The organism is Streptomyces sp. NPDC002886 (assembly GCF_042888445.1).
In the GTDB taxonomy this organism is placed as follows: domain Bacteria; phylum Actinomycetota; class Actinomycetes; order Streptomycetales; family Streptomycetaceae; genus Streptomyces.
In genome coordinates, this window is sequence record NZ_JBIAPV010000007.1 from 169,614 (window position 1) to 225,881 (window position 56,268).

Below are 56,268 nucleotides of genomic sequence, written 5' to 3' on the forward strand. Positions count from 1 at the left end.
CGGCCCAACGGCGGGGCCGCAGGCTCCGCCGAGGATCTCAACAACACCCATATCGGGAGAAACCAGTAGGAAGGGCCGGCGCCCGCCAGGATTCACCACCCCTGGTGCGTCACAGAGCGCGAGCTGCATTCCTATGATGGGCGCACGACATCACGGACCCTCCGCCCAGTAGCGGGAGGGTCCGCAGGTGTACGGCAGCGCGACGGTGGTGGAGGGGTCGATGACTCAGGGGGCCGGTCAGGGACCCGCGGTGCGGACGGACACCGAGCGGGACTTCCGGTTGCCGGTCGCCGAACCCGCCTCGTATACCGCGCTCCCGGGATCCGCAGCAAGCACAGCGGCGGGGTCCCCGGGGCTCGGGGCGGACGCCCCGGTCTACGGCGAGTACCCCGCGTACTACGACGCGGGCCCGGCTCCCGTACCCGCGCAGCACGGGCCGGCTCCCGTCCCGCTTCCCGTTCCCGCGCAGCACGGGTACGGCCACGAAGCCCCGTACGGCGCCCAAGGCGAGCCCGTCGGACGCCCGATGGGCCACGTCCCCGAGGAGAGCGACCCCGAGGGGTACACGCCGACCCAGCGCGACCTCCCCGTCATCGGGCGCGGCGCCCTCGGCGGCCCCGGCGACACCGTCCAGATCCAGTACGTACCGCAGGAGACGCCCGGCGAGGGCCCCGGCCCGCTCTACGTCGTCGGCGACGTGCACGGCTACATCGACGAACTCATCGCCGAACTGCAGTTCCAGGGGCTCATCGACGCCGACCGCAACTGGTCCGCCGGCAATGCCCGGCTCTGGTTCCTCGGCGACTTCACCGACCGCGGCCCCGACGGCATCGGGGTCATCGACCTCGTCATGCGGCTCTCCGCCGAAGCCGCCGCCGCGGGCGGCTACTGCAAGGCCCTCATGGGCAACCACGAGCTGCTGCTGATCGGCGCCAAGCGGTTCGGGGACACCCCCATCGTCTCCGGCGCCGGCACCGCCACCTTCCAGGCCGCCTGGCTCCTCAACGGCGGCCAGCGCACCGACATGGACCGGCTGCAGGACGTCCACCTCCAGTGGATGTCCCGGCTGGACGCGGCGGTCCTCGTGGACGACCACCTGCTCCTCCACTCGGACACCACCGCCTACCTCGACTACGGCGACTCGGTCGAGGACGTCAACGACACCATCCACGAGCTGCTCAACCGCAACGACGCCGACATCACCTGGGACCTGTTCCGCAAGTTCACCAAGCGCTTCGCCTTCCGCGACGAGGGGACCGGCCCCCAGGCCGTCCGCGAGCTCATCGGCACCTACGGCGGCAGCCGCGTCGTGCACGGCCACAGCCCCATCCCGTACCTGCTGGGCGAGGTCGGCACCGAGGACGGTGACGGCGCACACGGCCCCGAGGCCGTGGTCGGCCCGCACGTCTACGCGGAAGGCCTGGCCATCGCGATGGACGGTGGCGTGACGATGGCGGGCAAACTGCTCGTCGTGCAACTCCCGCTGAACGACTGAGGCTTCCCGGAGCTGGGTATTTCCGGAAAGCCCCTGTCGACGTACGGCGTGGGCGCTCTACCATCGCTCTATCCGTAGCAGGCTCTCCTCCGTTTGTGCCGGCGCCCCGTTCTACGCGGGCATACCGGTCCCTACGGAGCATCGGGGGATGCACATGACCAGCGCTCCGCACCTGCTCACCGAAGACCGACCGGAGTTCGATCGGCTCCTCGACGAGGCGCTGCGCACGGCGAACGCCAGGCCCGAGCTCGCCGCCCTCGGCGAACGGCTGAACGCCGAACAGCTGCGCACCATGGCCATGGGGGCCACCGGGCTGCTGACAGCCGCGGCCGCGGCCGAGTACGACCATTACGTGAAGGTCCGCAAAGAACGGCAGAACGAGATCCTGTCCACCCCCGGAAGCACGGGGGAGGAGGGCGACGGGGAGGGCGGCGGCGCGGGTGTCAGCGCCGTGGTCGCGGTCCTCGCGCCGGTCTTGGCCGGCACCGCCATGCTGATCTTCCTGCTGGTGGGCTACATCCTGAAGATGATCGAACCCGAACCAGCCTTCGCCGACACGATGCTGACGGCGGGCTGGCTGTTCGGCGGGCTCACCGCGGCCGCGCTGCTCTTCGCCGTGATCGGGCTGCTCGTCACGGCCGTCCGCAACAGTTCCACCGAGGTGGCGGCGGACGAGACCGAGGCGGTACCCGACGAAGTGGCACGGGCCCGGGAAGCCTGGCGCAATGCCCTGCTGGAGCGGGGCATCGTGCCGTTCCTCCGGGACGCGCTGGCCGATCCCAGCGCCGGGGCCGGTCTCCCGGCCCCCAGAAAGCCGGGAGCCGGGCGCATCCCCAACCTGGGATACACCCGGCCCGATTTCACCAGTCCGGGCGCCCCAGCGGAGGGGCCCCGTCCCGGCTACTCGTCTCCGGACTTCACCAGTCCGGACTTCGGCGGCCCGGAGACCGAGCCGAAGTGAGCGCTACTGGGCGTTCGGCGAGCCCGAGTAGGCCAGGTCGCCCTTCCACTCGATGCCCTTGCTCCGCAGTCCGAGCATCGGGTTCGGAGCCGGCAGGAGCGGGGTCCAGGCCTCGTCCCAAATGAAGTTCGCGCCGTTCACGTCCCCGTGGGTCTGGTACACCTGGCCGGTCGTGGTCAGCACCTTGATGAACGCGTCATTGCCCTGGGACGCGATGGAGATCCCGCAGGCAAGGCCGACGGGGAAGCCCGGGTTGTCGTCGGGGTCGCTGATGTTCTGCCAGACCGGCACGCCACCGGGCGTGGACGCCCGTCCCGCATACGCGACCCCGCCCGTGAGGGCGGCGTGGAAGTCCTCGGTGTTCGAGGGCGAGTAGCTGTCGATGTCATTGCAGGGACCGGTGGCGCCCGTCGCACCGGTGGCGCCCGTGGCACCCGTGGCGCCCGTGGGGCCCGTCGGACCGGTGGGGCCCGTCGCGCCCGTCGCACCGTTGGTACCCGAGGCACCGGTCGCTCCGGTGGGTCCGGTGGCGCCGGTGGCGCCCGTGGGACCGGTGGCGCCCGTAGCACCCGGGTAGCCGCGCGGACCGGTCGGGCCCGTCGCACCGGTGGCGCCCCTGGGCCCGGTGGGGCCCGTAGCGCCCTTCTGCCCCTTGGGTCCGCGCGGGCCCCGCGGGCCCACCTTGCAGTCGTCGCCGTGAGCCGCCGTCGGCGCACCCGCCCTGTGGCGCTGGGCCTTGCAGTGGTCCGGACCGCCCGACGCCTCGGCCAGCGCGACCGCCGGCGTCGTCAGGCCCGCCAGCAGCAGCGCCACCGAGGCGAGCGTGCCTCCCGCCAGCCAGCCGGCTCGTCGGGGCAACGGCCCCAGGTAGGCACGGGTCTTGTTCTCAGAACTCATGTACAGCTCCTCGCACACACCGGATCGAATCGATCTGCGAAGCCCGGACACAAGGCCGGTCTCCGCGGGCCATCCTGAAGACCCCGACCCCGCGCGTCCGATCGGCGCGCCCATCCGTCAGCGGAACGGATCAGTCCACACAGCCACTTGGCGGCTTGCCGCACGGCCACTCGGGCCTGCGCCTGCGCGGTGTTTCACGTGAAACATCCGTCGCTGTTTCACGTGAAACATCGGAGCGTCCGCCCAATCAGCCGGCGGACCGGTCTCCCGGCAGCCGCCTGCGCTGCGTGACGTCCGCCAGCGCCGGGGAGCGCCAAGCGCCGTCCGGGTGGTACAGATTCCGGCCCGGCTCCACGATCTCGTCGATCCGGTCGAGGGTCGCGTCATCGAGGACCAATGCCGCGCCCTTCACCAGGGCTTCCAGCTGCTCCATGGTCCGCGGCCCGGTGATCACCGAGGTGACGGCGGGATGCGCCAGCGGGAAGGCCACGGCCAGCTCGGGCAGCGTGCAGCCGATGGAGTCGGCGAGCTCCACCAGCTGCTCCACGGCCTCCAGCTTCGCGACGTTGCCCGGGATCGCGGGGTCGAAGCGGGCCGGTGTCAGAGCCGCACGCCCCGAGGTCATGTCGATGGCGCTGCCGAGCCGGTACTTCCCGCTCAGGAATCCCGACGCGAGCGGGCTCCAGGTCAGGACGCCCATCCCGTATCTCCGGGCGACCGGGAGCACACTGCTCTCGATCCCGCGCGCGAGGATCGAGTACGGCGGCTGCTCGGTCCGGAACCTCGGCAGAGCCCGCCGTTCGGCGACGTGGTGCGCCTCGACGATCTCCTCGGCCGGGAAGGTGGAGCAGCCGAAGGCGCGTATCTTGCCGGCCCGGACCAGATCTCCGAGGACGGACAGGGTCTCCTCTACGTCCGTGCCGTGGTCGGGGCGGTGCACCTGGTAGAGGTCGATCCAGTCCGTGTCCAGCCGGCGCAGGCTGTCCTCGACGGCACGCACGATCCAGCGCCGGGAGTTTCCGCTGCGGTTGCGACCCTCGCCCATCTGGAAGTGCACCTTGGTCGCGAGCACGACGTCGTCCCGTCGGCCCTTGAGTGCCTTGCCCACGATCGTCTCGGACTCCCCGGCCGAGTACATGTCCGCGGTGTCCACGAAGTTGATCCCGTGATCGAGAGCGGCGTGGATGATCCGCGCGCACTCCTCGTGATCCGGATTGCCTACCGCGCCGAACATCATCGTGCCGAGGCAGTGCGTGCTGACCTCGATGCCGGTCCCACCCAGAATTCGGTATCGCATGCTCATGCGTCCGGACTCTAGAAGTTGGAGCGCGCTCCAGCGCAAGTACCAAAAGAAGCCGGCCGCTCCATCGGGAGCGGCCGGGTGTTCGGTGTCAGGTCAGGCGCACCAGGTCACTTGCGCGGCTTGGCCGCATGGTTGGACTTGGCCTTGAGACCCGGCGGGATCTTGTTCGGGGACACAGGCGCGGTGAAGCCGCTCATGGAACCGCTCCGGACGAGCACGGCCGGCATGGGCGTCGTCTGCTGGATCCAGGCTTCGTTCCAGATGAAGTTGCTGCCATTGATGTCACCGTGCGTCTGCCACACGGTCCCGGACGACGTCACCACCTTGACGAACGCGTCATTGCCCTGGGCCTCGACCGCGACGCCGCAGACGTTGGCCGGGTAGTTCGGGTTCGCGGGATCGGTCATGGTCGCGACCGTGTTGGTGAGGTCCTGCCAGACGATCGTCCCGCCCGGCGTCGAGGCCTTGCCGACGTACGTCTTCCCACCGGTGAGCACGGTCTGGAAGTCCTCGGTGTTCGAGGGGCTGTAGGCGTCGATGTCGGAACACGGACCGGTCGCACCGGTCGCACCCGTGGCACCCGTCGCACCCGTCGCCCCGGTCGCACCCGTCGCGCCGGTCGGACCCGTGGCACCGTCGACGCCCGTGGCACCCGTCGCACCGTCAGCACCCGTCGCGCCGGTCGGACCGGTCGGACCCGTGGCACCGTCAACGCCCGTGGCACCCGTCGCACCGTCAGCACCCGTCGGACCGGTCGGACCGGTCGGACCCGTGGCACCGTCAACGCCCGTGGCACCCGTCGCACCATCGGCACCCGTCGGACCAGTCGCGCCCGTGGCACCGTCAACGCCCGTGGCACCCGTCGCACCATCGGCACCCGTCGGACCAGTCGGACCAGTCGGACCCGTGGCACCGTCAACGCCGGTCGCACCCGTCGCACCATCGGCACCCGTCGGACCGGTCGGACCAGTCGCGCCCGTGGCACCGTCAACGCCGGTCGCACCCGTCGCGCCATCGGCACCCGTCGCGCCCGTCGCACCGGACGGCCCCGTCGGTCCCGTAGGGCCGGTCGGTCCGGTCGGACCTACGGGCGGGCACCCGTGATGGTGGTCGCCGTGGGGGTCGCGCCCTTCGTGGGGGTTGCGGCCCTCGTCCGGATCGCGGCCGTCGTCGTCTCTCCAGTCGCCGCGCCCCTCGTCGTCCCCGCCTCCCCGGTTCCAGTCCTGCGGCGGCCCGTCGTGCGGCTCGCAGTCCTCGCCTCCGCCCCCGCCCGACGGGACAGCGGCTCTCACCGCCGTGAGCGTCGGCTTGGCCACCGCGACGACGGGGGTGGCCATGCCCACGAGTACGAGGGACAGCGAGGCCAGGGCACCTCCCGCGATCCAGGCACGGTTGCGGGGGACGGGACCAAGCTGAAGCTTGGTCTGGTGCTCACGACTCATCTGCAGCGCTCCTTCGGAACGGAAGGCGAGCCGGAACGGGTGCCGCCCCGGCTGCGAGTTCGAACGTCCCTGGGACTTACGGACGGAGCCGCCCGAATCTTGAGATGGCCGGGGTTTTTATCAGCAGAACGGCTTATCGGACGCCCCCGAACGGCTGCTCCGCCGCCCACCGGGTGGTATCGCCACCGGCGTGCCGCCGACCCATCGGCAGCCGCACTCCCTAACGTCGCCCGCGATCCGTCCGACGAGAGGGTGCTGCGGTGAGGCCGACCATCTGCCTGAACATGATCGTAAAGAACGAGGCGCCCACGATCCGGAAGTGCCTGGAGTCGGTGCGCCCCCTGATCGACACCTGGGTGATCGTGGACACGGGCTCCACCGACGGCACCCAGGACGTCATCCGGGACTGCTTCGCCGACCTGCCCGGCACGCTTCACGAGCGGACGTGGAAGGGTTTCGACGGCAGTCGCAGCGAGGCGGTCGAACTCGCTCGCTCCAGCGCGGACTACCTGCTGTTCATCGACGGCGACGACGAGATGCAGATCCGGCCCGGGTTCCGCATGCCGGACCTCACGCAGGACGCGTACCAGGTCGCGCTGCACGACGGTCCGATCGTCCACTGGCGGCCGGCGCTGGTCGCCACCCGGCTGCCCTGGCGGTACGTGGGCGTGCTCCACGAGTACATCGACTGCGGCACCGAGTACAGCCGGGACGTGATCGAGGGCTTCAACATCCTCTCCGTCGGCGGTGGGGCCCGCTTCCGGGAAGAGGGCCAGCGGGCGAAGTACCTGCGCGACGCGGAAGTCCTCACCGAGGGCCTCGCGAAGGAGCCCGACAACACCCGTTACGCGTTCTACCTTGCCCAGAGCTGGCGCGACGCGGGCGAGCCGGAGAAGTCCCTCGCCGCCTACGACCACCGGGTCGCCATGGGCGGCTGGGCCGAGGAGACCTACTGCGCGCGGCTCTACGCCGCACGGCTCGCGGTCGCCCTCGACAGGCCGTCGGCCGAGGTGATGGACCGCTACCTCCGCGCACACGAGAGCCGCCCCTCACGCGTCGAGGCGCTCGGTGATCTCGCCCGGCTCTGCCGGCTCGAAAACCGCTGGCCCCTCGCCTACCTGTTCGCCCGGCAAGCGGTGAGGGTGCCGCGCCCGGACGACATCCTCTTCGTCGAGTTCGCGTGGCACGACTGGCGGGCGCTCGACGAACTCGCGGTGGCCGCCTACTGGGCCGGCGAGTACCGGGAGTCCCTGGACTGCTGCGAACTCCTGCTCCAGGAAGGCAAACTGCCCGACGACCAGCAGGACCGGGTCCTCGCGAACCTCGAGTTCGCCCGTCGCAAGCTGGGCGTGGGCTCCCGGGCCTTCGCCTGACCTCACACCCCGGACCGGTCCTGCCCGCCCCGGCCCCCCACGACGTACGCAACGGCGGCCCGCGACTCCCCCCTCGGTGTCGCGGGCCGTCCGTATGTGCCGCGACGGGGGTCAGTCCGCCAGCGGCAGGTACACGCGGTTGCCCGCGGCCGCGAACTCGGCGGACTTCTCCGCCATGCCCGCCTCGATCTCCTCGGCGCCCAGGTCGCCACCGTGCTGGCGGCGGATGTCCTGGGAGATCTTCATCGAGCAGAACTTCGGACCGCACATGGAGCAGAAGTGCGCGGTCTTGGCCGGCTCGGCCGGGAGGGTCTCGTCGTGGAACTCGCGGGCCGTGACCGGGTCGAGGGCCAGGTTGAACTGGTCCTCCCAGCGGAACTCGAACCGCGCGTCCGACAGGGCGTCGTCCCATTCCTGGGCGCCCGGGTGGCCCTTGGCCAGGTCCGCCGCGTGGGCCGCGATCTTGTACGTGATGACACCGGTCTTCACGTCGTCGCGGTTCGGCAGGCCCAGGTGCTCCTTGGGCGTGACGTAGCAGAGCATCGCGGTGCCCCACCAGGCGATCATCGCGGCACCGATGCCCGAGGTGATGTGGTCGTACGCGGGCGCGACGTCGGTGGTCAGCGGGCCGAGCGTGTAGAACGGCGCCTCTTCGCAGATCTCCTGCTGAAGGTCGATGTTCTCCTTGATCTTGTGCATCGGGACGTGCCCGGGGCCCTCGATCATCGTCTGCACGTTGTGCCGCTTGGCGATCGTGTTCAGCTCGCCCAGCGTCTTCAACTCCGCGAACTGCGCCGCGTCGTTCGCGTCGGCGATGGAACCGGGGCGCAGGCCGTCACCCAGGGAGTACGTGACGTCGTACGCCGCGAGGATCTCGCAGAGCTCCTCGAAGTTCGTGTAGAGGAAGTTCTCCTTGTGGTGCGCGAGGCACCAGGCGGCCATGATCGAGCCGCCGCGCGAGACGATGCCGGTCTTGCGGCGGGCGGTCAGCGGCACGTACGACAGCAGCACGCCGGCGTGGACCGTCATGTAGTCGACGCCCTGCTCGGCCTGCTCGATGACCGTGTCCTTGTAGATCTCCCAGGTCAGGTCCTCGGCGCGGCCGTCGACCTTCTCCAGCGCCTGGTACAGCGGCACGGTGCCGATCGGCACGGGGGAGTTGCGCAGCACCCATTCGCGGGTGGTGTGGATGTTGCGGCCGGTGGAGAGGTCCATGACCGTGTCGGCGCCCCACTTGGTCGCCCAGGTCATCTTGTCCACCTCCTCCTCGATCGAGGAGGTGACCGCGGAGTTGCCGATGTTGGCGTTGACCTTCACCAGGAACCGCTTGCCGATGATCATCGGCTCGATCTCGGGGTGGTTCACGTTGACCGGCATGACCGCGCGACCTGCGGCGATCTCCTCGCGGACGACCTCGGGGGAGACGTTCTCGCGGATCGCGACGTACTCCATCTCCGGGGTGATCTCGCCGCGGCGGGCGTACGCGAGCTGCGTGACCGCGGCGCCGCCACGGCCGCGGCGGGGCTGGCGCGGACGGCCCGGGAAGACCGCGTCGAGGTTCTTGAGGCCACCGCGCGGAGAGGTGTGCTTGATGCCGTCGTCCTCGGGGCGTACGGGGCGGCCCGCGTACTCCTCGGTGTCACCGCGGCTGATGATCCAGTTCTCGCGCAGCGGCGGCAGGCCCCGGCGCACGTCGGTCTCGATCTGCGGGTCGGTGTACGGACCGGACGTGTCGTAGAGCGTCACGTCCTTGCCGTTGGTGAGGTGGACCTGACGAACCGGCACCCGGATGTCGGGGCGGGAGCCCGCCACGTATCCCTTGTGCCAGCCGGGCTGGCGCTCGGTCTGGCCGTCGGCGTCCTGGCTGACGGCAGGCGTGCGTGCGTCCTGAATGGTCATGAGACCTAATCTCCCTACGCCGGCATTACCCGGTAACAGGTTCGGCGGTCGACGCAGCCTCCTCCCGTACGCATATTCGAATGCGAACGGTGATCAGCGCCCTCTCAGCCCGGTGCTCCGAGCTCCCGCGTTGTGCAAAGTAGGCCCCACGCTAGCGTTATGTGTGGCGTGCTGAACAGTGGGCCCCCTCATCTGTTGCGATGATCAGCCAGTGACGTCCTCGCCGCAGCCCCCCACCGACCCCACGGATCCCGCCGGTCACACCGACCACTCGGGCCATGCGCACGCCGATCCCGGCCACTCGCCCGACCGCGCTCCCGGGCACTCCCACGGCCACACGCACAGCCATGGCCCGGCGGCCCCCGTCTCGAAGCACCTGCGCAAGGTGATCGCGGCCGTCCTGATCCCCTTCGCGGCCGCCGTCGTGATCGGCATGGCGGTGCTCTGGCCCGGCGGTGCGCCGGACCACGCGCGCACCGGAGTGGGCTTCGACCGGCAGACCCAGCAGGGCACGGTCGTCGCGCTCCAGCACCTCGACTGCAAATCCGTGAACGCCGCCCAAGTGCCCGCCACCGGTGACACCTCGACCCCCGAGGGGCGCGAGGCGCTCGCCGAACAGAACGGCGAGTGCAAGAAGGCCACCATCAGGGTCGGCAGCGGTCCCGACAAGGGGCGCGAGTTCTTCGAGATCGTCCAGCCCGGCGCACCACGACAGTTGACGGACGGCCAGGACGTGGTGGTCGCCTACGCCCCCGACGCGCCCCGCGATCTGCAGTACTCCGTGATCGACGTGAACCGCAAGCTGCCGATGGCCCTGCTCGCCGGAATCTTCGCCCTCGCGGTCGTCCTCGTCGGGCGGATGCGCGGGCTGTTCGCACTCATCGCCCTCGTCGTCAGCTTCGCGGTGCTGACCCTGTTCATCCTCCCGGCGATCCTGCAGGGGTCGAATCCTCTGGTCGTGGCCGTGGTCGGAGCCAGCGCGATCATGCTGATCGCCCTCTACATGTGCCACGGGCTGACGGCCCGCACCTCGGTCGCGGTCCTCGGCACCATCATCTCGCTGCTGCTGATCGGCCTGCTGGGTTCGCTGTTCATCGACTGGGCGTTCCTCAGCGGCAACACGGACGACAACACCGGGCTGATCCACGGGCTCTACCCGAACATCGACATGAGCGGTTTGCTGCTTGCGGGTGTCATCATCGGATCGCTCGGCGTACTCGACGACGTGACCGTCACTCAGACCTCGGCGGTCTGGGAACTCCACCAGGCAGACCCGTCGATGGGCCCGCGCGGGCTCTACCGGGCGGGCATCCGCATCGGGCGCGACCACATCGCCTCGGTGGTGAACACCCTGGTACTGGCGTACGCGGGCGCGGCGTTGCCCCTGCTTCTGCTGTTCTCGATCGCGAACAGCAGCATGGGTTCGGTGGCCAACAGCGAGCTGGTCGCGGAGGAGATCGTACGTACCCTCGTGGGCTCGATCGGACTGGTCGCCTCGGTACCCGTGACGACGGCGCTGGCCGCACTCGTGGTGTCCGCCGACAGGGCGGAATCCCCGGCGGCCACAGCGGCCTCGGGGCCGCTCCGCGGCGGCCGGGGCCGGCGACGCAAGCGCTGAATGGCGGACCGGCGGGCGCGGCTGGTCAGTTCGCGCACGCGGCCGGTCGTGTGGAACGGCAGGGTGGAGCGCTCAGCGCGTCGGCACGCTGAGCCGTGGTGCGTGATGATGCGGTGATGCGGATGGTGCCGTACTGCTTGCCGGCACACCCTGGTCAGCGGGCGTACCGCCGGGCTTCGGTCAGCCCGCGTTCTGCTCGTTCTGCTGCGACTCCGCGAGGATCTTGTCGAGCGCCTCGTCGAGGTTCTCCTCGAAGTCCCCGAGGTTGCGCTCCTGGCCGAGCGGAACGATCCGGTCGGTACGGTCGAGGAACGCCACGAGTGGCGCCGCGCTCGCACGGAAGAGAGCCCGGTCTGCGCCTACCTGCAGCCGGATGTGGACATCGGACAGCTCCTCCGGGTCGGTCGGAGCGATGTGGACATCGCCGTCGCCGCACGGCTTGTTGATGCCGTCCAGAAGGAGCTCCCGGCCGAACGCCCAGGTGACGGGCGCATCTCCGGGAAGGTGGAAGGTCAGGCGGACTGCGTAGGGGTCACGAGCGTCGTACCGGAGTTCCACCGGAATCCGGAACGAGAGCTCCTCGGAAACGAGGAAGCTCATCATGACCTCTGCCTGTACCGACTCGCGCATTGCCTACCCCGCTGTAGTGGAAGTGGCCAGGAATGATCCCCCAAGGCCCTCTTGACAAGAGTGGTGGAAGCGCTTGCAGATCACAAGGAGTGAGTTTTCAGATACTGATAGAGAACGAGAGGGTGCTCAACAGCGCGCCTACTTCACTCCGTAGCCGATCGACCGCATACAGCAATCGGTTTTCCTGGTGCAGAGGGAGAGAAATCGCCATGGTCGCGGCGGTGTCGCCGGCCGTGATCGGGATGGCCGCGCACACCGTGCCCAGGGCGTATTCCTGCCGCTCGGTCACCGGCTGCATCCGCTCCATGGAGCCGATCCGCTGCTCCAGAACCTGGAGATCCCGCACGGTGTACTGGGTGATGGCCTCGACCGGGTGCCGGTCGTAGTAGTCCTTGCGCGTCTTCTCGTCGAGCTGGCCCAGCAGGCACTGCCCGATGGCGTGCGCGTGGCCGGTCTCGCGGAAATCGGCCCACTCCTCGCAGGCAGGGTGCGCCGGGGTGTCCGAGACACCCACGACCTCGATTTCACCCTCGCGGTAGACCGCGAAGTAGACGGGGGCCCCGACCGCGTCGCGGAAGTGCGCGAGGGAGTCGAGGATCATGCTGCGACGTTTCTGCTGAAGCCCCCCACCGGCCAGTCGGCCGGCGGCGTCGCCCAGTACGAAGACTCCGCTCTCCCGTCGCAGATAGCCCTCGTGCGTCAGGGTGCGCAGCAGGTGGTACGCGGTGGGAAGCGGGAGCCCGGCCTCGCGCGCCAGTTGTTTCGCCGGGGCTCCCTCACTATGGGAGCCCACCGCTTCGAGCAGCCTCAGTGCCCGCTGCACCGAACCGATCAGAGTCGGCACACCGGCATTGTGAACCGAAGACAAAGCTCACCCCCAGGCGTGGCGGCGGGCCTTGGGAGGGCCCGCCCTGCGGGGGCCGCCCCCGCGTGCGCCGTGACTCCTGGGGGTCGTGCTCGGTGGCTATAACACAGAACCGCAGGTCAGAGCGGCACTACCGGCGTTCGGTGCCCAGGTAACGGCACAGATTGCCACTCTATCCGCCGATTCCCAGGCTGTGAGCGGTTTGGGGCTTCACGTTCCCTCAGCTGGGTTAATCCCGGTGTGACCCTGGTTGCGCCAGTTCTACCACTCTCCGGCGGAGGACTTCGACTCGGTGCCCTTGAACTTCCTGACGACGAAGATCAGACCGCCGACGAGGGCCACGAGGAGCAGCGCCTTGAAGAGGAAGCCGATCAGCGCACCGATGATGCTGGTGATCACACCACCGAAGACGAACAGCACCAGCAGCGGAACGGCGACCCACTTGACCCACCAGGGCATGCCTTCGAATATCCCTCGGATGCCTTCCATGTCCTCGACCTCTTCTTCCTAGTGCGTACGGTCCGTGACTTCCTGCTCTCGATGCTAGGAGGCCGCGGCGCCCGGCGGGGGCCCGCGAGCCCCCGTACTCCCCTGATCCTCCCCCTAGGGGGAGGGAGCCGCGGACCCTCAGTGCCCCTCAGTGCCCCTCGGTCCCAGGGGGCCGTTCACCCTTCCGGCGGAGAGAAGACGACCATGACCTTCAGGTTCTCGGTGATGTGGTGGAACTTGTGCGGGACCCCGGCCGGCACGTAGACCACGCTCCCGTTGGCGACCGTCGTCGTCTCTTCCCCGACGGTGATCGAGGCCCGGCCGCTCACCACGAAGTACACCTCGTCCTGGCCGTGGGGCTGTTGGGGGTCGCTCTGCCCGGCGTCCAGTGCGTACAGCCCGACCGACATGTTCCGCTCGCGCAGGAACTGAAGGTAGGCACCCTCGTTCGCGGCCCGCTCGGCCTCTAGCGCGTCCAGCCGGAAGGCCTTCATCTTTTCGTACCCCTTGTGTTCTCTCGTCCGGCAAGCATCCGCAGATCAGCAGATGTTCCACCGCGACCATCTCTGCAACGATCAGACACATGACGAATTTCGTAGTCAAGACCCTCGCCAACGCGGCAGCCCTGGGCGTCGCCATCTGGCTCGTCACGGGCATCACGCTGGAGGACGACAGCAGCACGAGCCACCAAGCGCTCTCCCTGATCCTGGTCGCGCTGATCTTCGGCCTGGTCAACCTCATCGTCAAGCCCGTGGTGAGGCTGCTCTCGCTGCCCCTGTTCGTCCTCACCCTCGGCCTCTTCACCATCGTGGTGAACGCGGCGATGCTGCTGCTGACCTCATGGCTGGCGAAGCAGTTCGACCTCAGCTTCCACGTCGACAACTTCTTCTGGTCGGCGATCGTCGGCGCCCTGATCATCTCCGTCGTCTCCTGGGCCCTGAACATGGTCCTGCCCGACAAGAACTGAAGCAGGGGCCCATGTACCGCGTGTGCTTCGTCTGCACCGGCAACATCTGCCGCTCGCCCATGGCCGAGTCGGTCTTCCGCTCCCACGTGGCCGACGCCGGGCTCTCGGGCCTGGTCGAGGTCGACAGCGCCGGCACCGGCGGCTGGCACGAGGGGGACGCGGCCGACCCGCGCACCGCGGCCGTCCTGGAGGCCGCGGGATACGAGCCGGGCCACCGGGCCCGGCAGTTCCGGGCCTCCTGGTTCGCCGGCCTCGACCTCGTCATCGCGCTCGACACCGGGCACCTGAGCGACCTGAGGGCGCTCGCCCCCACCCCACAGGACGCCGCCAAGGTCCGGCTGCTGCGGTCCTACGACCCTGCTGCCCCCGCCGGCCAGACCGACGTACCGGACCCCTACTACGGCTCCCTCGACGGATTCGAGGAGTGCCTGCAGCTGGTCGAGGCGGCGAGCCCCGGCCTGCTGGCCGCCGTAAGCGAAGCCGTGAAGGAGCACACCCCATGAGCGCCCCCGACCCCGCGACCCCGAGACGGGAGCGGCTCGGCGACGGCACCGTCGCCGTCCGCGCCGGTCTGCCGGAGCCCGTCAAGAACGAGCCGCCGCTGCCCGGCCCCGTCTTCGCCGCCCACTTCCACCTGCCCGGCGACGTCGAGGGCCCCTACGCCTACGCCCGCGACACCAACCCCACCTGGACCCTGCTGGAGCGGGCCATCGGGGAGCTGGAGGCGCCCGGCCTGGACGGGATCGACACGGTCGTCTTCGCCTCCGGCATGGCCGCGGTCTCCGCCGTACTCCTCTCCCAGGCACGCGCCGGCGACACCGTCGTGCTGCCCGACGACGGCTACCAGGTGCTGCCCCTCGTACGGGAGCAGCTGGAGGCGTACGGGGTCCACGTGCGCACCGCGCCCACCGGAGACGACGCCCAGCTCTCGGTCCTCGACGGAGCCCGGCTGCTGTGGCTGGAGACCCCGTCCAACCCGGGACTCGACGTCTGCGACATACGACGCCTCGTGGACGCGGCGCACGCCGGCGGAACCCTCGTCGCCGTCGACAACACCCTCGCGACCCCGCTCGGCCAGCGCCCCCTCGAACTGGGTGCCGACTTCTCGGTGGCCAGCGGCACCAAGGGGCTGACCGGCCACGGCGACCTGCTGCTCGGTTACGTCGTCTGCCGCGACGCCGAACTCGCCGCGGGCATCCGCCGCTGGCGCAAGGTGGTCGGCGCCATCCCCGGCCCCATGGAGGCCTGGCTCGCCCACCGGTCCCTGTCCACCATCCAGCTGCGCGCCCAGCGCCAGTGGGCCAACGCGCTCGCCGTCGCCGAGGCCCTCCGCGACCGTGCCGACGTCACCGGGCTGCGCTACCCGGGCCTGCCGTCGGATCCGTCCCACAAGACGGCCTCGCGGCAGATGCGCGGCTTCGGCTCCGTGGTCTCCTTCACCCTGGCCGACCGCGCGTACGCGGAACGGTTCATGGCCGCCCTGCGGCTCGTCGAGGACGCCACCAGTTTCGGCGGCGTCCGGTCCACCGCGGAGCGCCGCCGGCGATGGGGCGGCGACGACGTTCCCGAGGGATTCATCCGCTTCTCCGCAGGCGCCGAGGACACCGAGGACCTGGTCGCGGACGTGCTGCGGGCGCTCGACCTGGCGTCCCCGAAGAGCTGACCGGCGGACCGAAGGCGGTCCGAGCACGCCCCGGGGCGGCTCGGCCCGCCCGGTGCCCCGCCCGGCGGGTTTCACCGGCACGCGTTTCAGAAGCGGAAGTCTGGGCCACTCTTCTCCCATGACCGAACGTCCAGTGGTCAAACGCACCGCCCGCGCGATCCTGCTCGACGGTGGCGACCTGATCCTCATCAAGCGGACCAAACCCGGCGTCGACCCCTACTGGCTCACCCCCGGCGGGGGCGTGGAGCCCTCGGACCTGACCGTCGTCGACGCCCTCCACCGAGAGCTCGACGAAGAACTCGGCGCGAAGATCACCGATGTCGTGCCCTGCTTCGTCGACACCGTCGAGCACATCGCCGACAGAGGAGTGACCGGCGTCAAGGTGCAGCACTTCTTCGTCTGCCATCTCGAATCCATGGACCCCAGCCGGCGGCACGGCCCCGAAATCGACGAGCCCGAGGGCGAGTACGAGATCGTCCGCGTGCCCTTCAGCCGCGTCGGCATCGCCGCGGTGCACCTCGTCCCGCTGTCCCTGCGTCACTACCTCGACGGCAACATCGAGGGCGTGCGCGCGATGCACGCCCCCGACCTGGGCTGACCCACCGCACGCGGGCGCCGCCGCAATCAGCCGGCGACGCCCGCCAGTTCCTCCACCTCGTCGTGCCGGATCCGCTCATCGGGGATCCCGATCCTCTTCAGCGCGTCCACCCCGCTGCGGATCATCGCGGCCGGCCCCGAGACGAACGCGTCGTACGAGCTCCACGGCCCGTGGGTGCCGACGGCCTGCGGCAGTTGCCCGGCAAGGCCCTCGTCGCAGACCACCGGGCGCACCGACAGCCAGGGGTGTGAGCGCTGCAGCCCCAGCAGGGTGTCCTTGTCGTACAGGTCGTCGTCACTGCGCGCCCCGAAGAACACCTCCACCGGGCGCCGCTCCCCGTGCTCCGCCACGTCCTCGATCAGCGCCTTGATCGGGGCGATGCCGGTGCCGCCGCCCAGGCACAGCATTCCGTTGTCGGTGCTGTGGTCGACCACCATCGACCCCGTCGGGGGACCGAGCCTCAGCACGTCGCCGGGCCGGGCGTGCCGCACGAGTGCGTTGGAGACCCACCCCGCGGGAACGGCCTTGACGTGGAAGGACAGCAGGCCGTCCGCACGCGGGGCCGAGGCGAAGGAGTAGTGCCGCCAGATCCGCGGCCACCACGGGGTCTCCAGGCTCGTGTACTGGCCCGCGAGGAAGGGGTAGGGCTGGTCGGGGCGGACGGTGATCACCGCGATGTCGGAGGTGCGCAGATCGTGGGAGACCACCTCCGCGTGCCACCACGGCGGTGCCTTGGGCTCGTCCTCGGCCGCCGCGTCGATCATGATCTGGGAGATCGCCGTGTACGCCCGGGCCCAGGCGGCCTCGGTCTCCGGCCCCCAGGTGTCCTGCGCGTACCTGGCCAGCGCCCCGATCAGGGCCTCACCCACCGGCGGATAGTGCTCGGGCCGGGTTCCGTACTTGCGGTGCCCCGTACCCAGCCTGCGCAGGTAGGCGGTGAGCACCTCGGGGTTGTCGATGTGCTCGGCGGCCGTGAGCAGTGCCTTCAGCAGCCGGTCGCGCTGCACGTCCATCGCGGCGGGGAACAGCCCCCGCAGATCCGGATGTCGGGTGAAGACGACCGCGTAGAAGTAGGAGGTCACCTTGTCGGCGACGGGTGCGATCTCCGCGAGGGTCCGGCGGATGAGGACGGCGTCCGGTGAGGGCTCGGGGGAAGGTTCGGGGGAGGGCTCGGGCTCACCGCCCCCGGACGGTATCCGGGACGGCCCCCGTCTTGCCGATCTGGTGGGCGGAGCGTCCATGCGGTGCCTCGCTTCGAGCATCTCGGTAGGTCTGCACACGCCACGGCCTTCGAATCCGTGGTTCCGGGTTTCACAGCGTGCCAGTCCGCCCCAGAGCCTGCGGGGAAATGCGGGAAATCCGCGTTTCGAACCCACTTTCCCCTTAAGATGCCTCAACTCCCGTGCGCGCCACCCCTGTCAGCTGGTATGCCTCGCGCAGGTCCCGGCCCTCGTAGACGTGCGTCGCCCGCTCCACCAGGTACGGCCGGGCATTCACCGCGACCGAGAGCGGGACCGCATCGAAGAGCGCCATGTCGGTGCTGGAGTCCCCGTACGCGACACAGTCGGCCCGGGTGACACCGAACTGCGCGCACAGCCGGTCGGCGACCGTGACCTTCGCCGCCGGCGTCAGGATCCCGGCCACGTCCACCAGCCGGGTGAAGGGCACCTCCGGGAAGACCGAGCCGTGCGCGGCGTGGGCGCCCCACTCCAGCAGGAGCTCAACGAAGAACGACGGCGACAGCGAGATCACCGCGCAGTAGTCCCCGCCCTCCCGGATCTCCTGCCAGACCTCCCGGATCCCCGACAGCCACGGAGCCCCGTCGAACGCCGCCCGGACGTGGGCCGGAGTCAGGTCCCTCCAGAGCTCCTGCACCGCCAGTGCGAACTGGTGCGGCTGGAGCTGCTGCGCCATGAAGGCCCGCTCCAGCTCGGCGATCTCGCTGGACAGCCCCAGCTGCCGGGAGATCTCGACCGGCGATCCCGAGCCGTACATCAGCGTGCCGTCGAGGTCGAACAGGTGGAGGAGGGTCATAGCCAACGAGGTTAGTGCGTTGGTTTCACGTGAAACAGTGGGTCGCGGACGCGTCGATGTTTCACGTGAAACATGCACCCCAAATCCCCTGGACCCGGCCCGGTTCGATGAACCAGTCTGAGGCTGTGACACCACCCCATCTCACTGACCTCCCCGTTCGCGCACTGACCGTGGACGACCTCCACCACTGCGCCGATCTCTCCGAAGACCGCGGATGGCCCCGCGAGGACCACAAGTGGGGCCTGCTGCTCGCCGCCGGACACGGCTACGGCATCGACGCCCCCGACGGCCGGGGACTCGCCACGGCCTGCGTGGTCACCCACTACGGGCCTCCACAGGCCGGTCCCGAACTCGCCGCGATCGGCATGGTCCTGGTCGCCGAGCGCTACGCCCGCCAGGGTCTGGGCCGGCGCCTGATGACGTACATCTGCGACGACGTCCTCAAGGGCGTTCCGCTCACCCTGCACGCCACCCCGTACGGACGGCCCCTCTACGAGGAGCTCGGCTTCGAGACCACCGGCCGCGCCGAGATGCTCCGGGGCGCCTTCAGCCCGGATGCCGCCGCTCCCGCACAGGACACCGTCCGCGTCCGGCCCGCCGGCGCCGGGGACATCCCCCGGATCCTCCGGCTGGACGCCGAGGTCTTCGGCGCCGACCGGACCCATCTGGTCACCCGGCTGCCCGCCTTCACGGACCGGCTGTTCGTCGCCGAGGACCCCTCGGGGGAACTGATCGGCTACGGGGCCATCTGGCCGAACATGGACACCCATGTCATCGGACCCCTGGTGGCCCGGGACACCACCGCGGCCCAAACCCTCGTCACCGCCCTCGCGGCGACCACCGACCGGGACCTGCGCACCGATGTCGACGTACGCCACGAAGAGCTGCTCGGCTGGCTCAAGGACCGCGGTCTCGACTCCGTGGCCTTCAATGCCGTGATGACCAGGGACATCCCCGGTCTGCCCGGTGACTGGACCCGCCGCTGGGCCCCGCTCACCGTCGCGGCCGGCTGAGCAAGGAGCACCAGACCATGGCCGACAGCACCTCCGGGCTGCTCATCCGTCCCGCCACCGAGGAGGACCTGCCCGCGATCGTCGCGATGCTCGCGGACGACCCGCTCGGCGCCACCCGGGAGTCCCCGGACGACCTCAGCCCGTACGTCGCGGCGCTCAAGCGGCTGACGGACGATCCGCACCAGCACGTGGTCGTCGCCGTCCGCGCGGGCCGCGTCGTCGGCACCCTCCAGCTGACGATCGTCCCCGGACTCTCCCGCAAGGGGAGCACCCGTTCGATCATCGAGGGCGTACGCGTCCACGCCGACGAACGCGGCAGCGGACTGGGCACCCGGTTCATCGAATGGGCGATCGAGCGCTCCCGTGCCGAGAACTGCGCGCTCGTCCAGCTCACCTCGGACGTGAGCCGCACCGACGCCCACCGCTTCTACGAGCGGCTCGGCTTCACGGCTTCCCACGTCGGGTTCAAGCTCCAGCTCTGAGATCCCGTGTGGGCCGGGTCGCCGTCGGCGGCCCGGCCTACGATCGGGAAGATGAGCAGTCTTCCCCTCGTCACCACCGCGGAGCGCCGCCGGCGCCTCGGCCGCCGGCACCGCCTGGCCCCGTCGGCACGGGCCGCCACCGTGCCCGAGGCCGCGGACTCCGTCGTCGCGCTGCACGCCACCGATGCCGCGACCGTCTTCCTCTCCGCCCGCGCCCGACTGCGCGAAGGCACGCCCGCCACGATCGAGCGGGCCCTGTACGAGGACGTGACCCTCGTACGGCTGCTCAGCATGCGCAACACGCTCTTCGCCGTCTCCGCCGAGCTCGCCCCGTACGTGGACGCCTCCACGGCCCGGGGGATCGCCGTGAAGGAACGCCGCACCTTCCTCACGCACCTCGACGAGGACGGTCAGGGGCTCGATGCGGACTGGCTGGCCCAGGTGGAGGCCGCCGTGCTGGACGCACTCGACGCCCACGGCCCCTCCACCGGAAGCCAGCTCTCCTCGGCCGTACCCGCCCTGCGCCGGAAGTTCGTCTACGGCCGGGGCAAGAAGTACGAGACCGAGACGGGTGTCGCCACCCGTGTCATCCGGCTGCTGGCCGCCGACGGCAGGATCCGCAGGGACCGGCCCCGGGGATCGTGGACCTCCAGCCAGTACCGCTGGATCCACACCGACCCCTGGCCCGCCGCGCTGGCGGCCGAGGCCCGAGCCGAGATCGCCCGCCGCTGGCTCCACGCCTACGGCCCGGCCACCGAGGCCGACCTCAAGTGGTGGACGGGGTGGACCCTCACCGAGGTACGCAAGGCCCTGGCGGCCGTCGGCCCCGACGAGGTCCGGCTCGAGGACGGCGCCACCGCGCTCGTCTGCCCCGGAGACACCGGAACCGAACCCGAAGAGGAGTCCTGGGCCGCCCTGCTGCCCGCTCTCGACCCGAGTGCGATGGGCTGGGCGGACCGGGGCTTCCACCTCGACCCCGCCCACCGCCCGCCGCTCTTCGACCACTCCGGCAACATCGGCCCCACCGTGTGGTGGAACGGCGAGATCGTCGGCGGCTGGGCCCAGCGCGGCGACGGAGAGATCGTCCACCGGCTGCTGGGCGACCCCGGCGGCGAAGCCGCGAAGGCCATCGCCGCCGAGGGCGTCCGGCTCGCCGCCTGGCTGGGGGAGGCCCGCGTCACCCCGCGCTTCCGCACCCCGCTGGAGCGTGAACTCGTAGCGGAATGAGGGCGCTCCGCTAGCCGATGCCCCGCCAGCCCTGCGGGTCAACCCCGCCGGGCACCGGTGCCTGCGGGTCATAGGGCTCGCGGGTGAACACGAACGAGCCGAGGTCGAGGTGGCTCACCGATCCGTCCGGCCGCCGTACGGCCCGCAGCGACTCACCCGCGTAGTAGCCGGCCAGCCCCGTCCAGCTGCCGTCCGGCTCCGGCCGGAACCGCGCGGACCGGCCGCTCCCGCCCACCGGGCCCAGCTCCAGGAAACCGTCGTAGGTCAGCCGTACGGCCTGGGCCGACGTGCCCCAGTACCAGGGGCCGCACAGCTCCAGCGCGACGGGATCGGCCTCCCGCAGCGGCCGCCACGGCTCGGGGATCCGCGGCTCGGCCTCGGCGACGATGCCCACCAGATCGGCCGCGAGGGCCGAAGCGGGCAGCCCCGAGGTGCAGTTGGCCAGCACCACCGCGGCCACGTCGTCCTCATCGCTCAGCCACAGCCCGGCGACGAACCCCGGCAGCGAGCCGCTGTGGCCCACGAGCCGGCGCCCGCCGTTCAGCGTCAGCTGCATCCCGAGCCCGTATCCGAGGTCGGCGATCCCCGGCTCCGGGGGAGTGGCCGCCGTCCGCATCTCGCGTACGGACCCGGCGCTCAGCACGCGCGCGTCGCCCCGTACGAGGAACGCCGCGAACTTCGCCAGGTCGCCGGTCGTGGACCACAGCTGGCCGGCCGGGGCCATGAGGCCGAGGTCCTCCATGGGTTCCGGCATCATCACGTCGGCCCACGGGTGGACCGCCCAGCCGCCGGCGTGCGGGGCCACCGGCTGCGCGGTGGTGCGCTCCAGCCCCAGCGGCTCCAGCACCTCGGTGCGGAGCGCTTCCTCCCACGGCCTCGCGCGGACGGCCTCCACGAGCGAACCGAGCAGGGTGTAGCCCGGGTTGGAGTAGTGGTGGCGCCGTCCGGGATCGAAGCGGAAGGGGCGCTCGCCCAGGACGTCCGAGAGCTCGGGCCGCAAGGTGCCCGCCGTGCGCTCCCACCACTCGCCGGGCGTCTCCGCCGCCAGTCCGGAGGTGTGGGACAGCAGTTGCCCCACCGTCACCTCGCCGACGCCCGTACCCGGAAGGAACTTCTCGATCGGGTCGCCCAGTTCGAGCAGGCCCTCGTCCCGGAGCCGCATCACGAGCACGGCGGTGAACGTCTTGGTGATCGACCCGATCCGGTACTGCACGTTTCCGTCGGGGCCATGCCCCTCGACCATGGTCCGGGACCCCTCCCAGACCACCTCTCCGCCCCTCACCACGGCCGCCACCAGGGACGGAGAGCGGCCTTCGCGCTGCGCCACCGCGATCCGGTGACTCAGCGCACGCCTGGTCGCGGGCAGGAGGGAAAGATCATTCAGCGCGGCATCCATGCTGCGGATGCTACGTGTTGGCCATGTCCACGAACCGTGAATAGTGGCCCTGGAAGGCCACGGTGATGGTCGCCGTAGGACCGTTACGGTGCTTCGCCACGATCAGGTCCGCCTCGCCCGCCCGGGGGGACTCCTTCTCGTACGCGTCCTCGCGGTGCAGCAGGATCACCATGTCGGCGTCCTGCTCGATCGAACCGGACTCACGCAGGTCGGAGACCATCGGCTTCTTGTCGGTGCGCTGTTCGGGACCACGGTTCAGCTGGGACAGCGCGATCACCGGGACCTCCAGCTCCTTCGCCAGGAGCTTGAGGTTTCGGGACATGTCGGAGACCTCCTGCTGGCGGCTCTCGGGCCGGCGCGAGCCGCCCGACTGCATCAGCTGGAGGTAGTCGATGACGACGAGCGACAGGTCGCTGCGCTGCTTGAGCCGGCGGCACTTCGCCCGGATCTCCATCATCGACAGGTTCGGGGAGTCGTCGATGTAGAGCGGGGCCGCGGAGACGTCCGGCATCCGGCGGGCCAGCCGGGTCCAGTCGTCGTCCGTCATCGTGCCGGAGCGCATGTGGTGCAGGGCCACCCGGGCCTCCGCCGAGAGCAGGCGCATCGCGATCTCGTTGCGGCCCATTTCGAGGGAGAAGATGACGCTGGGCAGGTTGGCCTTGATGGAACAGGCACGGGCGAAGTCCAGCGCGAGGGTGGACTTACCCATGGCGGGGCGGGCCGCGATGACGATCATCTGGCCCGGGTGCAGACCGTTGGTCAGCGAGTCCAGGTCCGTGAAGCCGGTCGGGACGCCCGACATCTGGCCGCTGCGCGAACCGATCGCCTCGATCTCGTCGAGGGCGCCTTCCATGATGTCGCCGAGCGGCAGGTAGTCCTCGGACGTCCGCTGCTCGGTGACGGCGTAGATCTCCGCCTGGGCACTGTTGACGATCTCGTCGACGTCCCCGTCGGCGGCGTAGCCCATCTGCGTGATCTTCGTGCCCGCGGCCACCAGACGGCGCAGGACCGCCCGCTCGTGGACGATCTCCGCGTAGTACTCGGCGTTCGCCGCCGTGGGGACCGACTGGACCAGGGTGTGCAGGTAGGGGGCCCCGCCGACCTTGCTGATCTCACCTCGCCGGGTGAGCTCGGCGCTGACGGTGATCGGGTCGGCCGGCTCTCCCTTGGCGTAGAGGTCGAGGATGGCCTGGTAGATCGTCTCGTGCGACGGGCGGTAGAAGTCGTGGCCCTTCAGCACCTCGACCACGTCGGCGATGGCGTCCTTGGACAGCAGCATGCCGCCCAGGACCGACTGCTCGGCGTCGAGGTCCTGGGGCGGGACCCGCTCGAAGCCGCCGCCACCGCCGTCCCAGGAGCCGCCCTCACGGCCCCGATCGCTCTGTTCGTCCCCGCGGCCACGGCCTTCGCCGTTGCGGCGCGGACGGGCGGGCAGACGGTCACCTGGACCGCTGTCGGCCCAGGGGTCGTCCATGGGCTCGGACATGCTCACCGGGCCGCCTCCTCCCGTCCGCAACGCGGACCTTGCCGTGTCACTCTTTCTACGACACGGCTCTGACATTTGGGGCACCCGAATCGGCTCTCGGCGAGTCGGACAACGACCAACGGTAGGGCCGCCGGCGACGTCAGCCAATCTTGTTATCCACAGGCTGTGTGGATGAGGTGTGGATGACGGCGCCAATGCTGTGGGTAACTCCCCGGAAGCTGTGCACGGACCGGGGGACGGTGCTGTGGACAAAATCACCTGCCCCACCCGGATACCCCATCTGACCTGGGATTTCCCCCTCCACCGGCTGTGGGGGAGAAAATTTTTCGCCACTGTCTCGAGATCGCCTCCAACGAGGTGGGGCGAACGCTCGAATCGGCGTATCGGTAAGGATCCCAAAGGCCTTGCGTCTATTACCTGTGGAAGATTAGATTGAGCACATGAGACAGGCCCCCACCGCACCGAAGGCTGCCCCGAGACGGCACGACCGCGAGATCCTCGCCCTCGCCGTCCCCGCCTTCGGCGCCCTCGTCGCCGAACCCCTCTTCGTGATGGCCGACAGCGCCATCGTGGGGCACCTCGGGACACCCCAGCTGGCCGGTCTCGGCATCGCCGCCGCACTGCTCACCACAGCCGTGAGCATCTTCGTCTTCCTCGCCTACGCCACCACCGCGGCCGTGGCCCGCCGCGTCGGTGCGGGCGACCTCCAGGCCGCCATCCGGCAGGGCATGGACGGCATCTGGCTCGCCCTGCTCCTCGGTGCGGCCGTCGTCGCCGTCGTGCTCCCCACGGCACCCACCCTGATCTCCTTCTTCGGCGCCTCCGACACCGTCGCCCCGTACGCGATCACCTACCTGCGGATCTCGGCCCTCGGCATCCCCGCGATGCTCATCGTCCTCGCCGCCACCGGCGTCATCCGCGGCCTCCAGGACACCCGTACCCCGCTCTACGTCGCGATCGGCGGCTTCGCCCTCAACGGGGGCCTGAACGTCGCCCTCGTCTACGGGGCCGGCCTCGGCATCGCGGGCTCCGCCTGGGGCACGGTGATCGCCCAGTGCGCCATGGCCGCCGCCTACCTGGTCGTGGTCGTCCGGGGCGCCCGCAAGCACGGCGCCTCCCTGAAGCCCGACGCCGAGGGCATCCGGGCCTGCGCGCAGGCCGGTGCCCCGCTGCTGGTGCGCACCCTGTCCCTGCGGGCCGTCCTGCTGATCGCGACCGCTGTGGCCGCACGCCTCGGGGACGCCGACATCGCCGCCCACCAGATCCTGCTCTCCCTGTGGAGCCTGCTCGCCTTCGCGCTCGACGCGATCGCGATCGCCGGGCAGGCCATCATCGGCCGCTACCTCGGCGCGGGCGACACCGAGGGGGCCAAGGCCGCCTGCCGCCGCATGGTGCAGTGGGGGATCGTCTCCGGCATCGTCCTGGGACTCCTCGTGATCGCGGCCCGACCGGTGTTCATCCCGCTCTTCACCAGCGACCCAGCCGTCGAGGACGCCCTGCTGCCGGCCCTGCTCGTGGTGGCCGTCTCGCAGCCCGTCTCCGGAATCGTCTTCATCCTGGACGGCGTCCTGATGGGCGCGGGCGACGGACGCTACCTGGCCTGGGCCATGCTCCTGACCCTTGCGGTCTTCACCCCGGCCGCCCTGCTCGTACCGGCCCTGGGCGGCGGTCTGACGGCCCTCTGGTGCGCCATGACCCTGATGATGCTGGTTCGGATGGTCACCCTCCAGCTGCGTGCCCGTTCGGGCCGCTGGCTGGTCGCCGGGGCCACGCGGTAGCCCGTAAGAGCTCCGAGGCAGCCCCCGTAAGAGCTCCGAGCCGTTGTTTCACGTGAAACATGAGCGGCTCGGCGGCTCTGTTCCACGTGAAACAACGAAGAAGGGCCGCACCCCCACAGGGGTGCGGCCCTTCATGCGCAGCCCTTAGGCGGCGACGACCTCGATGCCGACGGTCGCGGCCACGTCAGCGTGCAGACGCACGGAGACCTGGTACGAGCCGAGGGTCTTGATCGGGGAGCCCAGCTCCACGCGGCGCTTGTCGACCTTCGGGCCACCGGACGCCTCGATCGCCGTGGCGATGTCGGAGGGCGTGACGGAACCAAAGAGACGACCGGCGTCACCCGCGCGGGTGGCCAGACGGACCTTGACGTTCTCGAGCTTGGCCTTGAACTCGTTGGCCTGCTCGATGGTCGCGATCTCGTGGATCTTGCGGGCGCGGCGGATCTGCGCCACGTCCTTCTCGCCACCCTTGGTCCAGCGGATCGCGAAACCACGCGGGACCAGGTAGTTGCGAGCGTAACCGTCCTTGACGTCGACGACGTCGCCAGCGGTGCCGAGGCCAGAGACCTCGTGGGTCAGGATGATCTTCATTATTCGGTCACCCTTTCCTTATCGCGCGGTGGACGTGTAGGGCAGCAGTGCCATCTCACGGCTGTTCTTCACAGCCGTGGCGACGTCACGCTGGTGCTGCGTGCAGTTGCCGGTGACGCGGCGGGCACGGATCTTGCCACGGTCGGAAATGAACTTCCGCAGCATGTTCGTGTCCTTGTAGTCCACGTACGCGGTCTTGTCCTTGCAGAACGCGCAGACCTTCTTCTTAGGCTTGCGCACAGGCGGCTTCGCCATTGTGTCTCTCCTGTGAAATCAAGAAGTGGGGGTGCGAGCTGCCCTAGAAGGGCGGCTCGTCCGAGTAGCCACCGCCGGAGCCGCCGGAGCTTCCGCCCCAACCGCCACCGCCGCCGCCCTGCTGCTGGCCGCCGGCCGGCGCACTGGACGCCCAGGGGTCGTCGGAGGGTGCTCCGCCGCCCTGGGGAGCAGCGCCGCCACTGGGGGCTCCGCCCCAGTTGCCACCGCCGCCGCCCTGCTGCTGACCGCCGCCACCGCCGCCGTATCCACCCTGACCACCGCGACCAGTGGTCTTGGTGACCTTGGACGTGGCGTTCTTCAGGCTGGGGCCGACTTCCTCGACGTCCAGCTCGTAGACCGTGCGCTTGACACCCTCACGGTCCTCGTACGACCGCTGCTTCAGCCGGCCCTGCACGATGACGCGCATGCCCCGCTGAAGGGACTCGGCGACGTTCTCAGCCGCCTGACGCCAGACCGAGCAGGTCAGGAACAGGCTTTCGCCGTCCTTCCACTCATTGGTCTGCTTGTCGAAGGTGCGGGGAGTGGACGCGACACGGAACTTCGCGACCGCCGCACCCGAGGGGGTGAAGCGCAGCTCGGGGTCGTCGACGAGATTGCCGACGACCGTGATGACGGTCTCGCCTGCCATGGATGAACCTCTCGGCGGGGATTGCTGCTGGGCTGCTGTGCTACTCGGTCCCGATTACCGCTGAACCGAAGTTCAGTGGGTCTCGGGGCGGAGGACCTTGGTCCGGAGAACCGACTCGTTCAGGTTCAGCTGTCGGTCAAGCTCCTTGACGACCGCAGGCTCGGCCTGGAGGTCGATGACCGAGTAGATGCCCTCGGGCTTCTTCTTGATCTCGTAAGCGAGACGACGACGGCCCCAGGTGTCGACCTTCTCGACCTTTCCGTTGCCCTCACGGACGACAGAAAGGAAGTTCTCGATCAGCGGGGAGACAGCGCGCTCCTCGAGATCGGGGTCGAGGATGACCATCACTTCGTAGTGACGCATGTGGAACCCACCTCCTTTGGACTCAGCGGCCACGGTCGTTCCGTGGCAGGAGGGTCGTGATGCGTGCGCACGGCATCTGCAGAGCAGACACCGCGCAGCTGTACAGACTACCTCCTCGACTCCTTCCGGTTGAAATCCGGCAGCAGGAGGCCACAATCTGTATGCATCGGGTGTGCTCGGTGCTATGCCTTCGGTTCCTGCCGCAGGAAGCCCGCAGCACCGCTCTGCTGCAGCCAGGAGGTGCCTTCCGATGGCACAGGCAATGCGTCCTCAGTCCTCCATCTCGCTCTTCGCGACCGACGGCAAGCCCCATCCGCTCCAGGACACCCTGGTGGCCGTCACCCTGGTCCTCGGCGCCGTGGCGTTCGTCACGGGCTTCTTCCACCATCTGCACCTGCTCAGCTCGTGGACCGGGCTGATCGGGATCGTCACCGGGCTCTACGGCCAGTTCATCTCCGCCACGACACGCGAGCGCACAGCACTGATCATCGGCCTTGGAGCCTCGGCCATCGGCTTCTTCCTGGGCATGGCGCACGGCGGTCTCTTCGGCGGCTGGCTGGGCTGACCGGGTGCCTCCGCGACGGGGCGCCGGCCTCCCACCGGCCCAGGCCCGGCCTGTCCCCCAGATGGGTGGCGCCCCCGTCGCAGTAGGCTTCGCGCCATAGCCAGCGAAGCCGCCGAGGAGACGCCCCGCATGAGCCTGTCCCTGAGGACCATCAGCCGAGAGCAGCACCTGGGCTACCTCCAGAGCCTGCCCTCGGCTAGCCACTGCCAGGTCCCGGCGTGGGCCGACGTGAAGAACGAGTGGCGATCCGAGAACCTCGGATGGTTCGACCAGTCCGGCGAACTCGTCGGCGCCGCACTCGTGTTGTACCGACAGCTGCCCAAGGTGAAGCGGTACCTCGCGTACCTCCCCGAGGGCCCGGTCATCAACTGGTACGCCCCCAATCTCGAAGAGTGGCTCCAGCCGATGCTGGCGCACCTCAAGCAGCAGGGCGCCTTCACCGTGAAGATGGGCCCGCCCGTCGTCATCCGCCGCTGGAACTCGACCGCCATCAAGGCCGGGATCCAGGACCCGGAGGTCAAGCGCCTGCGCGACGTGGAGGCCTCCGTCATCGAGCCCCGCGCCTTCGAAGTCTCCGACAAGCTGCGCCGGATGGGCTGGCAGCAGGCCGAGGACGGCGGCGCCGGCTTCGGCGACGTCCAGCCCCGGTACGTCTTCCAGGTCCCCCTGGCCAACCGCTCGCTGGACGACGTCCTCAAGGGCTTCAACCAGCTGTGGCGCCGCAACATCAAGAAGGCCGAGAAGGCCGGCGTCGAGGTCGTCCAGGGCGGCTACGAGGACCTGCCGACCTGGCAGAAGCTGTACGAGGTCACGGCCGAGCGCGACAAGTTCCGCCCGCGCCCGCTCAGCTACTTCCAGCGCCAGTGGACGGCCCTCAACTCCGAGGACCCCAACCGGATGCGGCTCTACATCGCCACGCACGAGGGGGAGCCGCTGGCCGCCGCCACGATGCTCACCGTCGGCCAGCACGTCTGGTACTCGTACGGCGCCTCCGCCAACCACAAGCGCGAGGTCCGTCCCTCGAACGCGATGCAGTGGCGCATGCTGCGCGACTCCTACGCGCTCGGCGCAAGCGTCTACGACCTGCGCGGCATCAGTGACACCCTGGACGAGAACGACCACCTGTTCGGCCTGATCCAGTTCAAGGTCGGCACGGGCGGCGAGGCCGTCGAGTACGTCGGCGAGTGGGACTTCCCGCTCAACAAGCTGCTGCACAAGGCGCTCGACATCTACATGTCGCGTCGCTGACCCGCTCCATCCACACACACCGCACCGCTGCACCACGCAGCTTTTCGAGAGAGGCTCCGGACGGGCATGGCGCTCACGCTCTACGTCGACACCGCGCGCTGGCGTGCGCACCAGAAGCAGATCCAGGACCAGTTCCCGGGGATGATCCCCGTCTGCAAGGGCAACGGCTACGGCTTCGGTCACGAGCGGCTCTGCGAGGAGGCCACCCGGATGGGTGCCGACGTCCTCGCGGTCGGCACGACGTACGAGGCCGCCAGCATCAAGGACTGGTTCGGGGGTGACCTGCTCGTCCTCACCCCGTTCCGGCGCGGTGAGGAGCCGGTGCCGCTGCCGGACCGGGTCATCCGCTCGGTGTCCTCGCTGGACGGGGTGCGCGGCCTGGTCGGCGCCCGGGTGGTCATCGAGTGCATGAGCTCGATGCGCCGGCACGGCATCTCCGAGCAGGAGCTGGGCCAGCTGCACTCGGCGATCGAGGACGTCCGGCTGGAGGGCTTCGCCCTGCACCTGCCGCTGGACCGCCCCGACGGCTCGGACGCCGTCGAGGAGGTCATCGGCTGGATGGACCGGCTGCGCGCGGCCCGGCTGCCGCTGCACACGATGTTCGTCAGCCACCTGAAGGCCTCGGAGCTGGCGCGGCTGCAGCAGCAGTTCCCGCAGACGCGCTTCCGGGCCCGCATCGGCACCCGGCTGTGGCTGGGCGACCACGAGGCGACCGAGTACCGCGGCGCGGTCCTCGACGTCACCCGCGTCGCCAAGGGCGACCGGTTCGGCTACCGGCAGCAGAAGGCCGCCTCCGACGGCTGGCTGGTCGTCGTCGCCGGCGGCACCTCGCACGGAGTCGGCCTGGAGGCCCCCAAGGCCCTGCACGGGGTGATGCCGCGCGCCAAGGGCGTCGCCCGCGCCGGACTCGCCACCGTCAACCGGAACCTGTCGCCGTTCGTGTGGGCGGGCAAGCAGCGCTGGTTCGCCGAGCCGCCGCACATGCAGGTGTCCATCCTGTTCGTGCCGTCGGACTCTCCCGAGCCCAAGGTCGGCGACGAGCTGGTGGCGCACCTGCGCCACACCACCACCCAGTTCGACCGGGTGCTCGACGCCTGAGTCACTCCCCGGGGCGTACGCCCCAGTCGACCCGCTGACCCTCCGAAGGCGCCGCGTCCTGCGGCGCCTTCGCCGTCTGCGCGAGCGTGAAGACGTCCTCCGCGCCGTCCAGGACGCCCCCAGAGGGGTCGTCCGAGCCGTCGCGCCGCACCACGTCCCGATCGGGCAGCAGGACGTCGCGCACGACCACCGCGCACAGGTAGAGCGTGCACAGCAGGTGCGCCGCGATCGACAGCTGGTAGCCCTCCAGCGGCAGGCCCTGGTGCTTGTCGCCGCTGGTCGTGTAGGCGAGGTAGAACCAGATGCCCAGGAAGTAGATGACCTCGCCGGTCTGCCAGATCAGGATGTCCCGCCAGCGCGGCCGGGCCAGTGCGGCGAGCGGGATGAGCCACAGCACGTACTGGGGCGAGTAGACCTTGTTGACCAGGATGAAGGCGGCCACCAGCAGGAAGGCCAGCTGGGCGAACCGGGGGCGGCGGGGCGCGGTGAGCGCGAGCAGGCCGATGGCCGCGCACAGCAGCAGCGTCAGGCCCGTCGCGTAGGTGTTGGCGTCTTCGAGCGGGTTCCCGGAGCGCTGGGAGATCAGCAGCCACACGGATCCGAAGTCGATCGGCCGCTCCTGGCTGAAGGTGTAGAACTTCTGCCAGCCCTCCCAGGCGAAGAGCATGACGGGCAGGTTCACCACGAGCCAGGAGCCCACCGTGCCGCCGACCGCCGCTCCGAAGGCACGCCATTTCCCGGCCCGCCAGCAGAGCACGAACACGGCCCCGAGGAGCAGCAGGGGATAGAACTTGGCGGCGGTGGCCAGGCCGAGCAGCACGCCGAAGGCCAGCGGCCGGCTCCGCGACCACATGAGCATCGCGGCGGCGGTCAGCGCGATCGCCATCAGGTCCCAGTTGATGGTCGCGGTCAGCGCGAAACCGGGCGCGAGGGCGAAGAGCAGCGCGTCCCACGGGCGGCGGCGGTGGGTGCGGGCCACGCACACCGCGATCACGGCGGCGCAGACCATCAGCATGCCCGCGTTGACCATCCAGTACATCTGCTCGCGGTGCTGCATGGAGCCGCTGCCGGGGGTCATCCATGAGGCGACCTTCATGAAGAGCCCGGTGAGCACCGGGTACTCCAGGAACGGCATGTCGCCGGGGATCCGGTCGAAGTACGGGACGAGGCCGTCGGCGAAGCCGCGCACGACGAAGAGGTGCGGGATGTCCGAGTAGCAGGCGTGGGTGTACTGGGAGCCGGCCCCGCGGAACCACGCCCAGTTGTAGCAGGGCAGCTTCTGCGCCATGCCGAGCGCGAACATCCCCAGGGTCACGAGGACCACGACCCGTACCGGGTTCAGCCAATGGCCGCCCAGCCGGGCGTAGCGGCCCAGCGGGCCGCCGATGAGCTCGCTCCCCGCGGCGGCCACCTCGTCCTGCTGGGTGGGCAGTACGGGGCTGTCCTCGTGCACCTTCGTCATGCGCACATCCTGCCGTACGGCGCCGCCCCCTCCCAGGACAGCGTGCGAGAGGGCCGCCGCACTCGGTGCGACGGCCCTCTCCTGCCGTGTCGTGGGACGGCCGGTCAGCCTCCCGTGGAGCCCCCTATGGGGAAGCCGTCACCGCCGCCGTTCGTCGCGCCGCCCGGCCGGCCTCCGCCGCTCGACTTGCTGGGTGAGGGCGAGGGCGACTTGGAGGAGCTGGGGCTGGGGTCCGGGTTGCAGATGGCCCACGGCTTGCAGGTCGGCTTGCCGCCACGCGACGGGCTCGGGCTGGGGGACGGGCTCGGGGAGGGCGAGTTCGACGGGGACGGCGAGGGGGAGGGGGACGGGGAGGGGGACGGCGTGGGCGAGGGGGCTCCGGAGGCGTCCGCGACGATTCCGATGTCCTCGGGCTCCGGGAACTCCTTCCTCGGGGCGCCGTTCAGCGCCTCCTTCATGTACTTCGTCCAGATCTCGGCCGGGATGTCACCACCGTGGAGGGAGGGGATGCCCGCCACGCCCCTCATCGAGATCAGTTCCTTCTTCTTCGCGCTCGGGTCCGAGCGGAACAGCGCCACGGAGGTGGACAGCTCCGGGGTGTAGCCGACGAACCAGGCCGACATGTTCTTGTCGGTGGTACCGGTCTTGCCCGCGGCCGCCCGGCCGAGCTTCTTGGCCTTCGTACCGGTGCCGTTCTCGACGACGTTCTCCAGGACCTTGGTGATGTTGTCCGCGATCGAGTCGTCCATGGCCCGCTTGCCCTTGGGAGGACCGAAGTCCGGCAGGTCCTTGCCCAACTTCTGGACGCTGGTCACCGAGTACTGCTCGTGGTGGACGCCGGAGGCGGCGAAGGTGGCGTACGAGTTGGCCATCCGGATGGCGCTGGGGGTCGAGGTTCCCAGGGCGAAGGAGGCGTTGGCGTTCGGGTCCATGGAGTCCGGCAGGATGCCGGTCGCCTCGGCGACGTCCCTCACCTTGTCGTGTCCGACGTCGAAGACGAGCTGTGCGAAGGGGACGTTGATGGACTTCTCCATCGCCTCGTTCAGGGTCACGTAGCCGTAAGCGGTCGGGCTCTCGTTCTTCTGCCGGAACGGCTTGCCGGATCCGTCGCGCAGCGGCTCGCCGGCACGGTTGTTGATCACCGTGAGGTCGTTGGCCTGGTACTTGCTGTCGGCCGAGATCCCCCGGCCCTTGGAGTTCTGGGTGCCGTACTCCATGGCCGCCGCCAGCACGAACGGCTTCCAGGTCGAGCCGACCTGGACACCGGAGGTGTTGGCGTTGTTGTTGAAGTGCTTCTTGTCGAAGCCGGGACCGCCGTACAAGGCGACGAGCGCCCCGGTCTTCACGTCCACCGAGGCCGCGCCGAACTGCACGAAGGTGTCGGTCTCGGGCCGCTTCTTCTCGTCGAGCAGCCCGTCGCGGGTGTTCTCGACGGCCTTGACCAGCGCGTCCACCTTCTTCTTGTCGAAGGTGGTGTGGATCCGGTAGCCGCCCTTGGCCAGGTCCTCGGCCTTGATGCCCTTCTTCGCCAGGTACAGGTTGGCGGTGTCGACGAGGTAGCCGATCTGCCCGGACATGCCGGCCGCCTGAGCGGATTCGACGAAGGTGGGGAAGGTCGTGTACTTGTCCCGCTCGGCCTTCTGCATGCGCCCGACCTTGACCTCGCGGTTCAGGACCCACTCCCAGCGCTCCTGCGCCCGCTTGGTGTTCTGTTCCGGCGTGGCCAGGGGGCCGATGCCGCCGTCGGGGTTGTACAGGTTCGGGCCCTTGAGGACGGCGGCCAGGAAGGCGGTCTCGGAGGGGGTGAGCTTTTCGCAGTCCTTACCGAAGTAGGCGCGCGCGGCAGCCTGGATCCCGTAGGCGTCGCGGCCGTAGTAGGCGGTGTTCAGGTAGCCGGCGAGGATCACGCTCTTCTTCTCGTTGACACCCAGCTTGATCGAGATGAAGAGCTCGGTGACCTTTCGCTTGAGCGTCTGCTCCGAGTCCAGGTACTGGTTCTTCACGTACTGCTGGGTGATCGTGGAGCCGCCCTGGGTGGATCCGCCCTTGGCCATGTTCCACACGGCGCGGGCGATGCCCATCGGGTCGACGCCCTTGTCCGAGTCGAAGGACTCGTTCTCCGCCGCGATCACGGCGTCCTGCATGGACTTGGGGATCTTGTCGATGGGGACGATCTGGCGGTTGACGGAACCGCCCGTCGAGACCATCTGGGAGCCGTCCTCCCAGTAGAAGACGTTGTTCTGCGCCTTGGCCGTCTTGTTCACGTCGGGCTCGTTCACCATGGCGATGCCGATGCCGGCGCCCACCGTGATCATCGCGAAGAAGCCCAGGGCGGTGCCGCAGACGAGCTTCCAGGAGGGGACGAAGCGCTGCCAGCCGGTCTTCTCGCCGCGCGGGTAGTTGACGAACCGCTTCGGGCGGCCGGCGCCCGCGGCGCCGCGGGCCCGTCCGGCCGGGGCGCGGCCGGCGGCTCTCCGGGCGTCCGCCCGGCTGCCGTGGCCCGGCTGCTGCCCGTACGACCCGCTGGGTGACGCGGTGGGGACGTCGCGCCCGGCGCCCCGGGAAGGGCGCTGCTGGGCGGCCTTGCGGGCGGCGGCGCGGCCGCCGCCCTGGGGCTGTTGCGGTTTGCGGCGGTGCTCGCTCATCGAACGACTACTCCTCGGGCAGGCGAGTGGCCTGGAAGCGGCAGGTGAGTTCCGGTCCCCCCGGTGTCATGGCGCACAGACTACGCACGCCCAAAAGCGACTCAGTGCCGAAGTTCACCCCAAATCAGGCAACTTGCCTCACCCAAATCGACGATGTGACGCCGGTCACCGTGTCACCACTTGTAGCGGAGGGCTACCCGTTCTATCGTCTGGATGTATCGAGTCGATACATCAGCTCGACATAAAGACTCCGAGGCAGGGGAAGGGCAAGCTGATGAGCAGGCGCTCAGGCATTCTTGAGTTCGCTGTTCTCGGCCTGCTTCGCGAATCCCCCATGCACGGTTACGAGCTGCGCAAGCGGCTCAACACCTCGCTGGGAGTGTTCAGAGCGTTCAGCTACGGGACGCTCTATCCCTGCCTCAAGACGCTCGTCATCAACGGCTGGTTGATCGAAGAGCCGGGCAATGCCCCGGAGGACGCTCTCGCCGCTTCACTCGCAGGGCGCCGCGCCAAGATCGTCTACCGGTTGACGGCAGCAGGTAAGGAGCACTTCGAGGAGCTCCTCTCCCACACGGGCCCCGATGCCTGGGAGGACGAGTCCTTCGCCGCCCGCTTCGCCTTTTTCGGCCAGACCGAACGAGACGTACGCATGCGGGTACTGGAGGGCCGTCGCAGCCGCCTTGAGGAGCGCCTGGAGAAGATGAGCGCCTCGCTGGCTCGCACACGCGAGCGGCTCGACGACTACACGCTCGAGCTGCAACGCCACGGCATGGAATCCGTGGAGCGCGAAGTGCGCTGGCTGAACGAGCTCATCGAGAGTGAGCGGGCGGGACGGGATCAGAGACGACCCGGTCCGTCCGACGAAACTGCAAAGTGAGGTCTGCATCTCGCAGGCCTCGTCCGAGAACAAACAGGGAGCAACCGGAATGGGTTCGGTTCGCGTAGCCATCGTCGGCGTAGGCAACTGCGCCGCCTCGCTGGTGCAGGGCGTCGAGTACTACAAGGACGCCGACCCGGCGGCCAAGGTCCCCGGTCTGATGCACGTCCAGTTCGGCGACTACCACGTCAGCGACATCGAGTTCGTCGCCGCGTTCGACGTCGACGCGAAGAAGGTCGGCCTCGACCTTTCGGACGCCATCGGCGCCAGCGAGAACAACACCATCAAGATCTGTGACGTCCCGAGTGCGGGCGTGACCGTTCAGCGCGGCCACACCCTGGACGGTCTCGGCAAGTACTACCGCGAGACCATCGAGGAGTCGGCCGAGACCCCGGTCGACATCGTCCAGACCCTTCTGGACCGCCAGGTCGACGTCCTGATCTGCTACCTGCCGGTCGGTTCCGAGGCTGCGGCGAAGTTCTACGCCCAGTGCGCCATCGACGCCAAGGTCGCGTTCGTCAACGCCCTCCCGGTCTTCATCGCCGGCACCAAGGAGTGGGCGGACAAGTTCACCGAGGCCGGTGTCCCGATCGTCGGCGACGACATCAAGTCGCAGGTCGGCGCCACCATCACGCACCGCGTGATGGCGAAGCTGTTCGAGGACCGCGGTGTCCGACTTGAGCGCACCATGCAGCTCAACGTCGGCGGCAACATGGACTTCAAGAACATGCTGGAGCGCGACCGCCTCGAGTCGAAGAAGATCTCCAAGACTCAGGCCGTCACCTCGCAGATCCCCGACCGCGAGCTCGGCGAGAAGAACGTCCACATCGGCCCGTCCGACTACGTGGCGTGGCTCGACGACCGCAAGTGGGCCTACGTCCGCCTCGAAGGCCGCGCCTTCGGCGACGTCCCGCTGAACCTCGAGTACAAGCTCGAGGTGTGGGACTCCCCGAACTCCGCCGGTGTCATCATCGACGCCCTGCGCGCCGCGAAGATCGCCAAGGACCGCGGCATCGGTGGCCCGATCCTGTCGGCTTCGAGCTACTTCATGAAGTCCCCGCCGGTGCAGTACTTCGACGACGAGGCCTACGCGAACGTCGAGAAGTTCATCAAGGGCGAGGTCGAGCGCTAGTCGAACCCCGGCGTCCTCGAGGACACCTGGACTTCGGCAGTTCTTCCGCGGAGGGTCCCCGGGCATATTGCCCGGGGACCCTCCGCGTGTGTGACCCTTTCCCTCATGGCTGTCGTACGTGATCTGCGCGTACTCCTGCGTCTGCGGGACTTCCGCAACCTGCTCGCCGTACGGCTGCTGTCCCAGGCCGCCGACGGCGTCTACCAGGTCGCGCTGGCCGCCTATGTCGTGTTCTCCCCGGAGAAGCAGGCCTCACCCGCGGCCATCGCCTCGGCGATGGCGGTCCTCCTGCTGCCCTATTCGGTGATCGGGCCCTTCGCGGGAGTCCTGCTGGACCGCTGGCGCCGCCGCCAGGTCTTCCTCTACGGCAACCTGCTGCGCGCCTTCCTCGCCTGCATCACCGGCATGCTGATCGTCGCGAACGTCCCCGACTGGCTCTTCTACGCCTCGGCCCTGTCCGTGACCGCGGTCAACCGCTTCGTCCTGGCCGGGCTGGCCGCTTCCCTGCCGCGGGTCGTCGCACCCGGTCAGCTGGTCACCGCGAACGCCCTGTCACCCACCGCGGGAACGCTCGCCGCCGTCGTCGGCGGGGGCCTGGCCTTCCTCGTCCGGCTCCTGGCCGACGAGTCCGACGCCCTGGTCGTGCTCCTCGGATCCGGCCTCTACCTCTGTGCGGCCCTGGCCTCCCTGCGCTTGGCCCTGGACCTGCTCGGGCCCGACCACCCTCCCGGCCGGATCAACCCGACGGTCCGCCAGGGGATCGCCCTCACCGTGCGGGGCCTGATCGAGGGACTGCGGCACCTGGCCTCCCGGCGCGAGGCCGCCCGGGCACTCACCGCCATGACCGTTATGCGGTTCTGCTACGGAGCCCTGTTCGTCACGCTGCTCATGCTCTGCCGCTACGCCTGGTCGGACAACGAGTCCGACGGGCTGGCGCTGCTGGGCGTCACGGTCGGCGTCTCCGGCGCCGGATTCTTCGCGGCCGCCGTCGTCACTCCCTGGCTGGTGGGCCGGCTGGGCGCCCTCGGCGCCATCACCCTGTGCGCCGCGGGCGCCGCGGTGCTGGTGCCGACGCTCGGCCTGTTCTTCGCGCCCGGACCGATGCTGGCGGCAGCCTTCGTGCTGGGCCTGGCCACCCAGGGGGCCAAGATCTCCACCGACACCGTCGTGCAGTACCAGGTGGACGACGCCTTCCGCGGCCGCGTCTTCTCGGTCTACGACGTGCTCTTCAACGCCGCCTTCGTCGGCGCCGCCGGGGTGGCCGCTCTCGTGCTCCCCCTCGACGGGCACTCCGTCCCCCTGATCCTCGGGGTGGCGATGCTCTACGCCGCGACCGCGGCACTCCTCATGCGCCAAGGCGATGTTTCACGTGAAACATCGCCCTGACCGCGGTACGACCGGCTCCGCGCCGCGATGTTTCACGTGAAACATCGCGGCGCGGAGCCCCTCAGGCCTGCGCGGCCCACCACTCCTTGAGCGCGGCGACCGCCGCGTCGTGCTCCATGGGACCGTTCTCCAGCCGCAGCTCCAGCAGGAACGCGTAGGCCTTGCCGATCACCGGCCCGGGTCCCACGTCGAGGACCCGCATGATCTCGTTGCCGTCGAGGTCGGGCCGGATCGCGTCCAGCTCCTCCCTCTCCTGCAGCTGGGCGATGCGCTCCTCCAGCCCGTCGTAGGTGCGGGAGAGCGCGTTCGCCTTGCGCTTGTTGCGCGTGGTGCAGTCGGAACGCGTCAGCTTGTGCAGACGGTCCAGCAGCGGACCGGCGTCGCGGACGTAGCGCCGCACGGCCGAGTCGGTCCACTCCCCGTCCCCGTAGCCGTGGAAGCGCAGGTGCAGCTCCACCAGCCGGGCCACGTCCTTGACCATGTCGTTGGAGTACTTGAGCGCGGTCATGCGCTTCTTGGTCATCTTCGCGCCCACCATCTCGTGGTGGTGGAAGGAGACCCGCCCGTCGCTCTCGAACTTGCGGGTCCGGGGCTTGCCGATGTCGTGCAGCAGGGCCGCGAGCCGCAGGACCAGGTCCGGGCCGTCCTCCTCCAGCGCGATCGCCTGCTCCAGCACGATCAGCGAGTGGTCGTAGACGTCCTTGTGCCGGTGGTGCTCATCGCTCTCCAGGCGCAGCGCCGGAAGCTCCGGCAGCACGTGCTCGGCCAGCCCGGAGTCCACGAGCAGGCCCAGGCCCTTGCGCGGGTGCGCGGACAGCAGGAGCTTGTTCAGCTCGCCCTGGACCCGCTCGGCGGAGACGATCTCGATGCGGCCGGACATCTCCGTCATCGCCGTCACCACGTCCGGGGCGACCTCGAAGTCAAGCTGGGCGGCGAACCGCGCCGCCCGCAGCATCCGCAGCGGGTCGTCGGAGAAGGAGTCCTCGGCGGTGCCAGGAGTGCGCAGCACCCCCGCCCGGAGGTCTTCCAGACCGCCGTGCGGGTCGATGAACTCCTTCTCGGGGAGCGCGACGGCCATCGCGTTCACCGTGAAGTCGCGGCGGACGAGGTCTTCCTCGATGGAGTCGCCGTAGGAGACCTCGGGCTTGCGCGAGGTCCGGTCGTAGGACTCCGAACGGTAGGTGGTCACCTCGATCTGCCAGGTTCGATCAGCGTCTCCGACGCGGGCCGCCTTCTGCGCACCGACCGTGCCGAAGGCGATGCCGACGTCCCAGACCGAGTCGGCCCACGGCCTGACGATCTTGAGGACGTCCTCGGGGCGGGCGTCGGTGGTGAAGTCGAGGTCGTTGCCGAGGCGCCCGAGCAGCGCGTCGCGGACGGACCCGCCGACCAGGGCGAGACGGAAACCCGCCTCCTGGAAACGGCGGCCGAGCTCGTCGGCGACAGGGGCGATCCGCAGCAGTTCGCTCACTGCGCGGGCCTGCCCGTGATTCAGGACACTGGGGTTGTCTTCGTTGGCGTTCGGCACAACAGAAAAGGGTACGTGCCCGGCCCGCCATGAGCGCCCGTGTTTTGCGGCCACCCCGGCCCACGGCCGCTCCGGGGCGGCCCCGATCATGTGGAGCAAGGCGCGGCACTCGCGCACAGCGGGCCTCGTTACCATGCGTGGACGCACAAACGACGACCACTGACACTCCGAGGGACGGGCGAGCGCGTTGGCCGAGGCGGCAGACATCCAGGGGGCGCCCGCTCCTGCCCGGCGACGCTGGCTGCGGCGCGCGGTCGTCCTGCTCGCCGGGACGCCGGTACTCGCCGGCCTGGTCTACTCGCACGCTCCCGAAGCGCAGGCCACCGACACGGCGGCAGCCGCCGTCGACATCCAGCTCGACGGCCTGGCGCCCACCGCCCCCGTCAAGGGTGACACCCTCACCATCACGGGCACCGTGGTCAACAACGGCTCCGAGAAGATCACCGACGCGCACGTGGGCCTGCGGGTCGGGCCGGCCCTGGGGGACCGCAGCTCCATCGACGAGGCCGCGGAGCGCGGCGCGTTCCGGGCGGGCGCCGACCCGGCGGAGGTCGGCGCCGAATTCGCCGTGAAGATCGATTCGCTGCCCTCCAAGGTCAGCCAGCCCTTCACCCTCAAGGTGCCGGTGAACAAGCTGGACCTGGACGAGGACGGCGTCTACCAGCTCGGCGTCTCCTTGTCCGGGGAGACCGAGAGCCGCCAGTACGAGCAGGTCCTCGGCATCAAGCGGACCTTCCTGCCCTGGCAGCCTGAGGCCGCCGCCAAGCGTTCCCAGCTCGCGTACGTCTGGCCGTTGATCTCCACCACGCACCTGACCTCGGAGACCGGCTCGGACGAGCTGCAGACCCCCGTCTTCCTCGACGACGGCCTCGCCGACGAGCTGAGGCCCGGTGGCCGCCTGGAGCAGATGGTCGCTCTCGGCAAGGACCTTCCGATCACCTGGGTGATCGACCCGGACCTGCTCTACACCGTCGACGCCATGACCAAGGGCTACCGGGTCCGGACCCCCGACGGCCGGACCGTCCAGGGCAAGAACAAGGCCATCGCCGAGCAGTGGCTGAGCGCGCTGGAAAGCGCCGTCCAGGGCAAGAAGGTCGTGGCACTGCCCTTCGCGGACCCGGACATCGCCTCGCTCGCCCACCGCGGCAAGGACGTCTCCGGCACCCTGGGACAGCTGCGGCCCGCCACCGACAAGGCGAAGGACGCCGTCGAGACGGTCCTGCACGTCCCCGCGACCACCGACTTCTCCTGGCCCGTCGAGGGGGCGATCGACCCGTCGATCGTGAACGTCGCGACGTCGGCCGGCGCCCACAACGTCCTCACCCGCAGCGACAGCCTCCAGGAGACCGGTTCCCTGGGCTACACCCCGTCGGCCGCTCGGCCCATCGGCGCGGGCACCACGGCCGTCGTCGCCGACGCCGACCTGTCCACCGCTTTCCGCGGGGACATGCTCCGCGCGGGGAACTCCACCGCCGCGGTGCAGCAGTTCCTCGCCCAGTCCCTCGCCCTGAACCTGCAGGAGACCGACAACCAGCGCAGCTTCGTCGTCGCCCCGCAGCGGATGCCCAGCGCCAGCCAGGCGCAGACGATGGCCGCCGCCATCCGGGGTCTGCAGTCGGGCCGCTGGAGCCAGGCCGTGGACCTGGAGGCGGCCGCCGCCGCGACTCCCGACCCCCGTGCCGCCACCCAGGTACCCGGAGCCGGCCAGTACCCCGAAGCGCTGAGCAAGCAGGAACTGCCGGTCTCCGCCTTCGAGAAGATCCGCACCACCGAGACCACCCTGGACCACTTCAAGGTGATCCTGACGGCGCCCGACCGCGTCGAGATCCCCTTCGGCAACACCACCAACCGGGAGATGTCCTCCTCGTGGCGCGGCCGCCCCGACGCGGCGCGCGAGTACCGGGACCAGGTGCAGGAGTACCTGATCCGGCTCACCGAGAAGGTCAAGATCATCCCCAAGTCCGACGCGACGCTCTCCGGACACAGCGCGACCATCCCGGTCACCGTCCAGAACAGCCTCGTCCAGGACACCCACAACCTGGTCCTGCGGCTGCGGTCCGCGAACCCGACCCGGCTGATGTTCGGCGACAGCGGTGAGGCCCAGCAGAAAGTCACGATCCAGGGCGGGCACAGCCAGACCGTGAAGTTCCCCGCCAACGCCACCGCGAGCGGCCCGGTCGAGGTGACGGCCCAGCTGTTCACCATCGACGGCGTGCCCTACGGCAAGGCCCGCAAGTTCACCGTCGAAGCCACCGAGGTGACCCCGACCGTCATGCTCGTCATCGCGGGCGGAGTCCTCCTCCTCGTGCTGGCCGGCATCAAGATGTACGCCAGCCGCAAGCGTGTCGCGGCACGCGCCGCCGCGGAGGAGAGCACGCAGCAGAGTGACGAGTCCTCGGACACCGGACCGCAAAGCGCGGACCCGTCCGGCACGGGTGAGACAGTGGACCGTTGAGCGACGCCGTGGCCGGTCGGCCTGGGGACGATGAGGTGGGGTTTCGATGAACGCGCCGTACGAAGGTGACCGTGCGCAGGGCACTGGCGGGCCCGCGCCCTCCCAGGGCACTGCCCCCGGCGCCCCGGTGCCGGGACAGGTTCCCGCGCCCGCGCAAGCGCCGGACCACGACCCTTATGTCCAGGACGCCTACGCCTACGACCCGTACCGGGCGCAGGACCTCTCCGCCCAGGACCCGGTGGCGGAGGTCCTGTACGACCGGGCCTCGCACCCGCCCCCGCCGCCCGGCACCTTCCAGGAGCCCGGTCCGCTCTACGCGGCCCCGGCGGCTCCCTCGTACGCCCCGGACCCCCGGGTATGGGCCCAGACTCCGCCGCCCGAGCCGGACGGCCCGTCCCGGCACCTGCCCTACGGCGACCACGCGACGACCACGCAGTTCGTCGGTGTGGACTCCCTCGTGACCAAGGCCGCCGACCAGGACCCCCGACCCGACGCCTTCGCCCACCTGTACCGGGACCAGGACGCGGCGCCGCGCACCCCCGCCGAGGACGCCCCGGTGGCCGCCCCCGCACCGAGCAAGCCCGCCGGACGCGCCTCCAGCCTGCTCAAGTCCAGCGCCCTGATGGCCGCCGGCACCATCGTCTCCCGCATCACCGGCTTCATGCGGACCCTGGTGATCGCCGGGGCCATCGGCGTCGCCACCCTCAACGACAGCTACCAGGTCGCCAACACCCTGCCGACGATGATCTACGTCCTGGTCGGCGGCGGCGCCCTCAACGCCGTCTTCATTCCGCAGCTGGTGCGGGCGATGAAGAACGACGAGGACGGGGGAGAGGCCTACGCCAACCGCCTGCTGACCCTCGTCATGGTCCTGCTGGGCGCCGTCACCGTGGTGTGTGTCCTCGCGGCACCGCTGTTCATCGGCATGATGTCGCAGAAGATCGCCGACGACCCGGCCAGGCTGGACGTCGCCGTCGCCTTCGCCCACTACTGCCTGCCCACCATGTTCTTCATGGGCGTGCACGTGGTCCTCGGTCAGATCCTCAACGCCCGCGGCCGGTTCGGCGCGATGATGTGGACCCCGGTCCTCAACAACATCGTCGTCATCGCCACCTTCGGCGCCTTCATCTGGGCCTTCGGCGGCTTCACCACCACGGGCGTCACCGAGGCCGGCATCACCCCCGAGGGCGTGCGACTGCTGGGCCTGGGCACCCTGCTCGGACTGGTCGTCCAGTCCCTGGCGATGCTTCCCTACCTGCGGGACGCCGGCTTCAGGCCGCGCCTGCGGTTCGACTGGAAGGGCCACGGCCTCGGCAAGGCCGCCGGCCTGGCCAAGTGGACGTTCTTCTTCGTCCTCGCCAACCAGCTCGGCCTCATCGTCGTCACCCAGCTCGCCACCTGGGCGGGCGAGGTCGCCGACAAGCAGGGCCACGGCGGTACCGGCATCACCGGCTACAACTACGCCCTGCTGCTCTGGCAGATGCCGCAGGCCATCATCACCGTCTCCGTCATGACCGCCGTCCTGCCGCGCATCTCCCGCTCCGCCCACGACGGTGACGCCGCCGCCGTCCGTGACGACATCTCCTACGGGCTGCGCACCTCGGCCGTCGCGATCGTGCCCTGCGCCTTCGCGTTCCTGGCTCTGGGCGTCCCCATGGCCGGTCTGCTGTACGCCGGTTCAGGTTCGCAGAGCGCCCAGAACATCGGTTTCATCCTGATGGCCTTCGGCCTCGGACTGATCCCCTACTCCGTCCAGTACGTGGTCCTGCGCGGCTTCTACGCCTACGAGGACACCCGGACGCCCTTCTACAACACGGTCATCGTGGCCGCGGTCAACGCGAGCATGTCCGCCGTGGCCTTCTTCGTGCTCCCCGCACGCTGGGCCGTCGTCGGCATGGCCGCCGCCTACGGCCTCGGCTACGCCGTGGGCGTCGGTGTCGCCTGGCGCCGCCTGCGCACCCGCCTCGGCGGGGACCTCGACGGGGCGCACGTGATGCGCACCTACACCCGGCTCATCGGCGCCTGCGTCCCCGCCGCCGCGGTGGCCGGCGCCGTCGCCTTCGCCGTCCTGCACTTCATCGGCAGCGGAGCCCTCGGCTCCCTCACCGCCCTGGTGGCCGGCGGCATCTCCCTGGCGGCCGTGTTCCTCGTCGCCGCCAAGCGGATGCGGATCGAAGAACTCAACGCGATGGTCGGGATGGTCCGCGGACGCCTGGGACGCTGATGCGTACAACCTTCCTCCCCTCTGGCGTGTCGTGCAGATCGGTGGACTGTGGGCACAATTGGCATGGCTTCGCAGACTGGCCGACAGCGCGCAACGGATGGGGAGGCGGGGACGACGGTGGCGGAACGTAGCACGGCTGCCGTCGACGTGGCCGACAACAGCGGCGACGAGCCGCTGGCCGCGGAGACGGCCCAGGCCACGGCCGACGGGGTGGACACCCAGAACGGACGAGCCGCGGACGGAACCATGCCCGAGAAGGACGGCGACCGCAGGAACGCGGCACCCGCTGCCGCGCCCGAGCTGCACAGCGGCCACAAACTGGCCAGACGCTACCGGCTCGAGGAATGCGTCACCCGTCTGGACGGATTCAGCAGCTGGCGCGCGATGGACGAGAAGCTGCGCCGGGCCGTGGGCGTCCACCTGCTGCCCGCCGACCACGCGCGGGCCCGCGCCGTCCTGGCCGCCGCCCGCTCCTCGGCCCTGCTCGGCGACCCCCGGTTCGTCCAGGTCCTCGACGCCGTGGAGGAGAACGACCTCGTCTACGTCGTCCACGAGTGGCTCCCCGACGCCACGGAGCTCACCGCGATCCTCGCCGCGGGCCCCATGGAGCCGCACGAGGCCTACCAGCTCGTCAGCCAGGTCTCCCAGGCCATGGCCGCCGCACACCGCGAGGGCCTCGCGCACCTGCGCCTGACCCCCAGCGCGATACTGCGCACCTCCACCGGCCAGTACCGCATCCGCGGCCTCGCCGTGAACGCCGCCCTGCGCGGCATCACCAGCGAGACCCCCCAGCGCGCGGACACCGAGGCCATCGGCGCCCTGCTGTACGCCTCCCTGACCCAGCGCTGGCCGTACGAGAGCGACGCCTACGGCCTCACCGGCCTGCCCAAGGGCGTCGGGCTCATCGCCCCCGACCAGGTCCGCGCGGGCGTGCACCGAGGGTTGGGCGAACTGGCCATGCGCGCCCTCGCCAACGACGGGGCGACCGCCTCGCGTCAGGAACCCGCCTGCACCACCCCGGAGGAACTCTCCAAGGCCGTGGCCGCGATGCCCCGCATCCGGCCGCCGGAGCCCACCTTCACCGCTCCTCCGGAGTACCAGCACACCACCTACCAGCAGGGCAGCTACGGCAGGCCCCAGGGCCCCGGCAGGGCCACCACCCAGGTCACCGTCGTGCCCCCGCCGCCGCCCCTGCAGAGCCGGACCGGCCGCGTCCTCAAGTGGGGCGTCGCGGCGCTGCTGATCGCCGCCCTCGGGCTGGGCAGCTGGCAGCTCGCCGACACCCTGCTCAACCGGAACAACCAGGGCAGCACCAGCGGCAGTCAGACCACGCACGAGAAGGCCGACGACATCCCGGAGAAGGTGGCACCCGGTCCCCTCGCCATCTCCCGGGCCCGCGAGTACTCCCCGGACGGCAAGGACCAGGACCCCGGAGGCGCCAAGAACACCTTCGACGGGGACTCCTCCACCTACTGGCGGACCAAGTACTACGTCGACGGCCCCGACATCACGGAATACAAGGGCGGCGTCGGCATCGTCTACGACCTCGGCGCCGAACACGAGGTCAGCAGCGCCTCGATAGCGCTCCGGTTCGCGGGCAACCGCACCACCACCACGCTCTACGCGGTCGATTCCCTGAACCCGTCGGGCAAGATCTCCGGCATGCCGAAGATCGCCACGGCCACGACCTCGAACAGCAGCTTCAACCTGACCGCGGACAAGCCGGTCAAGACCCGGTACGTCCTGCTGTGGATCACCGCGATGCCCTGGGCACCCTCCGACACCTACACCGGAGCCGGGTACAAGCAGGCCATCACGGACGTGAAGTTCACGGGCTGACGGACAGCAGGGGAGGGGGCCGGCATTGGACGAAGCCACACCCGGGGGCCGCAGCGACCAGGAACTCCTGTCGCTGCACGCGGCCGGAGACCCGGACGCCTTCGGTGAGCTCGTACGCAGGCACCGCGACCGGCTGTGGGCCGTGGCCCTGCGCACCCTCGGCGACCGGGAGGAAGCCGCCGACGCCGTGCAGGACGCCCTCGTCTCCGCCTACCGGGCCGCCCACACCTTCCGCGGCGAATCGGCCGTCACGACCTGGCTGCACCGCATCACCGTGAACGCCTGCCTGGACCGGGCCCGCAAGGCCGCCTCCCGGAGGACCTCCCCCCTCGACGACACGGACCGCCTGGAGCGCCTTCTGGAGCCCCACGAGTCCGCCGAGGCACCCGCGGAGCGCCAGGACCTCCACCGGCAGCTGCTGGCCGCCCTGGGCACCCTCCCGGCCGAGCAGCGTGCCGCCCTGGTCCTCGTCGACATGCAGGGCTACCCCGTCGCCGAGGCCGCCGCCGTCCTCGACGTCCCCGTCGGCACCGTGAAGAGCCGCTGCGCCCGCGGCAGGGCGAAACTCGTCCCGCTCCTCACTCATCTGCGCACACATGCCGGGGATAACACCGATCCCGAGCGGGGAAGGAACCGGACACCGGGGACAACCGTCCCACCGGCGGCAGACCGCGGGGATCCGGCCCCGGATCCCAACGCAGTGAAGGGCGGAGGTGGACGAGCGTGACCCCCACTACCGGCGCGACCGGCACGATCGGGCACCCCGACGTCTCGGAGATCTCCGAGCTGGCGGAAGGCCTCCTCTCCCCGTCCCGCACGGCGGAGGTCCGCAGCCATCTCGGCGGCTGCCCCCTGTGCGCGGACGTCCGCGCCTCCCTGGAGGAGATCCGGGCCCTGCTGGGCACCCTGCCCGGCCCCGCCCGGATGCCCGCCGACATCGCCGGCCGGATCGACGCGGCCCTCGCCGCCGAGGCACTCCTCGACGCCACCACCCCGCGCGGGGAGCCCGGGCCCGTCAGCCCCGCCCGGGACGCCCACGGGGAACCCGGTCCCGATGTTTCACGTGAAACCGCCCCCGCCCCGGCCGATCGGAACGGGGCCCTGCGCCCTTCCGGTCACCCGACCGGCCCAACCGGCCCCGGACGCCGTCGCGCACGCCGCCGGATCGCTCTCGCGGGCGGGCTGCTCGCGGCGTGCGCCGCCGGTGTCCTGGTGTTCGGCCTGATGTCCGGCGACCGTTCCGCACACGACCTGTCCGTACGGAGCGACGCCTCCAGCGCACAGTCCAGGTCCGGCTCGCCCGAGTACACCGCCCAGGGACTTCCCGGCACGGTGCGCGAGCTCCTCGCGTCCGCCGCCCGGGGAGACAAGGGAGACAAGACGACGGAGGAGCGGAACAACACCTTCGGAGTGGAGAACAGCCCTCCGTCCGAACCCAGCCCCGCCCCGGCCGACGGCAGGGCGCCCAGGGCACCCGCCTGCGTCGAGCAGGCCACCGGCCGCACCGAGACCCCGCTGGGCTTCGAGTCCGGCACCTACGAAGGCAAGGACGTCTTCCTCCTCGTCCTGCCCCACCCCGGGGACCCCTCCTCCGTGGACGCCTATCTCATCGGCTCCGCCTGCGTCACCGATCCCTCGGCCGCTCCCGGGAAGCCCCTGCTCACCAGCACCTATCCCAGGAGCTGACAGACCAGGAAGGCCGTGGGACAACTCGGGAATGCGGGCGCCGTAGGATCCGTTGGGTGGGGTGAGAGTCCACACCGGCCCCCCGGTAGACAGCAGGCAGTCCGCAGAGACGAGGAATCAACCCGTGAGCGACGTACGAAACGTGATCATCATCGGCTCCGGGCCGGCCGGTTACACCGCCGCCCTGTACACCGCACGCGCTTCGCTCCAGCCCCTGGTCTTCGAGGGCGCCGTCACCGCAGGTGGCGCACTGATGAACACCACCGAGGTCGAGAACTTCCCCGGTTTCCAGGACGGCATCATGGGTCCGGACCTCATGGACAACATGCGCGCGCAGGCCGAGCGTTTCGGCGCCGAGCTGATTCCGGACGACGTCGTGTCCGTGGACCTCACCGGCGAGATCAAGACCGTCACCGACACCGCCGGCACCGTGCACCGCGCCAAGGCCGTGATCGTGACCACCGGTTCCCAGCACCGCAAGCTCGGCCTGCCCAACGAGGACGCCCTCTCCGGCCGCGGCGTCTCCTGGTGCGCGACCTGTGACGGATTCTTCTTCAAGGACCACGACATCGCCGTGATCGGCGGCGGTGACACCGCGATCGAGGAAGCCACTTTCCTCTCCCGGTTCGCCAAGTCCGTCACCATCGTCCACCGCCGCGACTCCCTGCGCGCCTCCAAGGCCATGCAGGACCGCGCCTTCGCCGACCCGAAGATCTCGTTCGCCTGGGACAGCGAGGTCGCGGAGATCCACGGCGAGCAGAAGCTCACCGGTCTCACCCTGCGCAACACCAAGACCGGTGAGACCTCCGCGCTGCCCGTGACCGGCCTCTTCATCGCCGTCGGCCACGACCCGCGCACCGAGCTGTTCAAGGACCAGCTCGACCTCGACGCGGAGGGCTACCTCACGGTCGACGCCCCCTCCACCCGCACCAGCCTCCCCGGTGTGTTCGGCGCGGGCGACGTGGTCGACCACACCTACCGTCAGGCCATCACCGCCGCGGGCACGGGTTGCTCCGCGGCCCTCGACGCCGAGCGCTTCCTCGCCGCCCTCGCGGACGCCGAGAAGGCGCACGCAGCGGTCTGACACCCTCAAGCAGCACCACACCCCACTCCCCGCAGGAAAAGAAGGAGGCCGCTGTGGCCGGCACCCTCAAGACCGTCACCGACGCAAGCTTCGATGACGACGTCCTCAAGAGCGACAAGCCCGTCCTGGTGGACTTCTGGGCCGCCTGGTGCGGCCCGTGCCGCCAGATCGCTCCGTCCCTCGAGGCCATCGCCGCCGAGTACGGCGACGAGATCGAGATCGTCAAGCTCAACATCGACGAGAACCCGGAGACGGCTGCCAAGTACGGCGTCATGTCCATCCCGACCCTGAACGTCTACCAGGGCGGCGAGGTCGTCAAGACCATCGTCGGCGCCAAGCCGAAGGCCGCCATCCTGCGCGACCTCGACGGCTTCGTCACCGCCAAGGCCTGACGCACCCGCGTCCGGGACCGGACGCGATCGCGTGACACGGGGCCGCCCCCTCCCGGGGGCGGCCCCGTTCGCATGCCGGCCCGGTAGCGGGCCGCGCCCGTCCTCGTCCTACAGCGGACGCAGTGCCGGTTCCTTGCGGGCCGCGCCCAGCAGCCGGTCCAGGGCCAGTTCCACGTCTTCCTTCCACGACAGCGTGGACCGCAGCTCCAGGCGCAGCCGGGGACGCGTCGGGTGCGGGCGTACCGTCTTGAAGCCCACGGCCAGCAGGTGGTCCGCCGGCAGCAGACAGGCCGGACCCTCCCACCGGGCATCACCGAACGCCTCGATCGCCCGGAACCCCCTGCGCAACAGGTCCTTGGCCACCGTCTGAACCATCACCCGTCCCAGCCCCTGGCCCTGATACCCCGGCATGATCCACGAGGTGATGAGCTGGACCGCGTCCGGGGACACCGGGCTGGTCGGGAACGCGATCGCACGCGGCACATACGCCGGCGGCGCGTACAGGACGAACCCCACCGGGACCTCGTCCACGTAGACCACCCGGCCGCACGAGCCCCACTCCAGGAGGACGGCGGAGATCCACGCCTCCTTCTCCTCGGCAGGGTTCCCCGCCTTCACCGCGGCCTCGCCGCTGACGGGGTCCAGCTCCCAGAAGACACAGGACCGGCAACGCCGGGGCAGGTCTTGAAGGTTGTCCAGCGTGAGCGGTACCAGCCGACGACCCATGACCGCATCGTATCCAGAGCTCGAATCACCCGAAACCGCGACAAGGCAAAGGGGGCGGAGCGCACCGGCTCACACCGGCACGACCCGCCCCCAGAGTTGGGTCACTCCCCGGCAGCACCCTGGTCCAGCACCCGGCCCTCGCCCGGCGCCAAGGTCCCCAGAATCCGCTCCAGGTCCTCCATCGACGCGAACTCGACGGTGATCTTGCCCTTCTTCTGGCCCAGATCCACCTTCACCCGCGTCTCGAACCGGTCCGACAACCGCGTCGCCAGCTCGTTGAGCGCCGGCGCGACCCGGGCACCCGCTCGCGGACCCTTCGACTTCACCGCACTCGGCGACTCCGAACCCATCAACGCCACGATCTCCTCGACCGCACGCACCGACAGCCCCTCGGCCACGATCCGGTGCGCCAGACGGTCCTGCTCCTCGGAGTTGTCCACCGACAGCAGGGCCCGCGCGTGACCCGCCGACAGCACACCCGCCGCCACCCGCCGCTGTACGGGCGGGGAGAGCTTCAGCAGCCGCAGCGTGTTCGAGACCTGCGGGCGAGAACGCCCGATCCGGTCCGCCAGCTGGTCGTGCGTGCAGTTGAAGTCCTGCAGCAGCTGGTCGTACGCGGCCGCCTCCTCCAAGGGGTTCAGCTGCGCCCGGTGCAGGTTCTCCAGGAGCGCGTCCAGCAGCAGCTTCTCGTCGTCCGTGGCACGGATGATCGCCGGAATACGCTGCAGCCCGGCCTCACGGCACGCCCGCCAGCGCCGCTCGCCCATGATCAGCTCATAGCGGCCCGGACCGGACTGGCGCACCACCACCGGCTGGAGCAGACCCACCTCCTGAATGGAGGTCACCAGCTCCGCCAGCGCGTCCTCGTCGAACACCTCGCGCGGCTGCCGCGGGTTCGGCGTGATGGAGTCCATCGGGAGCTCCGCGAACGTGGCCCCCGCCACCTCACCGGCCTCCGGAGCGGCGACCGGATCCGGCACGCTCACCAAAGCGGCCGGCGCCGATGTTTCACGTGAAACATCGGCCTGCGCCAGCGAAGCCAGCTTCGCCGCCGCGATGCCCCGCTCCGAAGGCAGCACCGGCACCGCCGACGGAGACGTCGACCCGGCACCGATCACCGGCGGCACCTTCTCCTGGGGAGCCGCGGGAATCAGTGCGCCGAGCCCCCGCCCCAGACCCCTACGTCGCTCACTCACTGGATCCCCTCCGCCATGCTCTGCGTGTTGTTCATGCCCGCACCCTGATGGGGGTGCTGGGGGTCGTACTGGAATCCGGCCCCGCGCAGCGCGATCTCCCGCGCCGCCTCCAGATAGGAAAGGGAACCGCTGGAACCCGGGTCGTAGGTCAGCACCGTCTGCCCGTAGCTCGGAGCCTCGGAGATGCGGACCGACCGCGGGATGCTCGTGCGCAGCACCTCCTTGCCGAAGTGGGTGCGCACCTCCTCCGCCACCTGCGAGGCCAGACGGGTCCTGCCGTCGTACATCGTCAGCAGGATCGTGGACACGTGCAGCGTCGGGTTCAGATGGGCCCGCACCAGGTCCACGTTGCGCAGCAGCTGGCCCAGCCCCTCCAGAGCGTAGTACTCGCACTGGATCGGGATCAGCACCTCCGCGCCCGCGACCAGGGCGTTCACGGTCAGCAGGCCCAGCGAGGGCGGGCAGTCGATCAGGATGTAGTCGAGCGGCTGCTCGTACGCCTGGATGGCCCGCTGGAGACGGCTCTCGCGTGCGACCAGGGACACGAGCTCGATCTCGGCACCCGCCAGGTCGATCGTGGCCGGCGCGCAGAAGAGCCCCTCCACGTCCGCCACCGGCTGGACGACCTCCATCAGCGGGCGGCTGTCGACCAGCACGTCATAGATGGACGGCACGTCCGCGTGGTGGTCGATGCCCAGCGCCGTCGAGGCATTGCCCTGCGGGTCGAGGTCGACCACCAGGACCCGCGCACCGTGCAGGGCCAGGGAAGCCGCCAAGTTCACGGTCGACGTGGTCTTGCCCACGCCGCCCTTCTGGTTGGCCACCACCATGATCCGGGTCTTCGGGGGCCTGGGCAGCCCCTCACCCGCACGGCCCAAGGCCTCGACCGCGATCTGGGCGGCCCGGCCGATGGGCGTATCTTCGTTGTCCACTAGGGGCGGGGCCGATGTTTCACGTGAAACATCGGCGCCTGGGGATTCAGAGCGGGGACCGGGGACCGGATCGGCCATCGGCCCCGCAAGGTTGGCGTCTGACCGCACGGTGTCACTCTCCTCGGCATCAGGCTCGCGATGAACAGAGCCTGCCATGTCACCGGGGTCGCGAACCAGCGGGGCCCGTACTCCTGTGGATGAATCCACCGATGTGGACAACTCCGTCCCCCCTTCGCCCTTGAGGAGACGGGGGGACGTGGCCGCACGACCGCGGCTGATGATTCCGTGCAGCAGAGAGCGACGTTTCACGTGAAACACGATGCCCGGACGGAGTGATCCGGCCGCTACGACACTCCGAAATCCATACCTATAGGGCTCAACACCCCCGTGCTACGCCTGCGAGCGCTCCCCGGAAGGGACCTCAGCGACGCCGGCGCGTACGGCTGGTACGGGCGGCCTTGGCCCGCTTCGCCGCGAACCGCACCCCGCCGGGGCTTTCCCCGACCTCGACCCGCACCACGGTGGAGAGCGGGTCCACGACACCCTCGCCGACGTGCAGCACCGAGGTCTTCACCACACCGAGCTTGGTCAGCGCGGCCTTCGCCGCCACCAGCTCCTCCTCGGCGGTGTCACCCTTCAGCGCCAGCATCTCGCCGTACGGACGCAGCAGGGGCACGCCCCAGCCCGCGAGCCGGTCCAGCGGGGCCACCGCGCGCGCCGTCACCACGTGCACCGGCGGAAGCTTGCCGAGGACTTCCTCGGCCCGCCCGCGCACCACGGTCACGTGGTCGAGCCCCAGCAGCTCCACGACCTCCTGGAGGAAGTTCGTCCGGCGCAGCAGCGGCTCCAGCAGCGTGATCTTCAGGTCCCTGCGCACCAGGGCCAGCGGAATGCCGGGAAGGCCGGCGCCCGAGCCCACGTCGCACACGGTGACGCCCTCGGGCACCACCTCCGAGAGCACGGCGCAGTTCAGCAGGTGCCTCTCCCAGAGCCGCGGCACCTCGCGCGGCCCGATCAGGCCCCGCCTGACACCCGCGTCCGCCAGCAGCTCCGCGTACCGCACAGCTTCCGGGAAATGCTCGCCGAACACCGCACGCGCCTCTTCGGGTGCCGGGGGCGCTTCTTCGGGCATCGGGGGAAGCTCAGCTGCCTCCGTCACGGGGACCGTCCTTCCGTACCGCATGGTTGTGAATACCGGACGACGTCGCTGCCGTCGCTGTCGTCACTGCCGTCAGCCGGCACTGCCAGGCTGACAAAGATCGGCCCCGCCTGCGAGACAGACGGGGCCGGACACTCAGGCTTCCGATCAGGCCGGAAGCACGACGACGAAGCGCTGCGGCTCCTCGCCCTCGGACTCGCTCCGCAGACCGGCCGCGGCCACGGCGTCGTGGACGACCTTCCGCTCGAAGGGGGTCATCGGCTCCAGCTTCAGGGGCTCGCCGGACGTCTTCACGTCCTCCGCGGCCTTGGCGCCGAGCGCCGTCAGCTCCTCGCGCTTCTTCGCCCGGAAGCCGCCGATGTCCAGCATCAGCCGGCTGCGGTCCCCGGTCTCGCGGTGCACGGCGAGGCGGGTCAGCTCCTGCAGAGCCTCCAGCACCTCGCCGTCGCGGCCGACGAGCTTCTGCAGGTCGCGCGCGGACTCGCTGACGATGGAGACCGAGGCGCGGTCCGCCTCGACGTCCATGTCGATGTCGCCGTCCAGGTCGGCGATGTCCAGCAGACCCTCAAGGTAGTCGGCCGCGATCTCACCCTCCTGCTCGAGGCGGGTCAGGGTGTCGCCACTCTCAGCGGCGGCGGTGGTGGTGCCTTCCGTCACGGGAGGGACTCCTTCTTACTTCTTGGGAGAGGGCTTGCTGGGGGGCGTCTGACGCTGCGACTTCGACTGCCGCTTGGGCTGCTGACGCTTCTGTCCGCCACCGCCGGCCGCATCGGAATCGACGGTCGCCTCGACGCTCTTCGCCACGGATCCGTCCGCCTGCGCGGCCAGACCCTGCTTGCTCAGACCGGTGATGAACTTGCGCTCGTTGTCGTTGCGGTCCGGGCCCTTGGCCACGATCGCCGCGACGATCTTCTTCTTGCCCCGGCTCTTGAGCTCGCCGTGCGAGCTGATCTGCTTCAGCAGGCGCGTCAGGTACTGGTCCTGGGCCAGGCTGCCGGGGGTGGGGTTCCGGTTGATCACGAACATCTGCTGGCCCATGGTCCACAGGTTCGTGGTCAGCCAGTAGACGAGGACACCGACGGGGAAGTTGATGCCCATGACCGCGAAGATCAGGGGGAAGACGTACATCAGCATCTTCTGCTGCTGCATGAACGGCGTCTTGACCGAGAGGTCGACGTTCTTCTGCATCAGCTGGCGCTGCGTGTAGAACTGCGACAGCGACATCATCACGATCATGATCGCGGTGACGATCCGCACGTCGGTGATCGAGGCGCCCAGAGCGGCGACCTTGTCCGCGCTGTCCGTGAACTTGGACGCCAGCGGGGCGCCGAAGATGTGCGCGTTACGCGCGCTCTCCAGCAGCGGACCGTCGATCTGACCGATCGGCGTGCCGTTGGCGATGCCGGCGAGCACGTGGTAGAGCGCGAAGAAGAACGGGGACTGCGCCAGGATGGGAAGGCACGAGGAGAGCGGGTTGGTACCCGTCTCCTTGTACAGCTTCATCATCTCTTCGGACTGGCGCTGCTTGTCGTTCTTGTAGCGCTCCTGGATCGCCTTCATCTTCGGCTGGATCGCCTGCATGCCGCGCGTCGCCTTGATCTGCTTCACGAAGAGCGGGATCAGGCAGATACGGATCAAGATCACCAGGGAGACGATGGACAGGCCCCAGGCCCAGCCACTGTCGGCGCCGAACATGGCGCCGTACACCTTGTGGAACTGGACGATGATCCACGAGACAGGCGTGGTAATAAAGCTGAACAGACTGGCAATCGTGTCCACTAATCAGGCTCCTTGAGCATTGCGAGATCTACGCAACGCACTGCGCAGCTGCTCGTGCCAACGCGGGCGTTTCCGGGGTGGGACGTGGTCCACGCCACCCGGGGACCACGGATTGCACCGCAGGATCCGCCAGGCGGTCAGAGCCGTCCCCTTCACCGCACCATGCCGGTCGATGGCCGTGTACCCATAGTGCGAACACGAGGGGTAGTAGCGGCACACCGGCCCGAGCAGCGGACTGATCGTCCACTGGTACAGCTTGATCAATGCGAGCAGCGGGTACTTCATCGAGCCACGCCTCCCAAGAGCCGCAGCAGTGCGGCATCGAGGTCCCGGGCCAGCTCGTCGAGACCGGCATCACCCGCTCCGGGCAGAGCCCGTACCACCATCAGGCTACCTTCGGGCAGCTGGGACAGCCGCTCGCGGACGAGATGGCGCAAACGGCGCTTGACCCGGTTGCGTACGACGGCGATGCCGACAGCCTTGCTGACGACGAAACCCGCACGCGTCGAGGGATCGATCTCCCCCGGCTCGTGCGGGTCCGTTGCACCGCTTGTACGTAGGTGGACGACGAGGAGCGGGCGACCAGCCCGGCGACCTCGACGTACCGCGCTCGCGAAGTCCTCGCGCCGCCTCAGCCGATTGTCGGGAGACAGCACGACGTCACGATCCGCCCGTCAGTTACGCGGAGAGTTCGGCGCGGCCCTTGCCACGACGGTTCGCGAGGATGGCGCGGCCGGCACGGGTACGCATCCGGAGACGGAAGCCGTGGGTCTTGGCACGACGGCGGTTGTTCGGCTGGAAGGTGCGCTTGCTCACTCGAGGGCTCCAGAGAATAAATCGTTTAGGCGGGACATCGCCTGGCTGTCACCGTGCGCCCACGAGGAGAAAACTCGCGTGTTCGCCCGAGTGGCACCGCAAAACGATCACAACCAGTGATCTTCGCCCATCGGTAGGCAGGCGGCAGCAGCCATCGACAACTCGACCTCGTTACGGTACGCGCGGCTACGCCATCCGGTCAAACCGAGTCGACGGTGCCCCACACTGTGCACAGGCTGTGGACAACGACTTGAACCGTACCCGCTGGCCTGACTACCGTTGCCTGACCCTGGATTTTTTGTCCCGACCGTCCCAAAGAACCACACATTCGTGGGACCCCCTCTGAGAGAGCGTGCTCTGTGGCTGACGTACCTGCCGATCTTGCCGCAGTGTGGCCAAGGGTGCTCGAAAAGCTCCTCGGGGAGGGACAGAACAGCATCGAGCCCAAGGACAAGCAGTGGGTCGAGCGCTGTCAGCCCCTGGCCCTGGTGGCGGACACCGCGCTGCTTGCCGTGCCCAACGAGTACGGCAAGCGTGTCCTGGAGGGCCGGCTCGCCCCGCTCAT

The 56,268-nt window shown here is 69.7% G+C and carries 54 protein-coding genes and 1 riboswitch (1 of these 55 cut by a window edge); of the genes, 26 read left to right on the forward strand and 28 right to left on the reverse strand.

Features of this window, described 5'->3' with window-relative positions; translation table 11 throughout:
- Window positions 1-220: 220 nt before the first annotated feature.
- Together ACFYYB_RS28895 and ACFYYB_RS28900 are read left to right on the forward strand one after the other, a co-directional pair.
- Window positions 221-1,495 (forward strand): metallophosphoesterase, encoded by a 1,275-nt coding sequence (locus tag ACFYYB_RS28895; protein WP_389438663.1) that lies wholly within the window; start codon window positions 221-223, stop codon window positions 1,493-1,495.
- Window positions 1,496-1,643: 148 nt separating this feature from the next.
- Window positions 1,644-2,456, forward strand: coding sequence for a hypothetical protein (locus ACFYYB_RS28900; protein ID WP_389438664.1), 813 nt, complete (start codon window positions 1,644-1,646; stop codon window positions 2,454-2,456).
- 3 nt (window positions 2,457-2,459) lie between these two features.
- Here the strand turns inward: ACFYYB_RS28900 and ACFYYB_RS28905 are convergent, their stop codons facing one another.
- From ACFYYB_RS28905 to ACFYYB_RS28915, 3 genes are all read right to left on the reverse strand, one after another.
- Window positions 2,460-3,353, reverse strand: coding sequence for a hypothetical protein (locus tag ACFYYB_RS28905; protein ID WP_389438665.1), 894 nt, complete (start codon window positions 3,351-3,353; stop codon window positions 2,460-2,462).
- A gap of 247 nt (window positions 3,354-3,600) precedes the next feature.
- Entirely contained in the window at window positions 3,601-4,650 is a 1,050-nt protein-coding gene (locus ACFYYB_RS28910) for an aldo/keto reductase (protein WP_389439023.1), read from the reverse strand.
- Window positions 4,651-4,763: 113 nt separating this feature from the next.
- On the reverse strand, window positions 4,764-5,153 hold the full coding sequence (locus ACFYYB_RS28915; protein ID WP_389438667.1) for a hypothetical protein: 390 nt from the start codon (window positions 5,151-5,153) through the stop codon (window positions 4,764-4,766).
- A gap of 1,229 nt (window positions 5,154-6,382) precedes the next feature.
- Here ACFYYB_RS28915 and ACFYYB_RS28920 point away from each other — a divergent pair.
- Entirely contained in the window at window positions 6,383-7,471 is a 1,089-nt protein-coding gene (locus tag ACFYYB_RS28920) for a glycosyltransferase (RefSeq protein WP_389438668.1), read from the forward strand.
- A 111-nt stretch (window positions 7,472-7,582) separates the two neighbouring features.
- On the opposite strand, the gene thiC is transcribed toward ACFYYB_RS28920, so the two are convergent.
- The gene (gene thiC, locus ACFYYB_RS28925) at window positions 7,583-9,370 is read right to left on the reverse strand and encodes a phosphomethylpyrimidine synthase ThiC (protein WP_327305777.1); all 1,788 of its coding nucleotides are present in this window, start codon (window positions 9,368-9,370) and stop codon (window positions 7,583-7,585) included.
- Window positions 9,365-9,509, reverse strand: a riboswitch (TPP riboswitch). (Overlaps the previous gene by 6 nt.)
- Window positions 9,510-9,581: 72 nt before the next feature.
- Here thiC and ACFYYB_RS28930 point away from each other — a divergent pair.
- Window positions 9,582-10,988: a YibE/F family protein gene (locus ACFYYB_RS28930; RefSeq protein WP_389438669.1), complete on the forward strand. Its 1,407-nt coding sequence runs from the start codon at window positions 9,582-9,584 to the stop codon at window positions 10,986-10,988.
- Between the two features lie 180 nt (window positions 10,989-11,168).
- On the opposite strand, the gene ACFYYB_RS28935 is transcribed toward ACFYYB_RS28930, so the two are convergent.
- The 4 genes from ACFYYB_RS28935 to ACFYYB_RS28950 form a co-directional block, all read right to left on the reverse strand.
- Window positions 11,169-11,618, reverse strand: a complete 450-nt coding sequence (locus ACFYYB_RS28935; protein ID WP_243331178.1) for an SsgA family sporulation/cell division regulator — start codon at window positions 11,616-11,618, stop codon at window positions 11,169-11,171.
- A 97-nt stretch (window positions 11,619-11,715) separates the two neighbouring features.
- Complete coding sequence (locus ACFYYB_RS28940; RefSeq protein ID WP_389439025.1) at window positions 11,716-12,453, reverse strand: IclR family transcriptional regulator; 738 nt, start codon at window positions 12,451-12,453, stop codon at window positions 11,716-11,718.
- Window positions 12,454-12,744: 291 nt separating this feature from the next.
- Complete coding sequence (locus tag ACFYYB_RS28945) at window positions 12,745-12,963, reverse strand: DUF5326 family protein (RefSeq protein ID WP_243331368.1); 219 nt, start codon at window positions 12,961-12,963, stop codon at window positions 12,745-12,747.
- Window positions 12,964-13,148: 185 nt separating this feature from the next.
- Window positions 13,149-13,466 (reverse strand): cupin domain-containing protein, encoded by a 318-nt coding sequence (locus ACFYYB_RS28950; protein WP_327305775.1) that lies wholly within the window; start codon window positions 13,464-13,466, stop codon window positions 13,149-13,151.
- Between the two features lie 89 nt (window positions 13,467-13,555).
- Between ACFYYB_RS28950 and ACFYYB_RS28955 the strand changes: the two genes are divergently transcribed.
- From ACFYYB_RS28955 to ACFYYB_RS28970, 4 genes are all read left to right on the forward strand, one after another.
- Entirely contained in the window at window positions 13,556-13,939 is a 384-nt protein-coding gene (locus ACFYYB_RS28955; protein WP_389438670.1) for a phage holin family protein, read from the forward strand.
- An 11-nt stretch (window positions 13,940-13,950) separates the two neighbouring features.
- Window positions 13,951-14,442, forward strand: a complete 492-nt coding sequence (locus ACFYYB_RS28960) for a low molecular weight protein-tyrosine-phosphatase (protein WP_389438671.1) — start codon at window positions 13,951-13,953, stop codon at window positions 14,440-14,442.
- A complete protein-coding gene (locus ACFYYB_RS28965; RefSeq protein WP_389438672.1) occupies window positions 14,439-15,602 on the forward strand; it encodes a cystathionine gamma-lyase in 1,164 nt (387 codons plus the stop codon). Before ACFYYB_RS28960 ends, ACFYYB_RS28965 begins: the two co-directional genes overlap by 4 nt.
- A 118-nt stretch (window positions 15,603-15,720) precedes the next feature.
- Window positions 15,721-16,200 carry an NUDIX hydrolase gene (locus tag ACFYYB_RS28970; RefSeq protein WP_327305771.1) on the forward strand — a complete coding sequence of 160 codons (480 nt, stop codon included), beginning with the start codon at window positions 15,721-15,723 and terminating at the stop codon, window positions 16,198-16,200.
- 26 nt (window positions 16,201-16,226) lie between these two features.
- Here the strand turns inward: ACFYYB_RS28970 and ACFYYB_RS28975 are convergent, their stop codons facing one another.
- The gene (locus ACFYYB_RS28975) at window positions 16,227-17,462 is read right to left on the reverse strand and encodes a globin domain-containing protein (protein ID WP_389438674.1); all 1,236 of its coding nucleotides are present in this window, start codon (window positions 17,460-17,462) and stop codon (window positions 16,227-16,229) included.
- A gap of 121 nt (window positions 17,463-17,583) precedes the next feature.
- Complete coding sequence (locus tag ACFYYB_RS28980; RefSeq protein ID WP_389438676.1) at window positions 17,584-18,234, reverse strand: HAD family hydrolase; 651 nt, start codon at window positions 18,232-18,234, stop codon at window positions 17,584-17,586.
- A gap of 125 nt (window positions 18,235-18,359) precedes the next feature.
- Here ACFYYB_RS28980 and ACFYYB_RS28985 point away from each other — a divergent pair, with 125 nt between their 5' ends.
- From ACFYYB_RS28985 to ACFYYB_RS28995, 3 genes are read left to right on the forward strand one after another with little or no spacing between them, the layout of a single operon-like run.
- Window positions 18,360-19,247: a GNAT family N-acetyltransferase gene (locus tag ACFYYB_RS28985; RefSeq protein ID WP_389438678.1), complete on the forward strand. Its 888-nt coding sequence runs from the start codon at window positions 18,360-18,362 to the stop codon at window positions 19,245-19,247.
- Window positions 19,248-19,264: 17 nt separating this feature from the next.
- The gene (locus ACFYYB_RS28990; RefSeq protein ID WP_389438680.1) at window positions 19,265-19,729 is read left to right on the forward strand and encodes a GNAT family N-acetyltransferase; all 465 of its coding nucleotides are present in this window, start codon (window positions 19,265-19,267) and stop codon (window positions 19,727-19,729) included.
- Between the two features lie 51 nt (window positions 19,730-19,780).
- Window positions 19,781-20,956: a winged helix DNA-binding domain-containing protein gene (locus ACFYYB_RS28995; protein ID WP_389438681.1), complete on the forward strand. Its 1,176-nt coding sequence runs from the start codon at window positions 19,781-19,783 to the stop codon at window positions 20,954-20,956.
- A 10-nt stretch (window positions 20,957-20,966) separates the two neighbouring features.
- On the opposite strand, the gene ACFYYB_RS29000 is transcribed toward ACFYYB_RS28995, so the two are convergent.
- On the reverse strand, window positions 20,967-22,352 hold the full coding sequence (locus tag ACFYYB_RS29000) for a serine hydrolase domain-containing protein (protein WP_389438682.1): 1,386 nt from the start codon (window positions 22,350-22,352) through the stop codon (window positions 20,967-20,969).
- A 10-nt stretch (window positions 22,353-22,362) separates the two neighbouring features.
- A complete protein-coding gene (gene dnaB, locus ACFYYB_RS29005) occupies window positions 22,363-23,826 on the reverse strand; it encodes a replicative DNA helicase (protein WP_266882008.1) in 1,464 nt (487 codons plus the stop codon).
- A gap of 452 nt (window positions 23,827-24,278) precedes the next feature.
- On the opposite strand from dnaB, the gene ACFYYB_RS29010 reads away from it, so the two are divergent.
- Complete coding sequence (locus ACFYYB_RS29010; RefSeq protein WP_389438684.1) at window positions 24,279-25,616, forward strand: MATE family efflux transporter; 1,338 nt, start codon at window positions 24,279-24,281, stop codon at window positions 25,614-25,616.
- A gap of 144 nt (window positions 25,617-25,760) precedes the next feature.
- Here ACFYYB_RS29010 and rplI read toward each other — a convergent pair whose 3' ends face one another.
- The 4 genes from rplI to rpsF all read right to left on the reverse strand — a co-directional run bounded on the left by rplI (window position 25,761) and on the right by rpsF (window position 27,474).
- Window positions 25,761-26,207, reverse strand: coding sequence for a 50S ribosomal protein L9 (gene rplI / locus ACFYYB_RS29015; protein WP_243331152.1), 447 nt, complete (start codon window positions 26,205-26,207; stop codon window positions 25,761-25,763).
- An 18-nt stretch (window positions 26,208-26,225) separates the two neighbouring features.
- Window positions 26,226-26,462, reverse strand: coding sequence for a 30S ribosomal protein S18 (gene rpsR, locus ACFYYB_RS29020; protein WP_005315025.1), 237 nt, complete (start codon window positions 26,460-26,462; stop codon window positions 26,226-26,228).
- Between the two features lie 43 nt (window positions 26,463-26,505).
- Complete coding sequence (locus tag ACFYYB_RS29025; RefSeq protein WP_327305763.1) at window positions 26,506-27,111, reverse strand: single-stranded DNA-binding protein; 606 nt, start codon at window positions 27,109-27,111, stop codon at window positions 26,506-26,508.
- A gap of 72 nt (window positions 27,112-27,183) precedes the next feature.
- Window positions 27,184-27,474, reverse strand: a complete 291-nt coding sequence (gene rpsF / locus ACFYYB_RS29030) for a 30S ribosomal protein S6 (protein ID WP_015034882.1) — start codon at window positions 27,472-27,474, stop codon at window positions 27,184-27,186.
- Window positions 27,475-27,724: 250 nt separating this feature from the next.
- Here rpsF and ACFYYB_RS29035 point away from each other — a divergent pair, with 250 nt between their 5' ends.
- The 3 genes from ACFYYB_RS29035 to ACFYYB_RS29045 all read left to right on the forward strand — a co-directional run bounded on the left by ACFYYB_RS29035 (window position 27,725) and on the right by ACFYYB_RS29045 (window position 30,385).
- Complete coding sequence (locus ACFYYB_RS29035; RefSeq protein WP_388501502.1) at window positions 27,725-28,039, forward strand: hypothetical protein; 315 nt, start codon at window positions 27,725-27,727, stop codon at window positions 28,037-28,039.
- Window positions 28,040-28,168: 129 nt separating this feature from the next.
- Window positions 28,169-29,287 carry a peptidoglycan bridge formation glycyltransferase FemA/FemB family protein gene (locus ACFYYB_RS29040; protein WP_243331146.1) on the forward strand — a complete coding sequence of 373 codons (1,119 nt, stop codon included), beginning with the start codon at window positions 28,169-28,171 and terminating at the stop codon, window positions 29,285-29,287.
- Between the two features lie 66 nt (window positions 29,288-29,353).
- Window positions 29,354-30,385, forward strand: coding sequence for an alanine racemase (locus ACFYYB_RS29045; protein WP_250738614.1), 1,032 nt, complete (start codon window positions 29,354-29,356; stop codon window positions 30,383-30,385).
- 1 nt (window position 30,386) lies between these two features.
- On the opposite strand, the gene ACFYYB_RS29050 is transcribed toward ACFYYB_RS29045, so the two are convergent.
- Window positions 30,387-31,847 carry a glycosyltransferase family 87 protein gene (locus tag ACFYYB_RS29050; protein WP_389438688.1) on the reverse strand — a complete coding sequence of 487 codons (1,461 nt, stop codon included), beginning with the start codon at window positions 31,845-31,847 and terminating at the stop codon, window positions 30,387-30,389.
- A 104-nt stretch (window positions 31,848-31,951) separates the two neighbouring features.
- A complete protein-coding gene (locus tag ACFYYB_RS29055; RefSeq protein ID WP_389438690.1) occupies window positions 31,952-34,492 on the reverse strand; it encodes a transglycosylase domain-containing protein in 2,541 nt (846 codons plus the stop codon).
- A 274-nt stretch (window positions 34,493-34,766) separates the two neighbouring features.
- Between ACFYYB_RS29055 and ACFYYB_RS29060 the strand changes: the two genes are divergently transcribed.
- The 3 genes from ACFYYB_RS29060 to ACFYYB_RS29070 all read left to right on the forward strand — a co-directional run bounded on the left by ACFYYB_RS29060 (window position 34,767) and on the right by ACFYYB_RS29070 (window position 37,887).
- Window positions 34,767-35,369 (forward strand): PadR family transcriptional regulator, encoded by a 603-nt coding sequence (locus tag ACFYYB_RS29060; RefSeq protein WP_267754528.1) that lies wholly within the window; start codon window positions 34,767-34,769, stop codon window positions 35,367-35,369.
- 49 nt (window positions 35,370-35,418) lie between these two features.
- A complete protein-coding gene (locus ACFYYB_RS29065) occupies window positions 35,419-36,501 on the forward strand; it encodes an inositol-3-phosphate synthase (RefSeq protein ID WP_250738618.1) in 1,083 nt (360 codons plus the stop codon).
- Window positions 36,502-36,606: 105 nt separating this feature from the next.
- Entirely contained in the window at window positions 36,607-37,887 is a 1,281-nt protein-coding gene (locus ACFYYB_RS29070) for an MFS transporter (RefSeq protein WP_389438692.1), read from the forward strand.
- Between the two features lie 61 nt (window positions 37,888-37,948).
- Here ACFYYB_RS29070 and ACFYYB_RS29075 read toward each other — a convergent pair whose 3' ends face one another.
- Window positions 37,949-39,415: a CCA tRNA nucleotidyltransferase gene (locus ACFYYB_RS29075; protein WP_389438694.1), complete on the reverse strand. Its 1,467-nt coding sequence runs from the start codon at window positions 39,413-39,415 to the stop codon at window positions 37,949-37,951.
- A gap of 187 nt (window positions 39,416-39,602) precedes the next feature.
- On the opposite strand from ACFYYB_RS29075, the gene ACFYYB_RS29080 reads away from it, so the two are divergent.
- From ACFYYB_RS29080 to trxA, 7 genes are all read left to right on the forward strand, one after another.
- Window positions 39,603-41,870: a DUF6049 family protein gene (locus tag ACFYYB_RS29080; RefSeq protein WP_389438695.1), complete on the forward strand. Its 2,268-nt coding sequence runs from the start codon at window positions 39,603-39,605 to the stop codon at window positions 41,868-41,870.
- A gap of 46 nt (window positions 41,871-41,916) precedes the next feature.
- Complete coding sequence (gene murJ / locus ACFYYB_RS29085) at window positions 41,917-44,094, forward strand: murein biosynthesis integral membrane protein MurJ (RefSeq protein ID WP_389438696.1); 2,178 nt, start codon at window positions 41,917-41,919, stop codon at window positions 44,092-44,094.
- Between the two features lie 117 nt (window positions 44,095-44,211).
- Window positions 44,212-45,933 (forward strand): protein kinase family protein, encoded by a 1,722-nt coding sequence (locus tag ACFYYB_RS29090; protein ID WP_389438697.1) that lies wholly within the window; start codon window positions 44,212-44,214, stop codon window positions 45,931-45,933.
- Window positions 45,934-45,958: 25 nt separating this feature from the next.
- Complete coding sequence (gene sigM, locus ACFYYB_RS29095) at window positions 45,959-46,660, forward strand: RNA polymerase sigma factor SigM (protein WP_389438698.1); 702 nt, start codon at window positions 45,959-45,961, stop codon at window positions 46,658-46,660.
- A complete protein-coding gene (locus ACFYYB_RS29100; RefSeq protein ID WP_389438699.1) occupies window positions 46,657-47,619 on the forward strand; it encodes an anti-sigma factor family protein in 963 nt (320 codons plus the stop codon). Before sigM ends, ACFYYB_RS29100 begins: the two co-directional genes overlap by 4 nt.
- Window positions 47,620-47,743: 124 nt before the next feature.
- Window positions 47,744-48,703, forward strand: a complete 960-nt coding sequence (gene trxB / locus ACFYYB_RS29105; RefSeq protein ID WP_389438701.1) for a thioredoxin-disulfide reductase — start codon at window positions 47,744-47,746, stop codon at window positions 48,701-48,703.
- A gap of 53 nt (window positions 48,704-48,756) precedes the next feature.
- On the forward strand, window positions 48,757-49,095 hold the full coding sequence (gene trxA / locus ACFYYB_RS29110) for a thioredoxin (RefSeq protein WP_327305751.1): 339 nt from the start codon (window positions 48,757-48,759) through the stop codon (window positions 49,093-49,095).
- 108 nt (window positions 49,096-49,203) lie between these two features.
- Here trxA and ACFYYB_RS29115 read toward each other — a convergent pair whose 3' ends face one another.
- The 9 genes from ACFYYB_RS29115 to rpmH all read right to left on the reverse strand — a co-directional run bounded on the left by ACFYYB_RS29115 (window position 49,204) and on the right by rpmH (window position 55,703).
- Window positions 49,204-49,821, reverse strand: coding sequence for a GNAT family N-acetyltransferase (locus tag ACFYYB_RS29115; RefSeq protein ID WP_389438703.1), 618 nt, complete (start codon window positions 49,819-49,821; stop codon window positions 49,204-49,206).
- A gap of 101 nt (window positions 49,822-49,922) precedes the next feature.
- A complete protein-coding gene (locus ACFYYB_RS29120) occupies window positions 49,923-51,017 on the reverse strand; it encodes a ParB/RepB/Spo0J family partition protein (protein WP_389438704.1) in 1,095 nt (364 codons plus the stop codon).
- Window positions 51,014-52,105 (reverse strand): ParA family protein, encoded by a 1,092-nt coding sequence (locus ACFYYB_RS29125; RefSeq protein ID WP_266879286.1) that lies wholly within the window; start codon window positions 52,103-52,105, stop codon window positions 51,014-51,016. Before ACFYYB_RS29125 ends, ACFYYB_RS29120 begins: the two co-directional genes overlap by 4 nt.
- Before the next feature lie 265 nt (window positions 52,106-52,370).
- The gene (gene rsmG / locus ACFYYB_RS29130) at window positions 52,371-53,081 is read right to left on the reverse strand and encodes a 16S rRNA (guanine(527)-N(7))-methyltransferase RsmG (protein WP_389438707.1); all 711 of its coding nucleotides are present in this window, start codon (window positions 53,079-53,081) and stop codon (window positions 52,371-52,373) included.
- Between the two features lie 174 nt (window positions 53,082-53,255).
- Complete coding sequence (locus tag ACFYYB_RS29135) at window positions 53,256-53,765, reverse strand: R3H domain-containing nucleic acid-binding protein (protein WP_327305747.1); 510 nt, start codon at window positions 53,763-53,765, stop codon at window positions 53,256-53,258.
- 15 nt (window positions 53,766-53,780) lie between these two features.
- Entirely contained in the window at window positions 53,781-54,887 is a 1,107-nt protein-coding gene (gene yidC / locus ACFYYB_RS29140) for a membrane protein insertase YidC (RefSeq protein WP_389438708.1), read from the reverse strand.
- 3 nt (window positions 54,888-54,890) lie between these two features.
- A complete protein-coding gene (gene yidD / locus ACFYYB_RS29145) occupies window positions 54,891-55,172 on the reverse strand; it encodes a membrane protein insertion efficiency factor YidD (RefSeq protein WP_076043740.1) in 282 nt (93 codons plus the stop codon).
- Window positions 55,169-55,543 carry a ribonuclease P protein component gene (rnpA, locus tag ACFYYB_RS29150; protein WP_243331112.1) on the reverse strand — a complete coding sequence of 125 codons (375 nt, stop codon included), beginning with the start codon at window positions 55,541-55,543 and terminating at the stop codon, window positions 55,169-55,171. The genes yidD and rnpA overlap by 4 nt, the downstream gene beginning before the upstream one ends.
- 22 nt (window positions 55,544-55,565) lie before the next feature.
- Complete coding sequence (gene rpmH, locus ACFYYB_RS29155; RefSeq protein WP_100597229.1) at window positions 55,566-55,703, reverse strand: 50S ribosomal protein L34; 138 nt, start codon at window positions 55,701-55,703, stop codon at window positions 55,566-55,568.
- A gap of 359 nt (window positions 55,704-56,062) precedes the next feature.
- Between rpmH and dnaA the strand changes: the two genes are divergently transcribed.
- Window positions 56,063-56,268, forward strand: the start of a protein-coding gene (gene dnaA / locus ACFYYB_RS29160) for a chromosomal replication initiator protein DnaA (protein ID WP_389438709.1). The gene runs 1,609 nt beyond the window's last position; only the first 206 of its 1,815 coding nucleotides appear in the window; its start codon is at window positions 56,063-56,065; its stop codon lies beyond the right edge, outside the window.

Bases quoted from the DNA above. Each gene is read 5' to 3' on its own strand.
- ACFYYB_RS28895 (WP_389438663.1), top strand. From the start codon at position 221: ATGACTCAGGGGGCCGGTCAGGGACCCGCGGTGCGGACGGACACCGAG.
- ACFYYB_RS28900 (WP_389438664.1), top strand. From the start codon at position 1,644: ATGCACATGACCAGCGCTCCGCACCTGCTCACCGAAGACCGACCGGAG.
- ACFYYB_RS28905 (WP_389438665.1), bottom strand. From the start codon at position 3,353: ATGAGTTCTGAGAACAAGACCCGTGCCTACCTGGGGCCGTTGCCCCGA.
- ACFYYB_RS28910 (WP_389439023.1), bottom strand. From the start codon at position 4,650: ATGCGATACCGAATTCTGGGTGGGACCGGCATCGAGGTCAGCACGCAC.
- ACFYYB_RS28920 (WP_389438668.1), top strand. From the start codon at position 6,383: ATGATCGTAAAGAACGAGGCGCCCACGATCCGGAAGTGCCTGGAGTCG.
- thiC (WP_327305777.1), bottom strand. From the start codon at position 9,370: ATGACCATTCAGGACGCACGCACGCCTGCCGTCAGCCAGGACGCCGAC.
- ACFYYB_RS28935 (WP_243331178.1), bottom strand. From the start codon at position 11,618: ATGCGCGAGTCGGTACAGGCAGAGGTCATGATGAGCTTCCTCGTTTCC.
- ACFYYB_RS28950 (WP_327305775.1), bottom strand. From the start codon at position 13,466: ATGAAGGCCTTCCGGCTGGACGCGCTAGAGGCCGAGCGGGCCGCGAAC.
- ACFYYB_RS28955 (WP_389438670.1), top strand. From the start codon at position 13,556: ATGACGAATTTCGTAGTCAAGACCCTCGCCAACGCGGCAGCCCTGGGC.
- ACFYYB_RS28960 (WP_389438671.1), top strand. From the start codon at position 13,951: ATGTACCGCGTGTGCTTCGTCTGCACCGGCAACATCTGCCGCTCGCCC.
- ACFYYB_RS28965 (WP_389438672.1), top strand. From the start codon at position 14,439: ATGAGCGCCCCCGACCCCGCGACCCCGAGACGGGAGCGGCTCGGCGAC.
- ACFYYB_RS28970 (WP_327305771.1), top strand. From the start codon at position 15,721: ATGACCGAACGTCCAGTGGTCAAACGCACCGCCCGCGCGATCCTGCTC.
- ACFYYB_RS28975 (WP_389438674.1), bottom strand. From the start codon at position 17,462: ATGCTCGAAGCGAGGCACCGCATGGACGCTCCGCCCACCAGATCGGCA.
- ACFYYB_RS28980 (WP_389438676.1), bottom strand. From the start codon at position 18,234: ATGACCCTCCTCCACCTGTTCGACCTCGACGGCACGCTGATGTACGGC.
- ACFYYB_RS28990 (WP_389438680.1), top strand. From the start codon at position 19,265: ATGGCCGACAGCACCTCCGGGCTGCTCATCCGTCCCGCCACCGAGGAG.
- ACFYYB_RS28995 (WP_389438681.1), top strand. From the start codon at position 19,781: ATGAGCAGTCTTCCCCTCGTCACCACCGCGGAGCGCCGCCGGCGCCTC.
- ACFYYB_RS29000 (WP_389438682.1), bottom strand. From the start codon at position 22,352: ATGGATGCCGCGCTGAATGATCTTTCCCTCCTGCCCGCGACCAGGCGT.
- dnaB (WP_266882008.1), bottom strand. From the start codon at position 23,826: ATGGACGACCCCTGGGCCGACAGCGGTCCAGGTGACCGTCTGCCCGCC.
- ACFYYB_RS29010 (WP_389438684.1), top strand. From the start codon at position 24,279: ATGAGACAGGCCCCCACCGCACCGAAGGCTGCCCCGAGACGGCACGAC.
- rplI (WP_243331152.1), bottom strand. From the start codon at position 26,207: ATGAAGATCATCCTGACCCACGAGGTCTCTGGCCTCGGCACCGCTGGC.
- rpsR (WP_005315025.1), bottom strand. From the start codon at position 26,462: ATGGCGAAGCCGCCTGTGCGCAAGCCTAAGAAGAAGGTCTGCGCGTTC.
- ACFYYB_RS29025 (WP_327305763.1), bottom strand. From the start codon at position 27,111: ATGGCAGGCGAGACCGTCATCACGGTCGTCGGCAATCTCGTCGACGAC.
- rpsF (WP_015034882.1), bottom strand. From the start codon at position 27,474: ATGCGTCACTACGAAGTGATGGTCATCCTCGACCCCGATCTCGAGGAG.
- ACFYYB_RS29035 (WP_388501502.1), top strand. From the start codon at position 27,725: ATGGCACAGGCAATGCGTCCTCAGTCCTCCATCTCGCTCTTCGCGACC.
- ACFYYB_RS29040 (WP_243331146.1), top strand. From the start codon at position 28,169: ATGAGCCTGTCCCTGAGGACCATCAGCCGAGAGCAGCACCTGGGCTAC.
- ACFYYB_RS29045 (WP_250738614.1), top strand. From the start codon at position 29,354: ATGGCGCTCACGCTCTACGTCGACACCGCGCGCTGGCGTGCGCACCAG.
- ACFYYB_RS29050 (WP_389438688.1), bottom strand. From the start codon at position 31,847: ATGACGAAGGTGCACGAGGACAGCCCCGTACTGCCCACCCAGCAGGAC.
- ACFYYB_RS29055 (WP_389438690.1), bottom strand. From the start codon at position 34,492: ATGAGCGAGCACCGCCGCAAACCGCAACAGCCCCAGGGCGGCGGCCGC.
- ACFYYB_RS29060 (WP_267754528.1), top strand. From the start codon at position 34,767: ATGAGCAGGCGCTCAGGCATTCTTGAGTTCGCTGTTCTCGGCCTGCTT.
- ACFYYB_RS29065 (WP_250738618.1), top strand. From the start codon at position 35,419: ATGGGTTCGGTTCGCGTAGCCATCGTCGGCGTAGGCAACTGCGCCGCC.
- ACFYYB_RS29070 (WP_389438692.1), top strand. From the start codon at position 36,607: ATGGCTGTCGTACGTGATCTGCGCGTACTCCTGCGTCTGCGGGACTTC.
- murJ (WP_389438696.1), top strand. From the start codon at position 41,917: ATGAACGCGCCGTACGAAGGTGACCGTGCGCAGGGCACTGGCGGGCCC.
- ACFYYB_RS29115 (WP_389438703.1), bottom strand. From the start codon at position 49,821: ATGGGTCGTCGGCTGGTACCGCTCACGCTGGACAACCTTCAAGACCTG.
- ACFYYB_RS29125 (WP_266879286.1), bottom strand. From the start codon at position 52,105: ATGGCAGGCTCTGTTCATCGCGAGCCTGATGCCGAGGAGAGTGACACC.
- rsmG (WP_389438707.1), bottom strand. From the start codon at position 53,081: ATGCCCGAAGAAGCGCCCCCGGCACCCGAAGAGGCGCGTGCGGTGTTC.
- yidD (WP_076043740.1), bottom strand. From the start codon at position 55,172: ATGAAGTACCCGCTGCTCGCATTGATCAAGCTGTACCAGTGGACGATC.